52 protein-coding genes (2 of these 52 running past the window's edge) are annotated in these 56005 nt (G+C 71.1%); 30 read left to right on the top strand and 22 right to left on the bottom strand.

The annotated features are described in order from the left end of the window. Together ACQ860_RS13915 and ACQ860_RS13910 are read left to right on the top strand one after the other, a co-directional pair. Positions 1-314, top strand: partial view of a carboxypeptidase M32 gene (locus ACQ860_RS13915; protein ID WP_431303947.1) — the end only. The gene continues 1183 nt to the left of window position 1, outside the view; 314 of the gene's 1497 nt are visible here — the last part of the coding sequence; the start codon falls outside the window, past its left edge; its stop codon occupies positions 312-314. Beyond that, positions 314-1540 (top strand): cation:proton antiporter, encoded by a 1227-nt coding sequence (locus ACQ860_RS13910; protein WP_431303946.1) that lies wholly within the window; start codon positions 314-316, stop codon positions 1538-1540. Before ACQ860_RS13915 ends, ACQ860_RS13910 begins: the two co-directional genes overlap by 1 nt. 18 nt (positions 1541-1558) lie before the next feature. On the opposite strand, the gene ACQ860_RS13905 is transcribed toward ACQ860_RS13910, so the two are convergent. Next, positions 1559-2785, bottom strand: a complete 1227-nt coding sequence (locus tag ACQ860_RS13905) for a pyridoxal phosphate-dependent decarboxylase family protein (RefSeq protein ID WP_431303945.1) — start codon at positions 2783-2785, stop codon at positions 1559-1561. A gap of 60 nt (positions 2786-2845) precedes the next feature. Between ACQ860_RS13905 and gnd the strand changes: the two genes are divergently transcribed. From gnd to ACQ860_RS13865, 8 genes are all read left to right on the top strand, one after another. Continuing rightward, complete coding sequence (gnd, locus tag ACQ860_RS13900) at positions 2846-3808, top strand: phosphogluconate dehydrogenase (NAD(+)-dependent, decarboxylating) (RefSeq protein ID WP_431305757.1); 963 nt, start codon at positions 2846-2848, stop codon at positions 3806-3808. Between the two features lie 138 nt (positions 3809-3946). After that, positions 3947-4450, top strand: coding sequence for a gluconokinase (locus ACQ860_RS13895; protein WP_431303944.1), 504 nt, complete (start codon positions 3947-3949; stop codon positions 4448-4450). After that, entirely contained in the window at positions 4444-6090 is a 1647-nt protein-coding gene (locus ACQ860_RS13890; protein ID WP_431303943.1) for an AMP-binding protein, read from the top strand. Before ACQ860_RS13895 ends, ACQ860_RS13890 begins: the two co-directional genes overlap by 7 nt. Positions 6091-6092: 2 nt before the next feature. Further along, entirely contained in the window at positions 6093-7427 is a 1335-nt protein-coding gene (locus tag ACQ860_RS13885) for an acetyl-CoA hydrolase/transferase family protein (protein WP_431303942.1), read from the top strand. Positions 7428-7505: 78 nt separating this feature from the next. Then, positions 7506-8222 (top strand): ribonuclease activity regulator RraA, encoded by a 717-nt coding sequence (locus tag ACQ860_RS13880; protein ID WP_431303941.1) that lies wholly within the window; start codon positions 7506-7508, stop codon positions 8220-8222. Then, positions 8219-8602 carry a hypothetical protein gene (locus ACQ860_RS13875; RefSeq protein WP_431303940.1) on the top strand — a complete coding sequence of 128 codons (384 nt, stop codon included), beginning with the start codon at positions 8219-8221 and terminating at the stop codon, positions 8600-8602. Before ACQ860_RS13880 ends, ACQ860_RS13875 begins: the two co-directional genes overlap by 4 nt. 72 nt (positions 8603-8674) lie before the next feature. Then, complete coding sequence (locus ACQ860_RS13870; protein ID WP_431303939.1) at positions 8675-9043, top strand: hypothetical protein; 369 nt, start codon at positions 8675-8677, stop codon at positions 9041-9043. Then, entirely contained in the window at positions 9033-9434 is a 402-nt protein-coding gene (locus ACQ860_RS13865; protein WP_431303938.1) for an acyl-CoA thioesterase, read from the top strand. Before ACQ860_RS13870 ends, ACQ860_RS13865 begins: the two co-directional genes overlap by 11 nt. A gap of 10 nt (positions 9435-9444) precedes the next feature. Here ACQ860_RS13865 and ACQ860_RS13860 read toward each other — a convergent pair whose 3' ends face one another. The 5 genes from ACQ860_RS13860 to ACQ860_RS13840 form a co-directional block, all read right to left on the bottom strand. Further along, positions 9445-10455 carry an asparaginase gene (locus ACQ860_RS13860; RefSeq protein WP_431303937.1) on the bottom strand — a complete coding sequence of 337 codons (1011 nt, stop codon included), beginning with the start codon at positions 10453-10455 and terminating at the stop codon, positions 9445-9447. Beyond that, positions 10452-10886: a PaaI family thioesterase gene (locus ACQ860_RS13855; RefSeq protein WP_431303936.1), complete on the bottom strand. Its 435-nt coding sequence runs from the start codon at positions 10884-10886 to the stop codon at positions 10452-10454. The genes ACQ860_RS13860 and ACQ860_RS13855 overlap by 4 nt, the downstream gene beginning before the upstream one ends. Next, complete coding sequence (locus tag ACQ860_RS13850) at positions 10883-11584, bottom strand: CDP-alcohol phosphatidyltransferase family protein (protein ID WP_431303935.1); 702 nt, start codon at positions 11582-11584, stop codon at positions 10883-10885. The genes ACQ860_RS13855 and ACQ860_RS13850 overlap by 4 nt, the downstream gene beginning before the upstream one ends. Further along, positions 11581-12918 (bottom strand): aminotransferase class I/II-fold pyridoxal phosphate-dependent enzyme, encoded by a 1338-nt coding sequence (locus ACQ860_RS13845; RefSeq protein WP_431303934.1) that lies wholly within the window; start codon positions 12916-12918, stop codon positions 11581-11583. The genes ACQ860_RS13850 and ACQ860_RS13845 overlap by 4 nt, the downstream gene beginning before the upstream one ends. A 309-nt stretch (positions 12919-13227) precedes the next feature. Beyond that, entirely contained in the window at positions 13228-20529 is a 7302-nt protein-coding gene (locus tag ACQ860_RS13840; protein WP_431303933.1) for an SDR family NAD(P)-dependent oxidoreductase, read from the bottom strand. A 346-nt stretch (positions 20530-20875) separates the two neighbouring features. Between ACQ860_RS13840 and ACQ860_RS13835 the strand changes: the two genes are divergently transcribed. The 6 genes from ACQ860_RS13835 to ACQ860_RS13810 all read left to right on the top strand — a co-directional run bounded on the left by ACQ860_RS13835 (position 20876) and on the right by ACQ860_RS13810 (position 26459). After that, positions 20876-21712 carry an SDR family NAD(P)-dependent oxidoreductase gene (locus ACQ860_RS13835; RefSeq protein WP_431303932.1) on the top strand — a complete coding sequence of 279 codons (837 nt, stop codon included), beginning with the start codon at positions 20876-20878 and terminating at the stop codon, positions 21710-21712. A gap of 1 nt (position 21713) precedes the next feature. Continuing rightward, positions 21714-23111, top strand: coding sequence for a cytochrome P450 (locus ACQ860_RS13830; protein WP_431303931.1), 1398 nt, complete (start codon positions 21714-21716; stop codon positions 23109-23111). After that, a complete protein-coding gene (locus tag ACQ860_RS13825; protein ID WP_431303930.1) occupies positions 23108-24013 on the top strand; it encodes a lysophospholipid acyltransferase family protein in 906 nt (301 codons plus the stop codon). The genes ACQ860_RS13830 and ACQ860_RS13825 overlap by 4 nt, the downstream gene beginning before the upstream one ends. Then, complete coding sequence (locus tag ACQ860_RS13820; RefSeq protein ID WP_431303929.1) at positions 24000-24629, top strand: hypothetical protein; 630 nt, start codon at positions 24000-24002, stop codon at positions 24627-24629. The genes ACQ860_RS13825 and ACQ860_RS13820 overlap by 14 nt, the downstream gene beginning before the upstream one ends. After that, positions 24626-25891, top strand: a complete 1266-nt coding sequence (locus ACQ860_RS13815) for a glycosyltransferase (protein WP_431303928.1) — start codon at positions 24626-24628, stop codon at positions 25889-25891. Before ACQ860_RS13820 ends, ACQ860_RS13815 begins: the two co-directional genes overlap by 4 nt. A 181-nt stretch (positions 25892-26072) precedes the next feature. Continuing rightward, the gene (locus tag ACQ860_RS13810; RefSeq protein ID WP_431303927.1) at positions 26073-26459 is read left to right on the top strand and encodes a hypothetical protein; all 387 of its coding nucleotides are present in this window, start codon (positions 26073-26075) and stop codon (positions 26457-26459) included. Between the two features lie 150 nt (positions 26460-26609). Here ACQ860_RS13810 and ACQ860_RS13805 read toward each other — a convergent pair whose 3' ends face one another. Together ACQ860_RS13805 and ACQ860_RS13800 are read right to left on the bottom strand one after the other, a co-directional pair. After that, positions 26610-27785, bottom strand: coding sequence for an MFS transporter (locus ACQ860_RS13805; protein ID WP_431303926.1), 1176 nt, complete (start codon positions 27783-27785; stop codon positions 26610-26612). Then, positions 27782-29176: an FAD-binding oxidoreductase gene (locus ACQ860_RS13800; RefSeq protein WP_431303925.1), complete on the bottom strand. Its 1395-nt coding sequence runs from the start codon at positions 29174-29176 to the stop codon at positions 27782-27784. Before ACQ860_RS13800 ends, ACQ860_RS13805 begins: the two co-directional genes overlap by 4 nt. Before the next feature lie 249 nt (positions 29177-29425). Here ACQ860_RS13800 and ACQ860_RS13795 point away from each other — a divergent pair, with 249 nt between their 5' ends. The 4 genes from ACQ860_RS13795 (at position 29426) to ACQ860_RS13780 (ending at position 32859) form a co-directional block, all read left to right on the top strand. Further along, positions 29426-29680 (top strand): hypothetical protein, encoded by a 255-nt coding sequence (locus ACQ860_RS13795; RefSeq protein WP_431303924.1) that lies wholly within the window; start codon positions 29426-29428, stop codon positions 29678-29680. A gap of 77 nt (positions 29681-29757) precedes the next feature. After that, positions 29758-30522 carry an HpcH/HpaI aldolase family protein gene (locus ACQ860_RS13790; protein WP_431303923.1) on the top strand — a complete coding sequence of 255 codons (765 nt, stop codon included), beginning with the start codon at positions 29758-29760 and terminating at the stop codon, positions 30520-30522. Beyond that, positions 30519-31649: a non-hydrolyzing UDP-N-acetylglucosamine 2-epimerase gene (wecB, locus tag ACQ860_RS13785; protein ID WP_431305756.1), complete on the top strand. Its 1131-nt coding sequence runs from the start codon at positions 30519-30521 to the stop codon at positions 31647-31649. Before ACQ860_RS13790 ends, wecB begins: the two co-directional genes overlap by 4 nt. Before the next feature lie 31 nt (positions 31650-31680). Next, the gene (locus ACQ860_RS13780; protein ID WP_431303922.1) at positions 31681-32859 is read left to right on the top strand and encodes a CaiB/BaiF CoA transferase family protein; all 1179 of its coding nucleotides are present in this window, start codon (positions 31681-31683) and stop codon (positions 32857-32859) included. A gap of 121 nt (positions 32860-32980) precedes the next feature. On the opposite strand, the gene ACQ860_RS13775 is transcribed toward ACQ860_RS13780, so the two are convergent. After that, the gene (locus ACQ860_RS13775) at positions 32981-33574 is read right to left on the bottom strand and encodes a Maf family protein (protein WP_431303921.1); all 594 of its coding nucleotides are present in this window, start codon (positions 33572-33574) and stop codon (positions 32981-32983) included. Then, positions 33571-34461, bottom strand: a complete 891-nt coding sequence (locus ACQ860_RS13770; RefSeq protein ID WP_431303920.1) for a pyruvate, water dikinase regulatory protein — start codon at positions 34459-34461, stop codon at positions 33571-33573. Before ACQ860_RS13770 ends, ACQ860_RS13775 begins: the two co-directional genes overlap by 4 nt. A gap of 306 nt (positions 34462-34767) precedes the next feature. Here ACQ860_RS13770 and hemE point away from each other — a divergent pair, with 306 nt between their 5' ends. From hemE to ACQ860_RS13755, 3 genes are read left to right on the top strand one after another with little or no spacing between them, the layout of a single operon-like run. After that, positions 34768-35805, top strand: a complete 1038-nt coding sequence (hemE, locus tag ACQ860_RS13765; protein WP_431303919.1) for a uroporphyrinogen decarboxylase — start codon at positions 34768-34770, stop codon at positions 35803-35805. Between the two features lie 51 nt (positions 35806-35856). After that, positions 35857-36954, top strand: a complete 1098-nt coding sequence (hemH, locus tag ACQ860_RS13760; RefSeq protein WP_431303918.1) for a ferrochelatase — start codon at positions 35857-35859, stop codon at positions 36952-36954. Further along, positions 36951-37565: an HAD family hydrolase gene (locus tag ACQ860_RS13755; RefSeq protein WP_431303917.1), complete on the top strand. Its 615-nt coding sequence runs from the start codon at positions 36951-36953 to the stop codon at positions 37563-37565. The genes hemH and ACQ860_RS13755 overlap by 4 nt, the downstream gene beginning before the upstream one ends. A gap of 154 nt (positions 37566-37719) precedes the next feature. On the opposite strand, the gene ACQ860_RS13750 is transcribed toward ACQ860_RS13755, so the two are convergent. The 6 genes from ACQ860_RS13750 to ACQ860_RS13725 are packed head-to-tail and all read right to left on the bottom strand — an operon-like array spanning position 37720 to position 45325. Then, positions 37720-40278, bottom strand: coding sequence for a TIGR02302 family protein (locus tag ACQ860_RS13750; protein ID WP_431303916.1), 2559 nt, complete (start codon positions 40276-40278; stop codon positions 37720-37722). Beyond that, positions 40275-41624 carry a diaminopimelate decarboxylase gene (gene lysA, locus ACQ860_RS13745; protein WP_431303915.1) on the bottom strand — a complete coding sequence of 450 codons (1350 nt, stop codon included), beginning with the start codon at positions 41622-41624 and terminating at the stop codon, positions 40275-40277. Before lysA ends, ACQ860_RS13750 begins: the two co-directional genes overlap by 4 nt. Positions 41625-41662: 38 nt before the next feature. Further along, positions 41663-42595, bottom strand: a complete 933-nt coding sequence (locus ACQ860_RS13740; protein WP_431303914.1) for a hypothetical protein — start codon at positions 42593-42595, stop codon at positions 41663-41665. A 6-nt stretch (positions 42596-42601) separates the two neighbouring features. Next, positions 42602-43804, bottom strand: a complete 1203-nt coding sequence (locus ACQ860_RS13735; protein ID WP_431303913.1) for an MFS transporter — start codon at positions 43802-43804, stop codon at positions 42602-42604. A 46-nt stretch (positions 43805-43850) separates the two neighbouring features. Continuing rightward, positions 43851-45026 (bottom strand): UxaA family hydrolase, encoded by a 1176-nt coding sequence (locus tag ACQ860_RS13730; RefSeq protein ID WP_431303912.1) that lies wholly within the window; start codon positions 45024-45026, stop codon positions 43851-43853. Positions 45027-45040: 14 nt separating this feature from the next. Further along, positions 45041-45325 (bottom strand): UxaA family hydrolase, encoded by a 285-nt coding sequence (locus ACQ860_RS13725; protein ID WP_318649459.1) that lies wholly within the window; start codon positions 45323-45325, stop codon positions 45041-45043. A 78-nt stretch (positions 45326-45403) separates the two neighbouring features. Here ACQ860_RS13725 and ACQ860_RS13720 point away from each other — a divergent pair, with 78 nt between their 5' ends. From ACQ860_RS13720 to ACQ860_RS13705, 4 genes are read left to right on the top strand one after another with little or no spacing between them, the layout of a single operon-like run. Further along, complete coding sequence (locus ACQ860_RS13720) at positions 45404-46117, top strand: GntR family transcriptional regulator (RefSeq protein WP_431303911.1); 714 nt, start codon at positions 45404-45406, stop codon at positions 46115-46117. Between the two features lie 37 nt (positions 46118-46154). Continuing rightward, the gene (locus tag ACQ860_RS13715) at positions 46155-47030 is read left to right on the top strand and encodes a branched-chain amino acid aminotransferase (protein ID WP_431303910.1); all 876 of its coding nucleotides are present in this window, start codon (positions 46155-46157) and stop codon (positions 47028-47030) included. Beyond that, complete coding sequence (locus ACQ860_RS13710) at positions 47027-47737, top strand: RluA family pseudouridine synthase (protein WP_431303909.1); 711 nt, start codon at positions 47027-47029, stop codon at positions 47735-47737. Before ACQ860_RS13715 ends, ACQ860_RS13710 begins: the two co-directional genes overlap by 4 nt. Next, positions 47722-48093 carry a hypothetical protein gene (locus ACQ860_RS13705; RefSeq protein WP_431303908.1) on the top strand — a complete coding sequence of 124 codons (372 nt, stop codon included), beginning with the start codon at positions 47722-47724 and terminating at the stop codon, positions 48091-48093. The genes ACQ860_RS13710 and ACQ860_RS13705 overlap by 16 nt, the downstream gene beginning before the upstream one ends. A 225-nt stretch (positions 48094-48318) precedes the next feature. Here the strand turns inward: ACQ860_RS13705 and ACQ860_RS13700 are convergent, their stop codons facing one another. The 4 genes from ACQ860_RS13700 to ACQ860_RS13685 are packed head-to-tail and all read right to left on the bottom strand — an operon-like array spanning position 48319 to position 51135. Further along, complete coding sequence (locus ACQ860_RS13700; protein ID WP_431303907.1) at positions 48319-48573, bottom strand: hypothetical protein; 255 nt, start codon at positions 48571-48573, stop codon at positions 48319-48321. Between the two features lie 17 nt (positions 48574-48590). Then, a complete protein-coding gene (locus ACQ860_RS13695; protein WP_431303906.1) occupies positions 48591-48857 on the bottom strand; it encodes a hypothetical protein in 267 nt (88 codons plus the stop codon). Then, complete coding sequence (locus ACQ860_RS13690; RefSeq protein WP_431303905.1) at positions 48854-49240, bottom strand: hypothetical protein; 387 nt, start codon at positions 49238-49240, stop codon at positions 48854-48856. The genes ACQ860_RS13695 and ACQ860_RS13690 overlap by 4 nt, the downstream gene beginning before the upstream one ends. Beyond that, positions 49237-51135 carry a penicillin-binding protein 1C gene (locus ACQ860_RS13685; protein WP_431303904.1) on the bottom strand — a complete coding sequence of 633 codons (1899 nt, stop codon included), beginning with the start codon at positions 51133-51135 and terminating at the stop codon, positions 49237-49239. Before ACQ860_RS13685 ends, ACQ860_RS13690 begins: the two co-directional genes overlap by 4 nt. A gap of 136 nt (positions 51136-51271) precedes the next feature. Between ACQ860_RS13685 and ACQ860_RS13680 the strand changes: the two genes are divergently transcribed. Continuing rightward, positions 51272-52021 carry a hypothetical protein gene (locus ACQ860_RS13680; RefSeq protein WP_431303903.1) on the top strand — a complete coding sequence of 250 codons (750 nt, stop codon included), beginning with the start codon at positions 51272-51274 and terminating at the stop codon, positions 52019-52021. On the opposite strand, the gene ACQ860_RS13675 is transcribed toward ACQ860_RS13680, so the two are convergent. Both ACQ860_RS13675 and ACQ860_RS13670 read right to left on the bottom strand, forming a co-directional pair. Continuing rightward, positions 52001-52978, bottom strand: coding sequence for a cyclase family protein (locus ACQ860_RS13675; RefSeq protein WP_431303902.1), 978 nt, complete (start codon positions 52976-52978; stop codon positions 52001-52003). The genes ACQ860_RS13680 and ACQ860_RS13675 overlap by 21 nt on opposite strands. A 181-nt stretch (positions 52979-53159) precedes the next feature. After that, positions 53160-53858, bottom strand: a complete 699-nt coding sequence (locus tag ACQ860_RS13670) for a CBS domain-containing protein (RefSeq protein ID WP_431303901.1) — start codon at positions 53856-53858, stop codon at positions 53160-53162. A 131-nt stretch (positions 53859-53989) separates the two neighbouring features. Between ACQ860_RS13670 and ACQ860_RS13665 the strand changes: the two genes are divergently transcribed. Continuing rightward, entirely contained in the window at positions 53990-54979 is a 990-nt protein-coding gene (locus ACQ860_RS13665; protein WP_431303900.1) for a TAXI family TRAP transporter solute-binding subunit, read from the top strand. A gap of 151 nt (positions 54980-55130) precedes the next feature. Then, a protein-coding gene (locus ACQ860_RS13660) for a TRAP transporter permease (protein ID WP_431303899.1) crosses the window boundary here: on the top strand, positions 55131-56005 show its 5' portion. Its footprint extends 1144 nt past the window's final position; 875 of the gene's 2019 nt are visible here — the first part of the coding sequence; it begins with the start codon at positions 55131-55133; the stop codon falls past the right edge of the window.

Genomic DNA, 56005 nt, shown 5'->3' with positions numbered 1-56005 from the left:
ATGACGCGCGGGGCTGCCTGCAGGACATCCATTGGCATGATGGCGGCTTCGGCTATTTCCCCAGCTACACGCTGGGGGCGATGGCGGCCGCCCAGCTCATGAAGGCCGCGCGGGCCGCGACGCCGGGGCTGGATGCGGCGCTGGCCGAGGGCGATCTCGCGCCGCTGGTGGGCTGGCTGCGGGTGAACGTCCATGCCCATGGCGCGCGGCTCGGCTTCCAGGACCTGCTGCGGGCGGCGACGGGCAAGCCGCTCGACCCGATGGACTTCCAGGCGCATCTCACCGCCCGTTATCTCGATCCGGCCGGCGACTGATGCCGCATGAGACGGGGCTGATCGCGACCATCGCGCTGGGCCTGACCTTCGCGCTGTTCCTGGGCCTCGCCGCGCGCGCGGCGCGGCTGCCGACCATCGTGGGCTATCTCGCCGCCGGCATGGTGATCGGGCCGGCGACGCCCGGCTTCGTGGCGGATCTCGGCGCGGCGCAGCAGCTGGCCGAGATCGGCATCATCCTGCTCATGTTCGGCGTGGGGCTGCATTTCTCGCCGCGCGAGCTGGCGGATGCGCGCGGCGTGGCCGTGCCCGGCGCGCTGCTGCAGATGGGCTGCGCCACGCTGCTGGGCTGGGCGCTGGCGCGGCTGATGGGCTGGGGGGATGCGGCGGGCGTCATCTTCGGCTTCTGCCTCTCCGTCGCCTCCACCGTCGTGCTGCTGCGCGCGCTGACCGAGCGCGGCGAGCTCGGGACCACCCAGGGCCATACCGCGGTCGGCTGGCTGGTGGTGGAGGACATGGCGATGGTCGTCGCCCTGGTGCTGGTGCCGGTGCTGGCGGCCGTGACGCAGGACCGGCCGGCGGCGGGGCTGATGATCGGGCTGGGCGGCGCGGAAGGCGTGGCGCTCATGCTGCTCGTCACACTGGGCAAGGTCGCGATCTTCGTGGCGCTGATGCTGGTGGTGGGGGCACGGGTGCTGCCCTGGGCGCTCTCCTGGGTGGGGCGCCTGCGCTCGCGCGAGCTGTTCTCGCTGGCGGCGCTGGTGACGGCGCTGGGCATCGCCTACCTCGCCTATGTGCTGTTCGGCGTCTCCTTCGCGCTGGGCGCCTTCCTGGCGGGGCTGGTGCTGGGGCAGTCGGCGCTCTCCCAGAAAGCCGCGGAGCAGACGCTGCCGCTGCGCGATGCCTTCGCCGTGCTGTTCTTCGTCGCCGTCGGCATGCTGTTCGACCCCTGGATCGTGCTGCGCGAGCCGCTGGCGCTGCTGGGCACCGTGCTGGTCGTGCTGGTCGGCAAGACGGGCGCCGCCTATGTCATCGCGCGGCTGCGCGGGCTGGGGCGCCCGGGCGCGCTCTCCATCGCCGCCGCGCTGGCGCAGGTGGGGGAGTTCAGCTTCATCCTGGCGGGGCTGGCCGTGACGGAAGGCGTGCTGCCGGAGGCGGGGCGGGACCTGATCCTGGCGGCCGCGATCATCTCGATCGCGGTCAATCCCTTCATGTTCCGGCTGGCGGATTGGATCGGCCGGCGAGCCCCTGCCTCCCCCCCGGCGTGATCCGGCGGGCGGGCGCGCTCAGTAGGCGCGGCCCGCCGCCATCTCGGGCGCCGCCCCTTCGCGCGCTTCCGCCACCGCCGCACGCAGATCATCGAGATATTCGTCGGCGACCTCGGCATGCAGCGGATTGAGGTGCAGGTGGATGCCGTCCGGCTCCTGCTGGCGGCTGACCAGCCAGCCGCGCGCATCCAAGGCCGTGGCCACGCGGCCGATGGGCAGCGCAGGGTCCGTGCTGCGATAGACCAGGATGGCGTGGTTGCCGGGCAGCACCTCAAGCCCCGGGATGGCCGCGATACCAGCCGCGATGGTGGCGCGCGCCTGCTGGATGCGCCGCGCGCAATCGAGATAGCCTGCCTGGCCCAGATGGTTCATCACCGCCCAGGCCGCCGCCACCGCCCCGCCCGGCCGCGTGCCCTGCGCGGTGTGCGCCGCATACATCCCGCGCGCCCAGGCCTTGCTCTCGAAGCGGTGATGCGCCTTCAGCGCCGCGTCGCGCAGCAGCAGCAGCGAGGCCCCTTTCGGCGCCATGCCGTGCTTGTGGATGTCGGCGCTGATGGAGGTGACGCCGGGGACGCTGAAATCCCAGGCCGGCAGCGGAACGCCGAGGCGCGAGAGGAAGGGCGAGAGGAAGCCACCGACGCAGGCATCCACATGCAGCCAGACGCCGCGCTCGCTGGCCAGCGCGCCGAGTTCGGCGATGCGGTCGATGCCGCCGAAGGGGTAGTTGGGCGCGGAGCCGATCAGCGCCACGGTGTTGGCATCCATCGCCGCCGCCATGGCCGCGACGTCGCTGCGGCGCTCGGCATCCACCGGCACCCGCCGCGCCTCCATGCCGAGATACCAGGCCGCGCGGTCGAAGGTGAGGTGCGCCGTGTCGGGCAGGACGATGTTGGGTTTCGCCACGCCCGCTTTTTCGCGCGCGGCCAGCATCGCCAGAAAAATGCTTTCGCTGCCGCCCGAGGTGAAGGTGCCGCCCGCGCCCTCGGGCGCGTGCATGAGGGAGAGGCCCATCTGCACCACCTCGCCCTCCAGCCGCGCGAGGGAGGGGAAGGCCCGCTGGCCGAGATTGTTCTCGGTCCAGAAGGTCATGTAGGCCTCCTGCTGGATGCGCTCCAGCGCCTCGTCCAGGTAGTAGAAGAAGACCGCCATGCGGCCGCGCTTCCAGGAATAGTCGCGGGCCTTGGCCTCCAGCAGGGCCTGCTTGAGCGCGGGCCAATCCTGGCCTTGTTCGGGAATTGCGATCATGATTTTCCTCGGACGGCGTTTCGGGCATCTGAACACGCCGCAATGAACGGGGGAAGCGAGATGCAGCTGGGCATGGTGGGCCTCGGCCGGATGGGCGGGAACATCCTGCGCCGGGTGATGCGGGCGGGGCATGAGGGCGTCGCCTTCGACCGCGATGATGCGGCCGTCGCCACCCTGGTGGCCGAGGGTGCCACGGGCGCCACCAGCCTACGGGAGCTGGTGAGCCTGCTGCGCGCGCCACGCACCGTCTGGGTCATGCTGCCGGCGGGCGAGATCACCGAGGCCGCGCTGACGGAGCTGCACGGCCTGCTGAGCCCGGGCGACACCATCATCGAAGGCGGCAATTCCTTCTGGAAGGATTCCGCCCGGCGCGGCGCGGAGGCCGAAGCCCGCGGGCTGCATTACCTCGACATCGGCACCTCGGGCGGCGTGTGGGGGCTGAAGCGCGGCTATTGCCTGATGATCGGCGGGCCGGCGGAGGTGGTGGCGCGGCTGGACCCGATCCTCGCCGCGCTGGTGCCCGGCGCGGGCACGGCGCTGCCGACCGAGGGGCGCGAGGCGCGGGACGCGCGGCCCGCCCAGGGCTATGTGCATTGCGGGCCGAATGGCGCGGGGCACTACGCCAAGATGGTCCATAACGGGATCGAGTACGGGATGATGCAGGCCATGGCCGAGGGGCTGGACCTGATGCGCGCCGCCCCCTTCGATCTCGATCTGCCCGACATCACCGAGGCCTGGCGGCGCGGCTCCGTCGTCTCCTCCTGGCTCTTGGACCTGACCGCCCAGGCGCTGGCCTATGACCCGGACCTCGCGGAATATAGCGGCCATGTGAGCGACAGCGGCGAGGGGCGCTGGACGGTGGACACCGCCGTCGAGCAGGCGGTGCCGGTGCCGGTGCTGGCGGCGGCGCTCTTCGCGCGCTTCCGCTCCCGCCAGGAGGCGAGCTTCGCGGACAAGGCGTTGAGCGCGATGCGCAAGGGCTTCGGCGGGCATCTCGAACCAAAGGTTCGAGATGCTTCCTGATGCCCTCAGACGCCGGGCGGTCGCGGCAAGCAGCCACGACCCAGCCGCTTGGCTTCGCGCCGCGACGCGCAGTGCGAGCGTCACGCGCAGTCTGGGCGCGGCGCGCGCCTTGCGCGCGCAATCGGTGAGCGGCGGCGCATGACCCTCCACCTCCTCGTCATGGGCGTCTCCGGCTCCGGCAAATCCACCATCGGCGCGCAATTGGCGCTGGCGCTGTCGCTCCCCTTCGGCGATGCGGATGCCTTCCACCCGCCCGCCAACGTACGGAAAATGTCCGCCGGCACGCCGCTGACCGATGAGGATCGCTGGCCCTGGCTGGATGCGCTGGGCGCCTGGCTCGCGGCGCAGACGGGCGGCGGCGTCATCGCCTGTTCGGCGCTGAAGCGCGCCTATCGGGACCGGCTGCGCGGCGCGGTGCCGGGGCTGCGGATCCTGCATCTTGCGGGGCAGCCCGCCCTGATCACGGCGCGGCAGGCGGCGCGGGAGGGGCATTTCATGCCGCCCTCGCTCATGGCCAGCCAATTCGCCACACTGGAACCCCCCGCGCCGGATGAAGCGGCGCTGGTGCTCGACATCACCGCCCCGCCGGAGGTGCTCCTCCTCCAGGCCGCGGCGCAATTGCGGAGGATCGCGGCATGCTGAGTTACGTCCACGGCGCTTCGTCCACGCCCCTGCTGGGCGAGACGATCGGCACGAATTTCCGCAACACCGTGGCGCGCGTGCCGGACCGGCTCGCGCTCATCGCGCGGCAGCAATCCGTGCGCTGGACCTATGCGGAGATGCTGGCCCATGCCGAGAATGTGGCGGCCAATCTGCTGGCCGCGGGGCTTGAGCCCGGTGAGCGCGTGGGCATCTGGTCGCCCAACAATGCCGAATGGGCGCTGACGCAATATGCCACCGCGCTGGCCGGCCTGGTGCTGGTGAACATCAACCCCTCCTACCGCCTGTCGGAGTTGGAATACGCGGTGAACAAGGTGGGCTGTGCGGCCATCGTCACCGCCACGCGCTTCAAGACCAGCGAATACGTGACCATGCTGGACATCCTCGGCGCCGAGAAACTGCCCACGCTGCGCCACCGCTTCCAGATCGGCGCGGAGACGCAGAAGGGCTATCGTAACTTCGCCGAGCTCATGCAGCCCGCCCCCGCCGAGGCGCGCGCCAGGCTGCACGCGATCGAGGCGGCGCTGCAGATGGATGACCCGATCAACATCCAGTTCACCAGCGGCACCACGGGCGCGCCCAAGGGTGCGACGCTCACGCACCACAACATCCTCAACAACGGGTATTTCGTCGCGGAGGCGCAGCGGATCACGCAGGAGGATCGCATCTGCATCCCCGTGCCGCTCTATCACTGCTTCGGGATGGTGATGGGCAACCTCGGCTGCACCACGCATGGCGCCACCATGGTCTATCCGGGCGAGGGCTTCGATCCGCTCGCCACGCTGGAGGCCGTCGCGGCCGAGCGCTGCACCGCGCTCTATGGCGTGCCCACCATGTTCATCGCGCAGCTCAACCACCCGGATTTCGCGAAGTTCGATCTGAGCAGCCTGCGCACCGGCATCATGGCGGGCTCGCCCTGCCCGATCGAGGTGATGCGCCGCTGCATCAGCGACATGAACATGGCCGAAGTCACCATCGCCTATGGCATGACGGAGACCAGCCCCGTCAGCTTCCAGTCCTCCACCACGGATTCCGTGGAGCGCCGCGTCTCCACCGTGGGCCGCGTGCAGCCGCATATCGAGGTGAAGATCGTGGATGCGGAAGGTCGCGTGGTGCCGCGCGGCCAGCCCGGCGAACTCTGCACGCGCGGCTATTCCGTCATGCTCGGCTATTGGGGCGATGAGGCGCGCACGAAGGAGGCGATTGATCCCGCCGGCTGGATGCACACGGGCGACCTCGCGGTGATTGATGATGAGGGCTTCTGCAACATCGTCGGCCGCATCAAGGACCTGGTGATCCGCGGCGGCGAGAATGTGTATCCGCGCGAGGTGGAGGAATTCCTGTTCCGCCATCCGAAGGTGGCGGAGGTGCAGGTGATCGGCGTGCCCGATCCGCGCTTCGTCGAGGAGATCTGCGCCTGGATCCGCCTCAAGCCCGGCGAGAGCGCGACGCCCGAGGAGATCCGCGATTTCTGCCAGGGCCAGATCGCGCATTACAAGATTCCGCGCCACATCCGCTTCGTCGAGGAATTCCCGATGACGGTCACCGGCAAGGTCCAGAAATACCTGATGCGCGAGGCGATGATCGCGGAACTCGGCCTCGCCGAGCAGAAGACGGCGTGACGATGATCCAGCGCAGTGGCGGCCGCGCGGCCCGCGAGATCACGCCCGAGACGGCGGCGGCGCTGGTGAAGTCCGGCGATTGGCTGGATTATGGCGCGACCTTCAACCAGCCCGACGCCTTCGACCGCGCGCTCGCCGCGCGCAGGGACGAGCTGCGCGACGTGAGCATCCGCAACTGCCTGAGCATGCGCCCGCGCGCGACGCTGGAAGGCGACCCCGAGCGGAAGCACTTCGCCTTCTACAACTGGCATTTCTCCGGCTACGACCGGAAGAAGCATGATGCCGGCCTCTGCCACTACATTCCCTGCCATCTCGGCGAGATCCCGGACTACTACCGCCGCTTCGTGGACCGCCTGGACATCGCCATCCTCAAGGCCTCGCCCATGGATGCGGAGGGGTATTTCAGCCTCGGCCCCGTCAGCATCTGGCATCCGGCGGTGGTGGAACGAGCGACGACACTGATCCTGGAAATCACGCCGGACATGCCGCCCGTGGTGGGCACGCATGTGCGCGTGCATCGCGATCAGGTGGACTATCTGATCCAGGGCGACGACACGCCCATGCCCGAGCTGCCCAACGCCCAGGCCAGCGATGTGGATCGCGCCGTGGCGCGCCTGATCGCGACCGAGATCGAGGATGGCGCCTGCCTCCAGGTGGGCATCGGCGGCATGCCCAATGCGGTGACGACGCTGCTGCTGGAATCGAATGTGAAGGACCTCGGCATCCACACCGAGATGCTGAATGACGGGCTGATCGAGCTCTATCGCGCGGGGCGCGTGAGCGGCGGGCGCAAGGCGACGGACCAGGGCCTCGTCACCTACAGCTTCTGCCTCGGCAGCCGCGCCAGCTACGACACGCTCAGGCACAATGACGACTTCCTCTGCCGTCCGGTGGATGACACGAACATGCCCGACATCATCGCCCGCAATGACCGCGTGGTGGCGATCAACAACACGACGCAGCTCGACCTCCAGGGCCAGGCGGCCTCGGAATCCGATGGGCACCGGCATATCAGCGGCACGGGCGGGCAATCGCAATTCGTGCGCGGGGCCTATGCGTCCAGGGGCGGGAAGTCCTTCATCTGCCTGGCTTCCACCTATGAGCGGCACGGAAAGCGGCGCAGCCGCATCGTGCTGGACCTGACGCCCGGCAACATCGTCACCACGCCGCGTTCGGACCAGATGTTCGTCGTCACCGAGTACGGGATGGTGAACCTGAAGGGTCGCTCCGTGCCCGAGCGCGCGAAGGCCATCATCGGCCTGGCCCACCCGGACTACCGCGAGGAACTGAGCCGCGAGGCGCGGGAGCGGCGGATCGTGCCCCCGCATTTTCTATAGGCGCATTTCCTCTGAAGCACCCGATTGACGCTGAACCCGGGCGGGCGGAAAAGCGCGCCATCGTTCAGGAGAACCACCATGGCGCTTTCCGCCGAGACCAAGGCCAAGCTCGAGAAGATCACCACCGCGACGCTGACGACGGTGCTGCTGAAGAAGGGGCTGCGCAACGTCTGGATGCGCAAGGCCGCGCCCTTCACGCCGGCCGCGCAGAATGTCCGCCTGGTGGGCGAGGCCTTCACGCTGCGCTTCGTCCCCGCGCGCGAGGACCTGGCCACCCCCGCCTCCTGGTCCAGCCCGATCAGCACGCGTGCGGCCATCGAGGCGATGCCCGAGGGGGTTATCGCCGTCGCCGACGCCATGGGCGTGACCGATGCCGGCATCTTCGGCGACATCCTCTGCGCGCGGCTGGCCAAGCGTGGCGTGACGGCGCTCGTCACCGACGGCGCGGTGCGTGACGTGGCCGGCGTGAACGGCACGGGCCTGCCCGTCTGGTGCGCCGGCGGCGCGGCCCCGCCCTCCGTCGCGGGCCTCACCTTCGTCTCCTGGCAGGAGCCGATCGGCTGCGGCGGCGTCGCGGTCTTCCCCGGCGATGTCGTGGTCTGCGATGCCGATGGCTGCGTGCTCATCCCGCAGGACATGGTGGAGGCCGTGACCGAGGAGAGCGTGGAGCAGGAGCGCCTGGAAGGCTGGATCATGCAGCAGGTGGATGCCGGCATGGCGCTGCCCGGCCTCTACCCCGCCAATGCCGAGAACAAGGCGCGCTACGAGGCCGACAAGGCCGCCGGGCGCGCATGAGGCTCGGCCTCACCGGGGCGCTGCTGGCCGGCGCCCTGGCCCTCGGCGCCTGTGCCACGGAGCCGCCCGAGCCGCGAACGGAGACACCCGCCGCCACGCGCGGCCCGGCCTGCGACGGGACGCTGCGCGTCACCAACAACTCCTCGCGCATCGTCTCCCGGCTGCATCTGCGCGATGCGGCGCTGACCAATTGGGGACCGGACCTGCTGGCGCGGGATGTGCTGGCGCCGGGGCAGAGCAGCACGCTCCGTGCGCCCACGCCCGGCGTCTATGACATGCGGCTGCTCTGGGCCGACAGCCAGGCGACGGAGCGGCGACGCATCACCATCTGCACGGCCACGCCGGTCAGCATCGGGGATTTCGGCATCAGCGCCCGCTGAGCGAAGGGCGGGTTGCCGACCTTCGAAGCCTGGTTACACTCGCATCACAACCCGTCACGACCGGAGCTTGTGATGCGCCGAGTTTTCGCCCCAGGCCTGCTGGCCGCCGGCCTTCTCCTGGGCGGCTGCACGCCGGATGCGCGGCAGCCCGTCACCTCCGGGCCGGACGTGTGCGACACGAGCATGCGCTTCGTGAACAACTCCTCCAACACGGTGCTGAGCCTCTATTACAGCCCCTCCTCCACGAGCGGCTGGGGGCCGGACCGGCTGGGCGCGAATGTGATGCGCCCGGGGCAGACCTCCTCGGTGCGGCTCGCCAATCCCGGCAATTATGATTTCCGCGTGGTCTGGGACAATGGCCGCTCGGCCGAGGTGCGGCAGGTGAATGTGTGCCGCGCGGCGCGGATCAACGTCACCAATGCGGGGCTGCGTGTCCTCTGACTTTCCTTTCTGGACGGAGGAGAAGCTCCGCATCCAGGACACCGACCTGAACGGCCATGTGAACAACGCCTCCATCGCGGCGCTGTGCGAGGCGGGGCGTGGCGAGATCATCAGCGCCGTCGCCGGCATCCCGCGCGAACGTCCGCTTGCCTCCGCGCTGCGCCGCGTCACGATCGAGTATCTCGCGGAGGTGCATTATCCGGGCCTGGTGCGCATCGGCAGCCGCATCGCGAAGGTGGGCAACAGCTCCATCACCATCGCGCAGTCGCTCTTCGAGAATGGCCGCTGCTTCGCCACCGCGGAAAGCGTGATCGTCTTCACCGACCGCGTCACGCGCCGCCCCGCGCCGATGCCGGAAGAATGGCGCGCGGGCTACGCGAAGCTGGGGTGATGCCGCGCGATCAGTATTCCGCGAAGATGCGGTTCAGCTCGGCGCGGTCATTCGTCACGGTCAGGCCCAGCATGAGCAGGATGCGCGCCTTTTGCGGGTTGAGGTTGTCGGCGTTCAGGAAGCCCGCCTCCCGCATGCGCGTCGTGTGGAACATCCGGCCCGAGCCCGCGCGCGTGCTGGCCGCGATGGGCGTGCCGGCCGCCATGGCGGCGGTCATCGCCTCACCCAGCGCGGGGGTGACGAAGGAGGGCGCGAAGCCGGCCGAGACCAGGCCCTGCGCGCCGGCGGCGATGAAGGCCTCCACCGCCGCGCCATCGGCGCCGGCATAGCAATAGACGATGTCCACGCGCGGCAGGGTGGCGAGGCCCCGCACATCGAATTCCGTCTCGCGCCCCAGCTTGCGCAGCGGGCGGCGATACCAGGCGATGGCGTCGGCATCGGCATGGGCGAGGCAGCCGAAATCCGGGCTGCGAAAGGTCTGCAGGCGGGAGGTGCTGGTCTTCGTGACCTCGCGCGCCGCATGCACCTCGTCATTCAGCAGCACCAGCGCGCCGAGGCCGCGGGCGCGCTTGTCGCCCGCCACGCGGCAGGCATTGGCGAGGTTCATGCCCGCATCGGAGGAAAGCCCCGAGGAAGGCCGCTGCGCGCCGACCAGCACGACCGGCACCTCGGTCTTCACGGTGAGGGAGAGGAAATAGGCCGTCTCCTCCAGCGTCGCCGTGCCGTGGGTGATGACGATGCCGTCCAGGCCCGGGATCTCGGCCTCCACCTGGTCGCAGAGGCGCACAAGCTCCAGCCATTCCTTGGGGCCGAGCGCGGTGGAGGGCACGGCCGCGTATTTCACCGCGACGACCTCGGCCACCTCATGCACCTGCGGCCAGTAGGCGAGCAGCTGCTCGGCATCCATGACCTTGCCCAGCGTCGCGTAGTCCGCGATGTCGAAGGGCCCGCGGCCGAGCGAGCCGATGGTGCCGCCGGTGCCGATCAGCGCGATCTTCGGTTTCCCTTGGGGCTTGCTCACTTGTTGGGCTTCCTCTCGATGATGGACGTGGTCAGGCGGGAGACGCAGAAGAGTTCGCCATCCTCGCGCCGCAGCTCGATGTTCCAGACATGCACGCTGCGCCCGATACGGACCGGCGTGCAGAGGCCGAAGGCGCGGCCGCCCTTGGGCAGCGGGCGCAGATGGTTGGCGTTGATCTCGAGGCCGACGGCCATGTAGCCGGGGTCGCAGGCCATCATGGAGGCGACGCTGCCCAGCGTCTCGGCCAGCACGACGGAGACGCCGCCATGGATGATGCCGAAGGGCTGCACATGGCGTTCATCCACCGGCATCTCGCCGCGCAGGAAGTCGGGGCCGATCTCGGTGATGCGGATGTCGAGCAGCCCGTTGACCGAGCCGTGCGCGCGGCTGTGGATTTCCTCGGGCGTGGTGTGCTGGCGCCAGATGCTCACTCTTCGCTTCCCTCCGCCCGGGCCTGCGCCCGGGCCTGCCGCTGGTCGGCCAGGCCGGCGGCGCGGATGTCGCGGCGCAGGACGAAGCCGAAATTCACCAGCATGATGCCGGCCCAAAGCAGCGAAAGTCCATCCAGCACCGAGACGCCAAGCCCGGGAATGATGGCAAGGAAGAGGCCGGGCAGAAGGTAGAGCAGGGTCGCGAGTGCGAGGAAGGCCACGCGCAGTTCCGTCGTGCCGATCGTGTCCAGCGCCAGGTTGTGCACCCCGGTGATGAGCATGCGCGCCAGCGCCAGATTGCTCAGCAGCATGTAGAGCGCGAGCAGGAGAAAGGGGATGGGCAGCGAGACGAGGCCGGAGGCGGCGAAGCCCGCGGCCAGCAGGGTGTAGGAGATGAGGTCCACGCCGTTGTCGAGGACGAAGCCCTGCACCTTGCGCTCGACATGGCGGTGGCGGGCCACCTTGCCGTCCAGCGAATCCCCCAGCCAGTTCAGCCCGAAGCCGAGGAAGACAAGGAAGAGGGAAAAGAGGCTGGCGAGGCCCATCGCGCAGCCGGCGGCACCCAGCACGGCGCCCAGGACGCCGATGCCGGTGAGCGTGTCCGGCCCGATGCCGGCCGGCACGCGGTGCACCATCGCGTCGAGCAGCCGCGCCTCAGGCTTGGCCAGCCAACCCCCATTCACACGGCGCGGAATCACGACCGATCGAGGATCGTCGCGACGGCGTCGAGGGCGGTGTCGATCTGGGCGGTCTCGTGCGCGGCGGAGAGGAAGAAGCGCAGGCGGGAGGTGCCCTTGGGCACCCCGGGGGAGCTGACCGGGAAGCTGTAGACCCCCATCCGCTCGAGTTCCTGGGCCATGGCGAAGGTGCGGATGTCGGTGCCGAGGATGATGGGCGTCACGCCATAGCCCCAGCTCGGCCCCACATCCAGGCCGCGGGCGCGGGCGCCGGCGATGAAGTGCTGGCCATTGGCCTGCAGGGCCGCCACGCGCTCCGGCTCGCGCCGCATGATCTCGAGCGCCTTGAGCGAGGCGGCGGCGACCGGCGCCGGCATGCCCACGCTGTAGACCAGGCCGGGGGCGCGGGCCTTGAGGATGTCGATCAGCACCTGGCTGCCGCAGACATAGCCGCCGCAGCCGACCAGCGTCTTGGAGAGGGTGCCGAACCAGATGTCCACGCGGCTCGGGTCAATGCCGCAATGCTCGGCGATGCCGCGCCCGGTGGCGCCGATCACGCCCAGCGAATGCGCCTCATCCACCATCAGCCAGGCCTGGAAACGCTCCTTGATCTCGGCCAGGCGGAACATGTCCGGCCCGTCGCCATCCATGGAGAAGAGGCCCTCGGTCACGATCAGCACGCGCTCGAAGAGGTGGCGCGTCAGCGTCAGGTAGTTCTCAAGGTCGTCCAGGTCGTTGTGGCGGAAGGATTTGCGCTGGCAGCGGGCGCCCTGCGCGCCGACCACCACGCAATTGTGGATCAGGGAGTCATGGATGATCAGATCCTTGGGGCCGAGGATCGTCTCGATGACCGAGGCGGCCGTCGCGTGGCCGCTGACGAAGAGCACGCCGGCCTCCGCCTCATAGACCTCGGCCAGCGCGGCTTCGAGGGCGCGGTGGACCGGCCGCTCGCCCGAGGTGATCCGGCTGGCGGAGACGCTGGTGCCGTAGCGGCGCGCGGCCTCCTCATGCGCGGCGAGGACTTCCGGATGGCCGTTCAGCGCGAGGTAGTCGTAGCTGGAGAAATTCAGCAGTTCCCGCCCCTCGATGGAGGTGCGGGTGGCGGCGCGGCCATCATGCACGCGGTAATAGGGGTTGGTGAAGCCGAGCGCGGGGCCGACCTGGCGTTCCAGCAGGATTTCGCGATAGGCGGGCAGGCTCTCGAAGGAGAGGTCGTGTTTCGGCAAGTCCTGGCGGAGCGCGCGGGCGCGCGGCTGCCGCCGGTCGGTCACGAGGCTGGACGGAATCTCAGGGACGGGGACAGGCGCCGCGGCCTCACGGCCCAGGCCCGCCACATCCAGCTCCGTCGGAGTCAACCTCAAATTCATGGGCGCGCGTTCTCACTAACCCTGTTAATCGTAACGAAGGGGTTCTGAACCGAAAGTGAACGATAGCCTCGCGCGGCTCAAGAGAAACTTCAAGTCCTTGATTATCTTGAGCCTAGACTATTCCGATTTCGAGACTCCGCACAACAATTGATGGCCGACCACCCCAGGGCTCAGTGATTTTCACTGCCAAATCATGCGGCGCAGCATGAGGGGCGGGCGGCTTCGCTTCTTTGCGAAAGAAGGGACGGAAATCAACCGACGCTCGCTTTTTCCAGTCATAAATGCACGAAATCTCGTTTATTGAGATCGTTGGGCCGACAAGGTGCCGACAATCCGTCCGACCAGGTCACGGATCGAGCGGTTGCCGCCCATGGTGGTCAGCGGCAGTTCCACCCCCGTCCGCTTCTCCACGCCGAGGCGCAGTTCCAGCGCCATCAGGCTGTCCAGGCCGATATCGATCAGCGGGCGGTCAGGCTCCACCGCCTCGGGCGGCAGGCGCAGGATGCGGGCCACCTCCTCCCGCACCAGGCCGAGCAGCGCCTCGGCCGCCGCATCGGGCGAGAGGGCGGACAGGTCGAGCACCTCCTCACCGCCCCTGGGGCCGCCCGTGGCGCCGGACTGGCCCTGCTCCGCGAAGACATCGGCGAAATAGGGCGAGCGCAGCACGGCGAGCTTGTTCGCCGCCGGCGACCAACGGATCACGGAATAGCCGCTGACGGCGGGCGCCGCCGCCGGATCGGCCAGCAGCGTGCCCAGATGCTGCAGCGCCTCGGCCGAGGTGACGCCCGAGACGCCGGTCGCGGCGCGCAGCCGCTCGGCGAGCCCACGCGTGCGGGCGATCACGCCGACATCCGAGATGGCGCCCCAGCAGACCGCCAGCGCCGGCACGCCCCGCGCGCGCAAGCCGAGCATCGCGCCCTCCAGGAAGGCATTGCCCACCACATAGGAGGACTGGCCCGGACTGCCGACGAAGGTGGTCGAGGAGGAATAGGCGACGAGGTATTGCAGCGCATCGCTCGCGATCGCGGCCTCCAGCGCCCGCATGCCGGTCACCTTGGGGCCCAGCACGCGGGCGATCTTCTCCTCGGTGAGGCCGAGGATCATCCCGTCCTCCAGCACCATCGCGCAATGGATCACGCCCGAGATCGGGCCGAGCTCGGCCCGCCAGCGGGCGAAGGCGGCGGCGACGGCGGCGGCGTCGGTGATGTCCAGCGCCTCGAAGCGCAGATCGGTGCCGGCGGCCCGCGCGCGTTCGACGCGCGCCGCCAGCGCCTCCTCCACCACGCCCCGGCGCGAGACGGCGATGACGGTGCCCGCACCTTGCGCGGCGAGCCAGAGCGCGGTCTCCAGCCCGAAGCCGCCGGTGCCGCCCAGCACCACATGCAGGCCGGGGGCGGGGCGGAAGGCGGCGGAAGCGGGGGCCGACGGCACGGCCGTGGCGCTCGGCCGCACCAGGATCTTGCCGAGATGGCCGGAGGCCTGCATCAGCCGGAAGGCATCCGCCACCCGCTCTCCCTCGAAGGCCAGGTAGGGGATGGGCCGCAGGCGCCCGGTCTCGAACAGCACCATGATGACGCTGACCATGCGGCGCACCGCCGCCGGATCATGCGCGAGGAGCTGGTCGATGTCGGCGCCGATATAGGTGATGTTCTTCACGAAGGGCCTGAGGCCCAGGCGCGTATTGTCGTAGAAGTCGCGCTTGCCGAGCTCGACGAAGCGGCCGAAGGGCTTCACCAGCCTGAGCGCGGCGCGCATGGCCTCGCCCGCCACCGAGTTCAGCACCACATCCACGCCGCCCACCGCGGCCCGGATGCGGTCCTCGACATCCGCCGCGCGGGAATCCACCACATGATCGGCGCCCAGATGCCGCAGCAGGGCGCGCTTCTCCGCCGTGCCGGCGGCCGCCACGACGATGGCCCCGTGCGCCTTGGCGATCTGCACCGCCGCCATGCCGACGCCGCCCGCGGCCCCCTCGATCAGCACCGTCTCGCCGCGCTTCAGCCCGGCGCGCTCGATCAGCCCGAACCAGGCGGTGACGAAGGCGACGGGCACCGCGGCCGCCGCCTCCTCCGGCAGCACCTGGCCCAACTGGAACAGGCGGTCGGCCGGCAGCGTCAGGTGCGAGGCGAAGGCCTGGGCGCCGAAGCCCATCACCGCATCGCCGGGCGCGAAACCCTCCACGCCCGCGCCCACGCGCAGCACATGGCCCGCGAATTCGAAGCCGAGCGAGCCGCTGGTCAGCCCCTCGCCCAGGATCTCGGAATCCAGCACGCCGAGGCCCAGCATCACGTCGCGGAAATTCAGGCCGGTCGCGGCGACGGCGATCTCCACCTCGCCCGCGCCGGGGGGCAGGCGCGGGGCGGCGGCCCAGGCGAAATCATCCAAGCCCCGCGAGCCGATGCCGAGCAGGCTGCGCTCGCCCTCCGCCAGGGCGCGGGCGCGGGCCTCCAGCCGGCGCGCGGCGCGCGGCACGAGCGCGCCCGCGGCGGTGAGGCGCAACTCGCGCTCCAGCAGCGGCTCGGCGATGTGGCGGCCGAGGGCGGCGGCCATCACCTCCGGCGGGGCGTCGGGCGTGATGGCCAGCAGGCAGGTCTCGACGGCCGGGAACTCGTTCATCAGGCAGCGCGCATAGCCCGCCATGGCCTGGGACATGGGGGTGGGCAGGCCCTCAGCCCCCTGCACCAGCGCGACATAGAGCCGCGCGGTCGCCTCGCCTTCGCTGAGCGCGAGGGCGATCTCGCGCAGGCGCAGCATGCGCGCCGCCAGCGCCGGGGCCTCGTCCTCCGCGGTGGCGGGACCGGCCTCGATCAGCACGGGCGGGCCCTCGCCCGTCGCCGCTGCGGCCACCCAGGCGGCGGCCGCGGCGGCGGTCGGCAGCGGCTGGAGCGCGAAGCCGGGCAGCCGGGGCGCGAGGGCGTCGGCCTCGCCGAGCAGGGCGATGGTGCGGCGCGGCGGGGCTTCGGCCTCGGCCGGGCGGCGGGGTGGCTGCGCGAAGACCAGCCGCTCGCCCGAGGCCGGCAGGCTGGCCTGGCGCAGAGCGGTGAAGCCGTGCTGGACCAGCGCCTCATCCACCTCGGAAGGGTAAGGCCAGGAGCCCACGGGCTGCTCCGGCGAGGGCGAGAAGCGGAACCAGCCCGGCGTCGCGGCATGCAGCACGTCGATCGCGGGGTGGTGCGGCGGGATGGCGACCAGGAGCGGCGGCGCCGCATCGCCCAGGCCGGTCAGCAGGTCGAGCGGGCTGGGCTGCCCGCCATCCAGCGGCGTGACGGCGCCGCAAAGGGCGAGGTCGAACATTGCCCCGCCCGGCGGCGCGTCCGGCCCGTGCACCGGGACGGCGCGGGCGGCGCCCGCGCGGGCCAGCAGGCGCTCGGCCGCATCCACATCGGCGGCGAGGATGGCGAGCGAAATCCCGCCCGCGGCGGCGCGTGGAAGGAGGCGCGGCAGCAGCCCCGCCAGGCCCGGTTCCAGCAGCAGCAGCCGCAGGCGGCCGCCTTCGCCGGGCGCATCCCGGGCCAGGCGGTCCACCACCGTGGCCAGCGCGTCCAGGCTGGGGGCGGCGAAGACGGAGGCGCTCGCCGCAGCGTCCAGCAGGTCGGCATTCGGGGGCGCATCCTGGCCGGTGGCGAGGATGGCGGGCAGCGCCTCCAGCGCGTGCAGCGCGAGGCGAAGATCGGCGCTCGCCCCCGGGTGGTGGGCCGCGAAGGCGGTCAGCGCCGCACCCGGATCGGCCAGCCTTCCGGCCAGCACGGGGGCCGCCTGCTGCTCGGCGGCGAGTTGTTCGGCCTCGCGCCGGGCCTCGATCAGCGCGCGCCAGATGACGCGCGAGGGGGCCGCGATGGTGCCGGCCAGGTCCGGGCTGCGCTCGGCGGCGCGGCCCTCTTCCACCCGGCTCACCACATGCCCGGCGATGTCGAGGGCAAGGCCGATCAGCGCCGGCCGGGCGCCGCTCTCCGCCACCGGGATCGGCCGGGCGAGCGCCTCCGCCATGGCGGCGTTGAGGTCGGCCGCGCCGGCGCGCCAGGGCTGCAGGCGCTGCTCGATGATGCGGTCCGCCTCGCGCCAGGCGGCGAAGGTGACGCGGCGCATCACCACCCCCTCGCCACGGGCGACCACGCGGCCCTCGGCGGAGAGCAGCTCGATCTCGAAGACGCGCGCATCGGCCGTCTGGCGGATCAGGCGGGCGACGGCGCGCGTGACGGCCTCGCCCGGCGCGAAGAGGGAGAGCCGGCCGATGCGGACCGGCAGCTCGCCCAGCACCTGGCCGGGCTTCTGCGGGATGCCGAGGAAGATGCCGTGGAAGGCGGCGTCAAAGCTCGCGGGCTCGATCACCAGGCGGTCGGAGAAGAAGCCCAGATCGGGCACGGCGCCGGCGATCTCGGTGACGACGGCGTCGCCGGCCACCCGGGCCGAGCGGGCCACGCGGAAGGCGCCGCCATAGCCCAGGCGGCAGGCGGCGGTCGCGGCGTAGATCGCCTCCGCGTCATGCGGGACGCCCCCGCCCGAAGCCAGGAGGGGGGACAGCGGCCGCGGATGCGGCTGGGCGGCGGGCTCGGGCAGCAGCGTGGCGCGCGCATGCAGGGTGAAGCCCGCGGCGCCGTCCAGCCGGGGCCGGGCGCGGATCTCCACCATCCGCTCGGACTCGTGCCAGAGGATGCTCACCTCCTGCGCCTGGTCGAGGCTGAGGGCGCGCAGGATGTCGAGGTCGAGGATGCGCAGGCGGCTCGTGCCATGCACCTCGCGCCCCACGGCCAGCATCATCTCCATATAGGCGGTGGCCGGGACGATGACCTGCCCATCCACCCGGTGGCCGGCCAGGAAGGGCTGCGTCGGCACGCTCAGGATCTGGCGCCATTCGGGGCCGCCGGGCGCGATGCGCGAGCCGATCAGCGGGTGCAGCGGCTGGCCGCCATGGCTCGGCCCGTAGATGCCATAGGCCTCGGGCGTCGCGGTGATCACGTATTCCTGCCGGTCCCAGCGCATCTGCGGCAGGTCGCGCAGACCCGGCGCGGGGCTGCCGGCGGCCGAGGGGGCGGCAAGCGGCGCGCCCTTCACCACCGCCTCGAGCAGGATGCGCGCGATCGGGTCCGCCTCCTCCGTGCCGCGGGCCTGGGTCAGGGTCGCCATGGCCGCCGCCCGGGCGCCCGCATGGCGCGCGACATCGGCGACGAGCGAGCCCAGGATGGGCCGGGGCCCGATCTCGACGAAGAGTTCCGCCCGGCCCAGCGCCACCGTCACGGCGTCCTGGAAGAGGACGGGGGCGCGGATGTTGGACCACCAATAGGCGCCGTCCAGCTCCGGGCCGGCCACCTCCGCCCCGGTGACGGCGGAGATCATCGGCACGCGGGTCGGCCCGGGCTTCAGGCCGGCCAGCGCCGCCACCGTCTCCTCGCGCCCCGGGTCCAGGATGCGGCTGTGGAAGGGGTAGGCCACGTCGAGCGTGACGGAGGCGATGCGGGCGCGGCGGGCGGTGCGCAGCACCTCGGCCAGGCCCTGGCCGGTGCCGGAGAGGGTGGTGGAGCCGGGCGCGTTGCGCGCGGCGATCTCGACCTCCTCCGTGCCGGCCTCGGCGATGATCTCGGCGGCGCGGGCGGCGTCGCAGGCCAGCACGGCCATGCCGCCCAGGCCCTGCACGGATTCCTGCCCCGCGCTGCGGACCACGATGAGGCGGGCGGCGTCCTCCGGCGTCAGCGCGCCGGAGGCGGCGGCGGCGGCCACCTCGCCCACCGAATGGCCCAGCACCACGTCGGGCCGCAGCCCCTCGGCGGCCAGCGCGGCGCAGAGCGAGAGCTGGATGGCCATGAGCAGCGGCTGCATGGCGCTGGTGGCGGCGATGCGCTGCGCCACATCCTCGGCCAGCATGGTCTCCAGCGGGCAGATGCCGCCGGCGGCGCGGATGCGCGCGGCCCATGCGTCGAAGGCGGCGCGGAAGGCGGCGTTGCCGGCATAGGCGGCGCGGCCCATGCCAGGCCATTGCGTGCCATTGCCGGAGAAGACGAAGGCCACGCGCGCCTGGCGGGCGATGGCCTCGCCGAGGGCGAGGTCGGGGCGGGGCGTCTCGGGCTCGATCAGCGCCTGGGGCACGGCGCCGCCCACCCCGCCACTCTGGGCGAGGTCGAGCACGAGACGATGCGGCAGCCGGTCCCGCCCGGCGGCGGCGGCGGCGGCGACCGTGGCGGCGCCGAGGCGCTCCACCGGCTCCAGATAGGCGGCGGCCAGGTCACGCAGCGCCGCCTTGCTGTGGGCGGAGATGACGAGGTAGCGCACGGCGGGGGGTTCGGCGGAGGCCCCGACGGGAGCCCCCGGGGCGCTGCCGATCACCGCATGGGCATTGGTGCCGCCGAAGCCGTAGTTGCACAGGCCCGCCAGCAGCGGCCCCTCGGCCGCCAGTTCCACCGCCCGGGCGGCGGGGGCGAGGCCGAGGCCGGCCACGTCGATGTCGGGGTTCAGCTCCTCCAGGTAGAGCGTTTCGGGGTAGCGCCGATGCTCCAGCGCGAGGACGAGCTTGGCGAGGCCGGCCATGCCGGAGGCGGACTCCAGGTGGCCGATATTGGACTTCACCGAGCCCACCGGCAGCGGGGCGCGGCGGTGCCGGCCCAGGGATTCGCCGATGGCCCGCGCCTCGATCGGGTCGCCCACGCGGGTGCCGGTGCCGTGCGCTTCCACGAAGGCCAGCGCCTCGGGCGAGATGCCGGCCTGGCGGTAGATGGCCTCCAGCAGGTCCCGCTGGCCGGTGACGGAGGGCAGCGAGATGCCGTTGGTGCGGCCATCCGAGTTCACGCCGATGGCGTGCAGCACGGCGCGCGGGGCGGCGGCGCCCCAGGGGGAACCCAGGCCGGACCCGGGGCGCGCCAGGATGAGCGCCACCGCGCCCTCGGCCCGCACATAGCCATCCCCCTTGGCGGAGAAGGGCCGGCAGCGGCCGGTGGGGGAGAGCATGCCGGCGCGGGAGAATCCGATGAAGGGCGCGGGCGAGGAGAGCATGTTCACGCCGCCGACGATGGCGAGCTCGATCCGCCCCGCCTCCAGCGCCGCCGCCGCCTGGGCCAGCGCCACGACGGAGGAGGAGCAGGCGGTGTCGAGCGTCAGGCTCGGCCCCTTCAGGTCATAGGCGTAGGAAATCCGGTTGGAGACCAGCGCCAGGCTGTTGCCCGTCATGAAATGCGCGTCGAGCGCGCAGACGTCGAGCAGCGGCACATCCGCGTAGTCGGTGGCGGAGGCGCCGACGAAGACGCCCACCTGGCGCCCCGCGAGGCTGGAGGGGGCGATGCCGGCATCCTCCAGCGCCTCCCACGTCACCTCCAGCATGACGCGCTGCTGCGGGTCCATCTGCTCCGCCTCGCGGCGGGACATGCCGAAGGCCGCGGCGTCGAAGAAGAGGCCGTCCTCCAGATAGCCGCCGGCGAAGGTGTAGGCGGTGCCGCGCGCCGTGGCGTCCGGGCTCAGGAAGCGCTCCGGCCGCCAGCGATCCGGCGGCGAGATGTCCCGCACGGCCGAGCCGCCCGCCTCCAGCAGCGCCCAGAGGGCACGCAGGTCGCTCGCCCCCGGGAGCCGGACGGCGAGGCCGAGGATGTCGAGCGGAACGGGGAAGTTCAGGATCAACGCGGTGTCCAGGAGGCTTGGGGTGGCGGGGATCGGCGCCGGGTGGACGCCGGGGAAGGGTGGTCTCGGTCGGTGGGTTCAGTCCGGGTGCATGACCCCTCGAGGTGCTGGCCCTGAACAGGCTGGGCCGACCCCGCGGCCCGCCCCGTCTCTTTTCCTTTCCTCCTTTTTCCTTTCCAAAGGAACACGCTGGAGCGTTCGGTGGGTTTTCGGTATCAGTCCGTCCACGGAAGGACACGGAGATTGCCTTCCGCTTACAATCGGATACGCTATTTCCCGTCGGCGGTTCAAGTTTCCCCGACCCCCCGCTCCCGCCCATGGGGCCCCCCAGCCTGGAGGCCGGATCGTGACCGAGGCGCAGCCCGACCCCTTGCCCGCCCCTTGGGCGCTGGTCACCGGCGGCTCGAGCGGCATCGGCGAGGCGCTGGCGGCGGGCCTGCTCGCCCGGGGGTGCCACCTCGTCCTCGTCGCGCGCGATTCCGTGCGGCTGGAGGCCGCGCGGGCCCGGCTGGAAGGGGCCAGGCCGGGGGCGCCGCGCACCGAGGCCCTGGCGCTGGATGTGGGCGACGCGCCGGCGGTGGCCGCCGCCATGGCCGGGTTGCTGGCCCGCCTCGGCCCGCCAGCCTGGGTGGTGACCAGCGCGGGCATCGCGCTGCCCGGCCGCTTCCTGGACCAGCCGCTGGCCGAGCACGAGGCGCAACTGCGCACCAACGCCCTCGGCACGGTGAACGTCCTGCACGCGCTGGCCCCGGCCATGGCGCAAGCGGGGCGGGGCCAGGTGGTGCTGATCGCCTCGGCCGCGGCCTTGGGCGGTTTCGCCGGCTATGCCGCCTATGCGCCCTCGAAATGGGCGGTGCGCGGCCTGGGCGAGGTCCTGGATCTGGAGCTGGGCGCGCATGGGGTGCGGGTGCTGACCGCCTTCCCGCCCGACACCGACACGCCGCAACTGGCGGAGGAGCGCGCGCGGCGCCCGGCCTTCACGGCGCGCTTCGCGGGGGGCGCCAGGCCGCTCAGCCCGGGTTTCGTGGCCGAGCGCATCCTTGCGGCGGCGGAGCGCGGGGCGCGGCGGGTGGCGCCCGGCTTCGGCGCCAGCCTGCTGCTCTGGGCCGGGCGGCCCTGGGCGCGCTATCTGGAGGCGGCGCAGCGCCGGCTGCTGCGCCGGCACCCCGAGGATTCCCGCTGACGTGACGCGCCTCTCGCTGCAGCCGCCGATCATCGAGGAGGCCGGGCCGGGCTGGCTCATCCCGGCGCATCCCGAACCCCTGGCGGAGGGGCCGGGCAGCCTGCGCCTCGCGCTCATGGCGCGGCACAGCCTGATCGGCGTCTGGACGCGGGACAGCTACGCGGCGCGCGACTTCGCCATGCGCCTGCTGCGCCGTCAGGTCTGCGTCTTCAACGACCCGGCTTCGGTCAAGGCGGTCTTCGTGAACGGCGCCGAGGTCTTCGAGCGCAAGGGCGCCATGATGCGCCGCGCCCTGGCGCCGCTGCTGGGCGACGGACTCTTCATCTCGGATGGTGGGACCTGGCGGCGGCGGCGGCCCCTGGTGGCCGACATCGCGCACAAGACGCAGGTGCCCTTCTACGCGCCCATGATGACCGGCGCGGTGGCCGAGATGCTGGCCGGCTGGCGCGGGGGCGCGGTGGTGAACCTGCTGCCCGCCATGGCCGAGCTGACGGCGCAGATCATCGCGCGCTCCATCTTCGGGACCAGGCTGGGGGCCGGGGCGCTGGAGGGCATCGTCCACGGCTTCGGCCGCTACCAGGCGGGGATCGACAGCTTCAACCTCCCCTTCTTCCTGGGCGCGTCGGAGGGCTGGCCGGTCGGGCGCGGGCGGGCCATGCGCGCCGCCATCGCCGAGGTGCATGGCGTGGTGGAGCACGTCATCACCGAGCACATCGCCGGGCGCGGCGAGCATGGCTCCATGGTGGACCTGCTGGTGCGGCGCATGCAGCGCAGCCCGGAGCTCGGCCTCGACGTGCAGGCGCTGCGCAACGAGGCGGCGACCATCTTCATGGCCGGCCACGAGACCACGGCGGCGACGCTGACCTGGGCCTTCTACCTGCTCGCCAAGGCGCCCTGGGCCGAGGCCGCGCTGCATGCGGAACTGGACGCCGTGCTGGGGGACCGCGAGCCCACCGCCGGGGACGTGCCCCGCCTGCCCTATGCGCGCGCCGTGATCGAGGAGGCGTTGCGCCTCTACCCGCCCGTCCCCATCCTGCCGCGCCAGTCGCGGGAGGCGACGCAGGTGGGCGGCATCGCGGTGGAGAAGGATGCGCTGGTCCTGGTGGTGCCCTGGGTCCTGCATCGTTCGCCCGACCTCTGGGACCAGCCCATGCATTTCCGCCCCGAGCGCTTCCTCGAAGGCCCCTCGCCCGTGCCCTACAGCTACATCCCCTTCTCGGCCGGGCCGCGCATCTGCGCCGGGCTGAATTTCGGGCTGACGGAGGCGATCCTCTGCCTCGCCATGGTGGCGCGCGCCTTTCGGCTGCGGCTGGCACCCGGCTTCGTGGCGGAGCCGGTCTGCCGGCTCTCGCTCCGCCCGCGAAAGCCGATCATGGTCGAACTGGAAGCGCGCGCATGAGGGAGGAGACCGACCCGGCCGCCGCCCTGCCGGACCGGCGCGCGCCCGGCTGGCGCAACCGGCTGCTGGATGCATGGGAAATCGGGCAGTACCTGGTCTTCCGCCACATGCCGATCGACCTCGGCCCGCGCCTCGCAGCACCGGGGATCATCGCCTACATCAAGCGCGAGCGGCCCTGGGTGGTGGAGCGCGCGCGGGCCAACCTGAAGCGCCACCGCCCCTCAGCGAGCGACGAACAGATCGAGGCCTGGGTGGAGGCCTTCCTCGACAATATCGGCCGCTACATCGGCGAGACGCCGAGCATCGGCCGCTACATGAAGGCCGGCCGGATCGAGCTGCCGGACGCTGAGCGCACCAGGGAGATCCGCCGGCGCGGTAGCCTCATGGCGCTGTGCCTGCACACCGGCAACTGGGAGGTGATGCTGGAGGGGCTGAGCGCGATGGGCATGAGCGCCGCCTGCGCGCCCATCGAGTGGGAGACGCGCGGCCAGACCTGGATCATCAACGACCTGCGCCGCCGCAACGGGCTGCGCTACCTCGCGCAGGACCATGGCGGGATTCGCGCGGCCTGGCGCGAACTGACCGAGGACGGGCTGCTCGCGATCTTCGTGGACGAGGCGCGGCACGGGCAGCTCATGGCACCGCTCTTCGGCCGGCCGCCGCATGCCGAGGGCAACCTCGCCGTCGCGGCGAAGCTGGCGCGGCGCAGCGCGTGCAACATCGTCCTCTCCTACGCCACGCGCCTGCCGGGGCAGCGCTTCCGCATGACGGTGAGCGACGTGATCGAACTGCCGAAGGAACCGCGTGGGCTGCTGGATGACGTCGCCTTCCTCAACGGCGTGATCGAGCCGGTGGTGCTGGAGCATCTGGAGCAATGGTTCTGGCTCGATGACAGCTTCTGAACCGCCGGTCGTGGTCGGGCCGCTCGCGCCTGGGCCGGTGGGCGATCAGGTGCTCGACCTCGCGGCGACGGGCCGCGCGGGCCTGGCCGCGCTGCTGGGCGATGACGCGGCGCGCCACGCGCTGTTCCGGCCGGGGCTGCGGGCGGACCGCTTCCTGGTGGCGACCGTGGGGGGTGAGCTGGCCGGCTATCTCAGCCTGAAATACGCGGGCGCGGGCCCCTTCGCGCCCGGCCTCGCCGACTTCATCCGCTGCCAGGGCTGGCGGCGCGGGGCGCGGGCCTGGGCGGTGTTTTCCTGGATCGAGGCGCGCACGCGGCCACGGCCGGGCGGCGCCTATATCTACGGCCTCGATGTGCTGAAGGCCTGGCGCGGGCACAAGCGCGGGCGCGACGTGGGCGGCGCGCTGATGGCGGCGGCCGTGGCGGAGGCGACGCGCCTCGGGTGCCGGCACCTCGACATGGAGATCCGCCGGCCGGCCATTCGCGCCCTGGTGCGGCGCGCGGGCGCCGTGCCCGTCGTGGCGCCGCCGCTCTCCCTCACGCGGCTGCTGATGGCCACCGCGGGCGATTATGAACGCATGACCATCGCCCTGACGCCGGAGGCGGCCCCGCGGTGAGTCAGCCCCTCGCCCTGGATGTCTCGCGCCTGCTCTGGCGCGCGGTACGCGCGGCACCCGGCGGCATTGACCGGCTGGAGCTGGCCATGGCGCAGCACCTGCTGGAGGAGGAGCCCGCGGCGCGCTTCGTCTTCACCGATGGCGGCGCCATCCGCGCGCTGAAGCCCGCCATGGCCCGCCGCCTGGTCGAGGGTGCCACGGCGCGCTGGGCGGGCCAACCGGGCGATGCGGCCTGGCGGCGCGTCCTCGCCTATCTGGAGGGCGACGACGCCGCCTTTCCGCCCGCCCGCGCGCGCCTCGCCGACCGCCAGGTGCCGCTGGTGGATCTCGGCCGCAACCTGCTGGCCGGGCTGCTTTACCGGCGCGGCGCGCTGCGCGCGGAGGAGCCGGAGGCGCTGCACGGCGCAGCCTATCTCAACCTGTCCCATCGCAACCTGGACGATGCGAAGCTCTTCGCAGCGCTGTCCCGCGCGGGGCACCTCCTCTGCTACCTGCATGACGACATCCCGCTGCGCCGTCCCGCTCTGGCCGCGCCGGGCAGCGACCAGCGCTTCCGCCGCATGCTGCGCCACCTGGGCGAGCGGCCGGTCAGGATCGTCACCAACTCCGCCGCCTCACGCACGCGCATCCTGGAGAGCGCCGCGGCGCATGGGCTGCGCCTGCCGCGTGTGGAGGTGATCGCGCCGCCGGTCTGCGAGATCTTCACCCATCGCGCGGCGCGGCCCGTGGCGGGTCGGCGCTTCTTCCTCGTCCCCGGGCTCGTCACCGCGCGCAAGAATCTCGCGCTGCTGGCCGAGGCCTGCCGCGCCATGGCCGACGCGACCGGCGGCTTCGACGTGATCCTGGCCGGGGCGTCGGGGCTCGACGCGGCGGAGGTCCTGGCCGGGCTGGGCGAGATGCCACCGGGCGTGCGGCTGCTGCGCGCCGAGGGGTTGAGCGACCACGCCATGGCCCGGCTGCTGCGCGCCGCCATCGCCGTGCTGGCGCCCTCGCTGGAGGAGGGGTTCGATTATCCGGTGCACGAGGCGCTGGCCTCGGGCGTGCCGGTCATCGCCTCCGACATCCCGGCGCATCGAGAATATGTCGCGGGCTTCGCCGAATTGCTGGAAGCGCGGGACGTGGCCGGCTGGGCCGCGGCGATGGCCGATTTCGCGGCGGGCGGCCCGCGCCATGCGGCGGCGCGGGCGGCGGCGGGCCGCTTCGCCACACCCAGCCCGGCACGGCTGCTGCGCGGCATGACGGAGCTGGCGCGCGCCGCGTGAGGCGCTTCTCATGAAACGATCCCTTGTCGCTTGGCGAGAGACGCGCAATCCTGTTTTTTAAGATAGGTTCTGCCTATCGGACAATAAGAGTGAGTGGATTTGTGCCGATCAACCGGCGCCGATAACTTCCCCATCACAGAACGGGATGGCCCCGAACCTGAGACCCAAGAGGAGATCTGAGATGTCCAAGCGCTTCACCCTCGCCGCCCTGGCCGCCCTGCCCATCGCCTTCGCCTCCATGGGCGCCCAGGCGCAGATGGCCACCTATTGCGACGGCCGGATCGTCGCCAATTCCTTCTACAGCAACGTGATCAGCAACAACACGCGCTCGACCGTGCCCTATTTCGTGCAGTTGCAGAACCGCTCGGGCGACCCGATCCGCTACACGGTCCGCTTCACCGCGCCGAACATCCAGATGCCGCAGACCGGCTCGGTGGTGGCGACGCTGGCGAGCTACCAGCAGGTGACGGTGACGCTCGGCCAGCAGAGCTTCAACAACCCCTCGGGCACCGGTCAGCTCAGCCAGCAGGACCTGATCCGCTACACGCAGGTGACCTGCCCGCGCTGAACGCGCCGCAGCGTAACAGGGCGGCCCGGCTTCCTTGGAAGGCCGGGCCGCTGGACCGTGCGGCGTTCGCTCGCGCTCACTTCGCGCGGTCCAGCCTTTACCGAGAGGATGATTCAGCGTTTCGGCGATACCGCCTCAACGCATCATGCTCTACGCCTTCTGCCAGCGCAGGAAGAGCGCGCAGCCGATCACCAGCGCGGCGGCGAAGGTCAGCAGGGCCGCGGCCACGCCGCCCAGGGCGGCGGCCGCGCCGCTCAGCCCCTGCAGCACGGCCGCGCCGCCGAAGAAGAAGATGTTCTGCGCCGAGAGGGCGCGCCCCGCCTCCTCCGGCCGCACCAGGCTGCGCAGCAGCGCGAAGCAGAGGATCTGGAAGGTGATGCTGGCGCCGAAGAGCACCAGCAGCGCCCCATCCGCCCAGGTCGGGAAGGCCAGCGGGCCGCCCAGCACCAGCAGCGCGATGAAGCCGGCCGCCGCGAGATGGCCGCCCAGCAGCATCCGCCGCAAATGGCCGAAGCGGCCGACCAGCCAGCCCGCGAAGGCCGGGCCCGCCACCAGGGTGAAGGTGCAGAGCAGCAGCAGGTGGCCGGCCTCGATCCGGCCCATGCCCTTGATCTCCATGAGCCAGGGCCCGCCCCACAACCCGCGCACGCCCAGCACCGCGCCGAAGGAGACGAAGGCGATGGCCATCAGCCCGCGCAACCGGGGCGAGGTGGCGAACTGCATCACCTCCCGCGCGTTCCGCCAGATGCTGACGCGCGCCGCCTCGGCCGGGCGCTCATGCTTCACCGTGAGGAAGACGGCGACCATGGCGCCCAGCGCCAGCGCGCCGCAGGCCCAGAAGCCCGCGCGCCAGCCCGAGACCTCGACCAGCCAGGCGAGCGGCGAAGCGGAAAGGATCATCCCCGAATTGCCGAAGCCCTGCACGAGGCCCGCCCAGAGGCCGAATTCGGCCTGGGAGACGCCGCGCGCGGCATAGGTCATCGGGCACATCATCATGCCCGAACAGGCGATGCCGAGGACGATCTGCGCCAGCAGAAGCGTGGCGGCCGAGGGTGCCAGCGCCGCCAGCGCCGAGCCCACCACCGCGATGGCCAGCAGCGTGAGCGCCACCGGCTTCACGCCGTAGCGGTCGAGCCCGACGCCGACCGGGATCATCGCCGCGGCGAAGGCCGCCGGGAAGGCGCTGGTGATGGCCGCCAATGTCTCGGCGCTGATCGCGAGATCGCGCGTCAGCACATCGGTGGCGACGGCGGGCAGGGTGCGGACCGCGTTGGAGAAGACGTGCCCGAGCGTGAGCGCGAGCAGGGGTATCGCGATGGGGTTCAATTCCGAAAGATCTTGCCCGGATTGAGGATGCCCTTGGGGTCCATCGTCGCCTTCAGGCTGCGCATCACGCCGATGGCCTCCATCCCGTGCTCCGCCTCCAGGAATTCGCGCTTGCCGAGGCCGATGCCATGCTCGCCCGAGCAGGTGCCGCCGAGGTCGAGCGCGCGTTGCACGATCTGCCTGTCCAGCGCCCAGGCGCGCTCCATCTCCGCGGCGTTGCCCTCCTCGACGAGGATGATGGTGTGGAAATTGCCGTCGCCGACATGGCCGACGATCGGCGCCTCGAAGCCGCTCGCCTCGATATCGGCCTTCGCACCCAGCAGGGCCTCCGCGAGGCGGGAGATGGGGACGCAGACATCGGTGGTGATGCCGCGCTTGCCGGGGCGATAGGCGATGCCGGCCCAATAGGCGTCATGCCGCGCCTTCCAGAGCTTGTTGCGCGTCTCGGCATCGCGCGCCCAGGCGAAGCCGGAGCCGTTGTGGTCCGCGGTGATGGCCTCCACCGCGCCCGCCTGTTCGGCGACGCCGGCCTCGGTGCCGTGGAACTCCAGGAAGAGCGTGGGGACGGGCGCGTAGCCCTCCAGCCTGGAATAGGCGATGCAGGCGGCCATCTGCACCTCGTCCAGCAGCTCGATCCGCGCCACGGGAATGCCGAGCTGCATGACGGTGATGACGCTGTTCACCGCATCGGCCAGCGTCGGGAACTGGCAGACGGCCGCACTCGTCGCCTCGGGGATGCCGTGCAGGCGCAGGCGGATCTTCGTGATGACGCCGAGCGTGCCCTCGCTGCCGATGAAGAGGCGCGTCAGGTCATAGCCATTGGCGCCCTTGCGCGTGCGCCCGCCCGTGGTGATGACGCGGCCATCGGCCAGGACGACCTCCAGGCCCAGCACGTTCTCGCGGATGGTGCCATATCTCACCGCATTGGTGCCGGAGGCGCGCGTGGCGCACATGCCGCCGATGGTGCAGACCGAGCCGGGGTCCACCGGGAAGAACAGCCCCTGGTCACGCAGGAATTCGTTGAGCTGCTGGCGCGTCACACCCGGCTCGATGCTGCAATCCATGTCCTCGGCGTTCACCTCGAGGATGGCGGTCATGCGGCTGAGGTCGAGGGTGATGCCGGCGCGCACCGGGTTCACATGCCCCTCCAGCGAGGTGCCGGCGCCGAAGGGCGTGACCGGCACGCCGTGCTGGTGGCAGAGCTTCAGGATCTCGCTGACTTCCGCCGTGGTTTCGGCGAAGGCCACGGCATCGGGCAGGGTCGGCGCCGTCGTGTCCTCGCCGCGGCTGTGCTGCTGGCGGATGGCGTCGTTCGTGGTCAGGCGCTCGCCCAGCAGCGGGCGCAGGGCGGCGATGACGGCATCCACAGGTCGCGGCGCGAGGGTGTTCATGGCGTGTCCTTCCGGTAGCGCGCCATCATGCCGCGTTCCGCCGCATTGGGCGATGGTGGGCAGGGGAGGGCTGGGTTGCATCATCGGCCGGGCCGATGGGCGCGATGGGGCGCGTGGCGTTGTCCTTCGCCCGCGGCCCGCACATCCTCAACCCCGTCGAGAGGAGACCACCATGTTGCATCGCATGCTTCCCCTGATGGCGCTGGGCCTGGCGGTTTCGGCTGCGGCGGCGTCACCCTCGCGGCCATTGTGCTCGATCCGCGCTCGACCAGCGATGAGCGGCAGGCCTGGGTCTATGGCGCCAATTTCGGCAATCGCGGGGGCACGCGCAACGTGGTGATCACCTTCGTGGGCCCGGCCGGCACGATCAGCCAGGCCAATGGCCGCTCGGTCTCGCTGCCGGGCGGGACGCTGACCCAGGTGCCGCTGGTGCAATGGCCCAAATCCCTGGGCCAGCCGAGCCTGAGCGACGTCGCTTCCGGCATCCGGATGGAATGCCGCTGAGCCGCGGCGCAGGACTGTCCAGCCGCGCCCTTCCGTCCTAGCCTTCCAGCCATCGCATGCAACGCAGGAGGAAAGCGATGGCGAACAAGGTCAAGGAAGCCTGGAAAGCGGGCCAAGCCGTGGTGAACGGGTGGCTCGCCATCCCCAATGCGTTCAGCGCCGAGATGTACAGCCAGTGCGGCTGGGATTCCGTCACGGTGGACATGCAGCATGGCGTGCAGGACTACCTCTCCTGCGTGTCCTGCTTCCAGGGCATCGCGGCCTCTGGCTCGGGCGCCACGCCGATGGTGCGCGTGCCGTGGAACGAGCCCGGGATCATCGGCAAGGTGCTGGATGCCGGCGCCTATGGCGTGATCTGCCCGATGGTGAACACGCCGCAGGAAGCCGCCAACCTCGTTCAGTACAGCAAGTATCCGCCCGGGGGCACGCGCTCCAACGGGCCGATCCGCGCGGGCGCCTATGGCTCCTCGGGCAATTACCAGGCGACGGCGAATGACGAGATCCTCGTCATCCCGATGATCGAGACCAAGCAGGCGATCGAGAACATCCAGGCCATCCTGGACGTGCCGGGCATTGACGGCATCTATATCGGCCCGTCCGACCTCTCCTTCAGCTACGGCCTGACGCCGAAGCTGGACGTGGAGGACCCCTTCATCCTCAACATCTACGAGATGCTGCTGAAGGAGACGTCAAAGCGTGGCATCGCGGCCGGCCTGCACAACGGCACGCCGGAATACGCGAACCGGATGATCAAGATGGGCTTCAAGCTCGTCACCATCGCGAATGAGGTCGGTCTCATGGTCGGCGCCGCCAAGGCGGCCGTGAAGGTGGCCAAGGGCTGAACGGCGCGAGGCACATCCTCTGCGTCCTCGGGACGCGGCCGGAGGCGGTGAAGATGGCGCCCGTCATCACCGCGCTCCGGGCGCGCCCCTGGGCGCGGGTGAGCGTGCTGAGCACGGGCCAGCATCGGGACATGATCGGCCCGATGCTGGGCATCTTTGGCATCACGCCCGACCTCAGGCTGGACGTGATGCGGCCCGGGCAGAGCCTCTCCGAGCTCACGGCGCGGCTGCTGCAGGGCCTCGATCCGCTGCTGGCGCGCGAGGCGCCGGATCTGGTGCTGGCGCAGGGCGACACGACCACGGTGCTGGCGACCGCGATGGCGAGCTTCCATCGCCGCATCCCCTTCGGCCATGTCGAAGCGGGGCTGCGCACCGGCGACATGGCGTATCCCTTCCCCGAGGAATTCAATCGCGTGGCGGCCGCGCGCATCGCCGCCCTGCATTTCGCGCCGAGCGCGGGCGCGCGGGACAACCTGCTGCGCGAGGGCATCGCGCCCGGGCGCGTGCATGTGACGGGCAACACGGTGATGGATGCGCTGCTGGATGTCGCCGCGCGGCCTGATCTGCCGCCCGGCCATCCGGTGGCGCCTGGCGCGCGCATGATCCTGCTGACCATCCATCGGCGCGAGAATACGGGCGCGGCGCTGGAAGGGATCTGTCGCGCGATCGCGGCCCTGCATGAGCGCTTCGCCGATGTGGAATTCGTCTATCCGATGCACCCCAACCCGGAGCTGCGCGCCGTGGTGCGGCCGCTGCTGGGCCGGCTTTCGCGCGTGCACCTGATCGAGGCGGTGGACTACACGCGCATGGCGGCGCTGCTGAAGCAATGCACGCTGGTGCTGACCGACAGTGGCGGCCTGCAGGAGGAGGCGCCGGCGCTGGGCAAGCCCGTCTTCGTGCTGCGCGCCGAGACCGAGCGGCCGGAATTGGTGGAGGCGGGCTTCGCGCGGCTGGTGGGGCATGAGCCCGATGTGATCATCGCCGCCGTGGCCGGCTTCCTGGACGATCCACGGCCGGGTGGCGGCTTCGCGCGCGGCGCCTCGCCCTATGGCGATGGGCGCGCGGGGGCGCGGATCGCCGATCTCTGCGGGGCGTTCCTTGGCATGGACGCCAGCGCCGGGGCATGATCCGGCGTCGCAAGCTTTCCATGGTGCCTGAATGACCGTCTCGCCGCTCGCCTCGCTCAAGGTCGTCGAATTCACGCATATGGTGATGGGGCCGACGGCGGGCATGGTGCTGGCCGATCTGGGCGCCGATGTCGTGAAGGTGGAGCCGGCCCCGAAGGGGGATTCGACGCGCGCGCTGACCGGCTCGGGCACCGGCTTCTATGCGAGCTTCCAGCGCAACCGCCGCTCGCTCTGCGTGGACATGAAGACGCCGGAGGGGCTGGCGCTGGTGAAGAAGCTCGTGGCGTCGAGCGATGTGCTGATCGAGAATTTCCGCCCTGGCGCGATGGAGAAGCTGGGCCTCGGCTATGCCGCGTTGAGTGCTGAAAACCCGCGGCTGATCTACTGCTCCTGCAAGGGGTTTCTGAACGGCCCCTACCAGCACCGCACCGCGCTGGACGAGGTGGTGCAGATGATGGGCGGCCTCGCCTACATGACCGGGCCCGTGGGGCAGCCGCTGCGCGCCGGCGCCTCGGTCATCGACATCATGGGCGGGCTGTCGGCGGCCATCGCCATTCTTTCCGTCGTCACGGAACGCGCGCAGACCGGGCGGGGGCGTTATGTGGAGGCGGCGCTGTTCGAGACGGTGGCGCTGCTCATGGCGCAGCACATGGCGCAGACGGCCATCACCGGCACGGAACCGCCGCCGATGAGCCGGCGCACGCCGGCCTGGCCGGTCTATGACGTGTTCGATACCTCCGATGGCGGGCAGGTGTTTGTCGGCGTCGTCACCGACACGGCTTGGCCGGCCTTTTGCGACGCCTTCGGGCTTGATGAGCTGAAGGCCGACCCGTCGCTCGCCACCAAGCAGCAACGCGTGGCGCAGCGGGCGCGGACCATTCCGGTCATCGCCGAGGCGCTGCGTCCCTACACCAAGCCGGCGCTGATGGAGAAATGCGAGGCGCTGGGGCTGCCTTATGCGCCGATCGGCAAGCCGGCGGATCTGTTCGAGGACCCGCATCTCAATGCCAGCGGCGGGCTGGTGCCGCTGACGCTGCCGGATGGACGCTCAGTGAAGCTGCCCGCGCTGCCCATCACGCTGGATGGCGAGCGGCCGGGGCTGCGGCATGATCTGGCGCCGCCCGGCGCGCAGAATGACGAGCTCTGCGCGGAGCTTGGGTACTCGGCGGCGGAGGTGGCACGGCTGCGGGAGGCGGGGATTATTGTTTGAGCGAGGGGCTCTGCCCCTCGACCCCGGCAGGGAACTCGTTCCCTGCACCCACATCAGATGAAGGTCCAGGAAACAAGTTTCCTGGTGGGAGAGCACGAGAGGGCAAAGCCCTCTCGTAGGGTCAGGCTTTCACCACCCCCGCATCGCGCAGATAGGCGAGCAACGGCAGCAAGGGCAGCCCCAGGATCGCCGTGTGCTCCCCGCGGATGTCGCGCATGAGCTGGATGCCCATGCCTTCCAGCCGGTAGGCGCCGACGCTGGAGGTGACGAAGCCCCCCTCGCGCGCCAGGTAGTCGTCCAGGAAGGCGTCGGAGAAGTCGCGCATGGCGAGGCGTGGCGTGGCCAGATGGTGCCAGGCGCGCTGGCCGTTCCGCCAGACCACCACCGCCGTCATCAGCTCATGCGCGCGGTTGCGCAGCTTCATCAGGTGGCCGCGGGCGGCGGCGAGGTCGGCCGGCTTGTCGAACCACTCGCCCTCGCAGACCAGGAGCTGGTCGGCACCGATGATGGTCGCCTCGGGGTGGCGGCGGGCGATGCGCGCGGCCTTCGCATCGGCCAGCAGGATGGCGGTGTCCGCCGCGCTCACCCCCTCGGCCTGGGCGCTTTCCTTGATGGCGGCCTCGTCCACCGCGGCGGGCATGGCCTCGAAATCCAGGCCCGCGCCTTCCAGCAGGGCGCGGCGGGAGAGGCTTTGCGAGGCGAGGATGAGTCTCACGAATGGGGCCCCAGAACGGGGGCCGCCGGGTCCTCCGGCGCGGGCGCGGCCTGGGTGCCGCGGCGCTGATGCCAGAGCTCCACCTGCTGCATCACGGTGGCGGCGGTTTCCTCGATGCTGCGGCGGGTCACGTCGATCACCGGCCACCCATGCGCGGCGCAAAGCCGGCGCGCGGCCAGGATCTCCTGCTTCACCGCATCGGGGTCCACATACTCATTCTCACCCACGCGCACCCCGCCGGCCCCGATCAGCTTCAGGCGGTGGCGGCGGATGTCGATGAGCGAGACGGGATCAATGGTGAGGCCCACCACCGGGCAGGGCGGGTTTTCCAGCTCGGGCGGGAGCGGCGCGCCAGGCACGAGCGGGACGTTCGCCGCCTTCACCCCGCGATTGGCCAGGTAGAAGCAGGTGGGCGTCTTGGAGGAGCGGGAGACGCCGACGAGGACGACATCGGCATTCATGATGCCGGCGGTGCCCTGGCCGTCATCATGACTGAGGACGTAGTGCATGGCGTCAATGCGACGGAAATAATCGGCGTCCATCACGTGCTGGGCGGCGCGCTTCTCGGTGGCGCGCAGGCCGATCTCGGCCTGGAGGAGGTCCATGACGGAATCCAGGACGGAGAGGCAGGGCACGCCGAGGCGTCCGCAGGTCTCCTCCAGGGCGTGGCGCAGGCTGCGGTCCACCAGGGTGAAGATGACGGGGCCGGGCTCCTGCTCGATGCCCTCCAGCACGCGGTCCAGGTTCATGCGGCTCCGCACCAGGAACCAGCGGTGCTGGATGACGCCGGCATTGTCGAAGCGGGCGATGGCGGCGCGGGCGATGCTGTTCAGCGTCTCGCCCGTGCTGTCGGAAACCAGGTGCAGGTTGGTGTTTCGGCTGGGCATAGGGCTGTGGATCATTTCGTGCATGGCTGGGCAAAACGGGGATGAAATGCCCGCCAGCAGGATACGCCGGCTGGCAGCGGGGACAAACGGCACATTTCCTCCCGCCGGGGATGAATCCCCGGGCATGCCGTGCGGCCTTGGGACAAGCATCGGCGAAGCGAGGCTGAGCCTGGGTTCGCGGCGGATCGGGCGCACCGGACAAGCCTGTGGATATTTCCGGGACAAGCTGTGTCCCCATGATTCACACCCCCTACAACCTACCACCACCTCTTCTTCTTTTCCTTTTTTCCTGGGATGGTCCTGGGCATGACAGACAAGCCCATTCTCCGAGTGCTCTCCGGCGAGAGCGTCTGGCCCCCTCCGGTCTGGCTCATGCGCCAGGCGGGGCGGCACCTGCCCGAATACCGGGCGACGCGCGGCGTGGCCGGCAGCTTCATGGATCTCTGCCTCAACCCCGAGCTGGCGGCCGAGGTCACGACCCAGCCGGTGCGCCGCTATGGCATGGACGGGGCGATCCTGTTTTCCGACATCCTGATCGTGCCCTGGGCGATGGGCCAGGGGCTGACCTTCGCGGAAGGGGAAGGCCCGCGCCTGCCCCCGATCACGGACCAGGCGGGCGTGGACAGGCTCGACGTGGCGGGCGCGGCGGCGAAGGCGGAGCCGATCATGGAGACGGTGCGCCGCGTGCGGGCCGGCCTCACCAAGGATCATCCGAACACCACGCTGATCGGCTTCGCGGGCTCGCCCTGGACGGTCGCCTGCTACATGGTGGAGGGCAAGGGCGGCGGCGAGTTCAAGCATGCCCGCCGGATGATCCATGACGATCCGGCCCTGTTCGGCGCCCTGGTGGAGAAGCTGGAGGCGGCGACGCTCGCCTATCTGATCGCCCAGGTGGATGCGGGCGCCGAGGCGCTGATGCTGTTCGACAGCTGGGCTGGCCAATTGGCCCCCAATGCCTTCCGCAAATGGGTGATCGCGCCCAACAAGCGGCTGCGCGCGGCGATCAAGGCGGCGCGGCCGAACATCCCGGTGATCGGCTTCCCGCGCCTGGCTGGCCCCATGCTGGCGGAATACGCGGCCGAGACGGGCGTTCAGGCCTGCGGCATGGACACGGCCATGAACCCGGCCTGGGCGGCGGCCAATGTGCCCGGGAACGTGGCGCTCCAGGGCAATCTGGACCCGGAGGTGCTGATCGCGGGCGGGCCGGCCCTGCGGCAGGAGGCGGAAAGCATCCTGGCGGCCATGAAGGGGCGGCCCTTCATCTTCAACCTGGGGCATGGCGTGGAGATCACAACGCCCCCGGAACATGTCGTGGAATTGCTTCAAATCATCCGGGCCGCTTGAAACCCCGCCCGGAGAGGGTATGTGCGGGGTTCGATCCGGGGGTTTGGCTGAATGGCGCGGCGCGTTGCGGTGGTCTTGTTCAATCTGGGTGGGCCTGATGCGCCGGAAAGCGTGCGGCCCTTCCTGGTCAATCTGTTCAGCGACCCCGCCATTTTGCGGGTGCCGGGCTTCGTCCGGCCCTGGCTCGCCAAGCTGATCGCCTGGCGGCGCACCAAGCCCGCGCAGGAAAATTATGCGGTGCTGGGCGGGAAATCCCCGCTGCGCGAGCTGACCGAGGAGCAGGGCCGCAGCCTGGAGGCGGTGCTGCGCGCGCGGGACCCGGGCACGGAATGGCGCAGCTTCGTCGCCATGCGCTACTGGCACCCGATGAGCGACGAGGCGGTGAGCGCCGTGCAGTCCTGGGGGGCGGATGAGGTCCTGCTGGTGCCGCTCTATCCCCAGTTTTCCACGACGACGACGGGTTCCTCCATCACGGCCTGGAACGACGCCTGCGCCAAGGCCGGGCTGCGCGTGCCGACCACGGCGCTCTGCTGCTTCCATGCGGATGAGGGCTATGCGCGCTCCACCGCGCGGATGGTGCAGGAGGCCTATGAGAAGGCGCGGGCCGAACTGCCGGCGGATATTCCCCTGCGCATCCTGTTCTCGGCGCATGGGCTGCCCGAGAGCATCGTGAAGGCGGGCGATCCCTATCAGTGGCAGGTGGAGAGCACGGTGGCGGCCGTGATCGAGCATCTGACGATCCCGGATCTGGATTCCATCGTCTGCTACCAGTCCCGCGTCACGCCGCAGAAATGGATCGGGCCTTCCACCGAGGATGAGATCGAGCGCGCGGCGAAGGAGAAGGTCGCGATCCTGATCAGCCCCATCGCCTTCGTCTCCGAGCATTCGGAGACGCTGGTGGAATTGGACGTGGAATACCGGGAGGAGGCCGAGCATCTCGGCATCCCCGGCTATTTCCGCGTGCCGGCCCAGAACAGCGATGCGGGCTTCATCGAGGCGCTGGCGGATCTCGTGCAGCGCACGCGGGGTTCGGGGCGGGCGCTGTGCAGCTTCGCCGGCGCGCGGCAATGCCCGAAGCAGCATGGGGATTGCCCCCATGCGCGCGCCAAGACCGAGCAGCAGGATGTGAAGCTGGCGAAGGCGGCGTGATCCGGGCCGTCCTTTTCGATTGCGACGGCGTGCTGGCCGACAGCGAGACGCTGTCCAACCGCATCGTGGCGGAGGAGATCACGACGCTGGGCTGGGCGCTGGATGGCCACGCGGCGCAGCGAGAGTTCCTGGGGCTCTCCCTGCCGGACATGCTGCCGATCATCGAGGGGCGCGTGGGACCGGTGCCGGAGGGCTGGGGCCTGGCGCTGAGCCATCGCATCGCGCGGGAGATGGAGATCGGCGTCACGGCCATGCCGGGCGCGCGGGCCGCGCTGGAGGCGGTGGCGGCGGCGGGATTGCCGATGGCGGTGTGTTCCAATTCGGCGCGTGCCGAGCTCGGCATGAAGATGCGGGTGCTGGGCTTCGAGGGGTTTTTCGAGGGCCGCGTGTTCAGCTTCCAGGATGCGGCGCGGCCCAAGCCGGCGCCGGACCTCTATCTTGCGGCGGCCGAGGCCTGCGGCGTGGCGCCAGCGGGTTGCCTGGTGGTGGAGGATAGCGCGACGGGTGTCGCGGCGGGTTTGGCGGCCGGCTGCCGGGTGGTGAGCCTGGTCCCCGGCCTGGGCGTGCCTTTCCTGCCTGATCTGGCCGGCCTCGACACATTGCTGCGCTGACGCTGGTTGGAATTCGCCTTCGCGGGTGCGCGCGCAAAGCGCGCGCCGCGCCCAGACCACCTGTGCCGCTGGCACATCCCGCCGCCGCGCGAAGCCAAGCGGCTGGGTCGTGGCTGCTCGCCGCGACCGCCCGGCACCTGAGGGCACAAGAATATCAGAAGCGCCGCAGCAGCCGGTCGATGTAGTCCAGCTCTTCCGCGGGCCGTTCCCGCTCCGCCCCGCGCCGGCGCAGTTCATCCTGCAGCCGCCGTGTGCGGAGCTGTTCCGCCTCATCCGGCACGCGGGTGTCGCTGCCATTGTCGGCATTGCCGGTGTTTTCGCGGGCGCGGCGGCCGAGGGGGTCGCGGCCTTCGCCGAGCTGCTGCTCGCCATCCTGGCCTTCGCCGCCCATCTCGGTTTCGCCCATGCCGTCTTCCTCGCCCTCGCCTTCCCCCTGGCCCTGGCCGAATTGGCGTTGCATCTGCTGGGCCATCTGCCGGCCGCCTTCCTGCAGGCGGCGCATGGCTTCCTGCTGGGCGGGACGAGCGTCGCGGCCTTCCTGGAGGGCTTCCATCGCCTCGCGCATCGCCTGGTCGGCCTGACCGAGGGCTTCGGGCACTTCGCCGGTCAGGTCGCCCTGCTGCTGCATCAATTCGCCCAATGCGCGCCGAAGGGCGCGCTGGCGGCGGGCCTCGGCCTGGAGCTGGCGCTGCTGTTCCTGCTCGGCCTGTTGCTGCTGCTCGGGCGTGACCTGGCCCGGCTGGCCGGGGCGCTGGTTCCAGGGCTGGGCCAGGCGGCGCTGCTGGGCGGCGCGCTGCTCCTGCTGCTCGGCGCGGCGCTGGCCCTGATCCACCATCTCGCCCTGTCGGCGCACCATGTCCTGCACGGCGCCCATCTGCTGCTGGCCGCGCTCCCGCTGGCGCTGCCGCTCGGGGGATTCGGAGCGGGCGACCCGGCCCTCCTGCAGGGCGCGGAGCATCTCCTCCAGCTCGGCCAGTTCCCGCTGGGCATCCTCCATGCGGTTCTGGCGCGTCGCTTCCTCCATGCGGCGGGTGCGGCGGTCCATGTCGCGCTGGTCGAGCATGCGCTGCTGGGGGTCATAGGGCAGCGCCTCGGCGTTTTCGCGCTGCAGGCGCTCGGCCATGGCTTCGAGGTGGCGGCGGATGGCCTCGCGCAGCTGCTCGATGCGGCGCTCCACCTCGCTGCGCTGCTGCTCGTTCTCGGCCTGGGGGGTGCGCTCCGCCTCGTTCATCGCCTCGCGGAGCTGGCGTTGCGCTTCGGCGAGCGCCCGGGCGGTGCGGGTGTCGCGGCCCTCCTCCAGGGCGAGGGCGGCCTCCCAGAGGAGTTCCTGCACCTCGCCCACCGCCTCCGCGCGGCGGTCACGCTGGAGCTGGCCGCGGGCGGTGCGGAGCGCCAGCAGGGTGCCGGCGTCATGCTCGAAGGCGTCGGGCGCCTGGGTGATGCGGTCCATCTCCCGCATCGCCTCCATGCGGCCGCCGGGGTTGAGGGAGAGGCCCTTGCGGATCTCGATGATGGCCCGGGCGACGGGGTGGTTGAAGCTGCGCTCGGGCAGGATGAGGGTGACCTCCTCCGAGCGGCCCTCCTGCTCCGCGCCGTCGCGGGCGATGAGGCGGAGCTGCACGGGCAGGCCGGCCCAGGGATGCGCCGAGAGGTCGGGCTGGGCCAGGCCGCGCGCCTGCTTCGGCGCGGCGGAGGGGAGCGTCATCTCCAGCGTGATGGGCGCGGCGTCGGGCCGGGCGGCGAGGTGGAATTCGGCGCGCAGCGTCACGACGCCCCAGTCATCCTCGGTCCGCCAGGGCAGGCGCAAGGCGAGGCCGCGGGGCGAACGGACGGGCGCCTCGGTGAAGGCGGCGATGGGCGGTGCATCGGCCTGGACGGCGAGGTTCCAGGTGGCGATCTCCGTCCCCTCGCGCCGGATCGTGATGCGGGCGCCCGCCTGCATGCTCGCCTGGGCGGTGTGGCTGCCGCCGCCCAAAGCCTCGAAGGCGAGGCCGGGCAGGCCGGTGATCTCGGGCAGCGTGGTGCCGAGGCCGCCGGAGAGGGCGATCTGCAGCCGGCTGCCCGCTGGGATGGTGGCGCTGCCGCCCTGGCCGGGCAGGAAGATGGGGGGCGCGCCGGTATAGGCGGGCGGCGTCACCCAGGCCTCGACGCGCAGCGCCGCGGGCGGCGGGGTGCTGCCGAAATGCGGGACCAGGCCACGGGCCAGCAGGGCCGGCGCATCGCCACCGGCGGCGAAGAGCGCGGCGCAGAAGGCGACGAGGATGCCGGCGCGGAAGGCGCGAGGATCGCGCGCGGCGAGGCCCGGGCGCGGCGTGCCGACGCGCAGCCGGGCGATCAGGCGCCGCATGCGCGACTGGTGCGCGGCCCAGAGGGCGAGGCCGTCCGGGTCCTGCGTCGCGGGTTGGTCCTGCAGGGCGGCCAGCGGGCGGTGGGCGAGGCCGGTGGCGCGTTCCAGGCGGCGGTCCACGGCGGCGGCATCGGGGGCGCGGAAGCCGGTGAAGCCGTGCCGCAGTGCTGCGATGAACGCGGCGACGAAGCCCACCAGGATCAGCACATGCGCCCAGCCGGGCAACAGCGCGGGGATGCCGCCGAGCGCGAAGACGCCGAAGAGGCCGAGCGTGCCAAGCGCCGGCCAGAGCGCCGGCCAGAGGGCCTCCCACCACAGCGCGCCCCGGGCGAGGAGGCGCTTGCGGGCGAGGCCGGCCGGCGTCACGTGGCCCAGCCGGAGCGATCGCCCGGCAGGCGCTGGCCCGCCAGGAGCGCCTCATGCGACTGGCGGTCCCGGATGACGGCGAAGCGGTTGCCCTCCACCATCACCTCGGCCGCCAGCGGGCGCGCATTGTAGGTGCTGCTCATGGAGGCACCGTAGGCGCCGGCATCAAGAAAAGTCACCAGCGAATTGGGGGGCAGGGCCGGCAGGTCGCGGCCCTTGGTGAAGGTGTCGCTGCTTTCGCAGACAGGGCCCACCACATCTGCCGGCGAAAGCGGCGCATGGAAGGCCGCCGCCGAGACGGGCAGGATGCCGTGCCAGGCCTCGTACATGGCGGGGCGCAGCAGGTCGTTCATCGCGGCGTCCACGATGACGAAGCGGCGCGTGGTGGCGTGCTTCTCGATGATGACGCGGGCGAGCAGCACGCCAGCCGGGCCGCAGATCCAACGGCCGGGCTCCAGCATGATCTTCACGCCGAGATCGCCGAGGCCGGCCTTGATGGCGCCGGCGAGCGCGGCGGGCGTGCCCGGCGTCTCGTCGCGATAGGGGATGCCGAGGCCGCCGCCGCAATCCACGCGCAGCACCGGGTGGCTGGCGGCGCGCAGCTCCCGCACCAATTGGCCGAGGCGCTGATAGGCGGCGCGGTAGGAGGCCACGCCCTGGGCGATCTGGCTGCCGATATGCACGGTGAGGCCGACGGGATCGAGGCCGGGCAGCGCGCACATCTTCGCATAGAGGGCGGGCGCCATGGCGATGGGCACGCCGAACTTGTTCTCGGTCAGGCCGGTCGTGATCTTGGCGTGGGTCTTGGCGTCCACGTCGGGGTTCACGCGCAGCGCGCAGCGGGCGCGCTTGCCCATGGAGGCGGCGACGGCGCTCAGCATCTCCGCTTCCTCGGCGGATTCGATGTTGAGCTGGAGGATGTCCTCAGCGAGGGCCAGGCGCATCTCGCGCTCGGTCTTGCCGACGCCGGAGAAGACGATGCCGGTGGCCGGCACCCCGGCGGCACGGGCGGCGCGGAGCTCGCCCTCGCTCACCACATCGGCGCCCAGGCCCTCCTGGTGCAGCAGGTTCACGACGGCCAGCGCCGGGTTGGACTTGGTGGCGAAATGGATGGAGGCGTCGAGGCCGGCCTCGGCCAGGGCGGCCTTCAGCGCGCGGGCGCGGCGGCGCAGCGTGGTGGCGGAATAGACCCAGGTGGGCGTGCCCACGACATCGGCGATGCGGGCGAGCGGGACCTCCTCCACCATCAGCCCGGCGATGGGGTCCATGGCCAGCGCGGGGCGCGCGGCGAGGAGGTCGGCGAAGGAGGGGTCGGGGCTGTCGAAGACAGGAGCGGGAGCGGCCATCGCGGTAGATAAGGGGCGGAGGGGGCCCGCGCCAAGGGTCAGGCGCGGGCGGTGAGCTCCCGGAAGGGTCCGGAGGCGGCGGCGAGGTGGCTTTCCCACTGCGGATCGGGCGCCTGACCCTCGGCCCGGCGGCGGAAGGCCTGGAGCATGCAGGCGATGGAGACGGGATCGATCAGCACGGACTTGCCGGCCCAGGCGAAGACCAGCGCGAAGAACAGGCCGCCGCCGCCCCAGCCCCCCGGCAGGGCGCGCGCCACGGGCACGGCCGGAAACAGCATCAGCACGTAGAGCGCCAGGGCAAGAAGGAAGCTCGGCACCATCAGCAGGACGGTGTTGCGCATCAGCGCGCCGGTGTTCTGGGCGTGGAGGAGCAGGCCCTCGCGCGTTGCCGCCCAGGGATTGATGTCGGTGCGGCTGAGGGCGTGGCCGAGGATCACCTCATCCGCCCAGCCGGAGAGGCGGCGCAGCGTGAAGTTCAGGATCCGCAGAAGCTCCTGCACCACGGGCGTCTTGATCAGCCGGCGGGAGAGGCCGTGCAGCAGCTCGCGCATCGCCTCCAGCGCGCCGCGCAGCAGGTCGTCGAGCGCGAGGAGGAGGGCCGGGCTGGTGAACCGCGCCTGGACCAGCGCGGTGGCGTGCGCGATCTGCGCGCGGCCGCCCGGCAGGGCCTGGCCGTCGAGCAGCGCGGTCATGGCCGCGATATGCGCGGCCTTCACATGGAAGAGCATCTCGGGGCGCCGGGCGTGGAGGAGCAGGAAGGTCAGCCCGAAGCCGGCGGCGCCGCCGAGGAAGGTGGTCAGCTCCAGCTCCAGCGCGAAGAGGGTGCCGATCCCCCAGCCGATGCCGGCGCCCAGGCCGGAGAGGGCGACGCAGGCGGCGCAGATGCCGGCGAAGACGAGCAGGCGCAGCATCAGGAAGGGCCAGGTGAGCGCCACGAGGCCCAAGGCGCGCGGGAGCGAGAAATCCCACATCTCAGGTCACCGCCGGAAGAGGATGAGCGTCGAACATGCCTGGAGCAGGGCTGCGGCCACCAGCACCGCCGCACCAGAGCCGGTCAGGTCGCGCAGCAGGCCGAAGGCGCCCGGGGTCAGCGCATAGGTCGCCTGGTTCACGGCGGTGACGAGGGCAACGACGCGACCGACATCGGCGCGCGTGAATTCCGCCTGCGCGATCATGGGCGGGAGCGAGAGCATGTTGCCGACGGTGAGGCCCACCACGACGCAGCCGAGCAGCAGGAGCGGCGCGCTGACATCGAGGGCGGCGAGCAGGATGAGCGTGCCGAGCGTCTGCAGGGCGAAGTTCCAGGCCCCGGCGCGGCGACGATCGGCACCCACGGGCAGCGCCCAGCCCAGCAGCGTGCGGCCGGCGACGGCGCAGAGGGTGATGAGGCTGAGGGCCAGCCCCGCGCCGAAGGCGCCGAGCGTGGGGGAGATGAGCGAAAACAGATGCGCCAGCAGCCCGACCAGCGCGGCGGCGCCCAGGCTGAAGCCGGCGCAGAGCCGCAGGAAGCTCGGCACGCGCCAGATGGCGCGGCCGGGCGGCAGGCTGGGGGCTTCGGCGGCGGCGCGGGGCGCGGGCAGGTCGGGCAGGATGCCGAGGCCCTGCGGGGTGTGGCGCAGGAACAGCAGGGCCAGCGTCACCATCACGGCGAGCGTGGCGATGGCGACGGCCGCGCCGGCCGCCGGGAAGCCCCATTGCGTGATGAGCAGCGCCCAGAGCGGCGCGAAGACCACGCCGCCCATGCTCGCCCCGTTGAAGGCGAGCGCCAGCGCGGCGGGGCGGCGGCCGTCGAACCAGGGGGTGAGCATGGCGTTGATGGAGGCGCCGGAGGTCAGCGCCCAGCCCGCGCCGCTGAAGACGCTGGCCACGAAGATGTGCCAGGGCTGCGTGGCGGACGACCAGCCGACCAGCCCGGCCGCTGTCAGCGTGGCACCCAGCAGCACCACGCGCGTGATGCCAAGGCGCGCTTCCACGGCCGGAAAGCGCGCGACGAGCAGGGCGCCCAGCAGGAAATGCGTGGTGATGGCGGCGGAGATGAGGGAGACGGACCAGCCATGCCGGTCGTGCAGCGCCTCGAGGAAGATGCCCGGGCCATAGAAGCCGATGCCCCAGGCGAAGATGGCGATGGTGAAGGCGGCCCAGACGACGCGCCAGCCGAAATAGGTTGGTTCCGTTCTCACCATGGCCCCCATCCTCCGGGCTGGAGGATGGGGGAATGGTGCCGGATCAGGCGCTCTCGTAAAGGCGCGTGAGCGAGAATTCGCGGTGGCCGAGCAGCTCGGCCGCCGTGAGTTCGCCATCGGCGGTGCGGATCATGCAATCCAGCAGCGCCTCGCCCGCGTCATCCATGTTCATCCGCTTCTGCAGCAGGCCGGTCACGTCCACGTCGATGTGTTCGCTCATGGTGCGCTGCGTGCGCGGATTGGCGGTCAGCTTGATCACCGGCAGGATCGGGTTGCCGATGACATTGCCCTGGCCCGTCGGGAAGAAGTGCACGGCATAGCCCGAGGCCGCGCAGAGCGTGACCATCTCGGCCGCGGCCGAGGAGCTGTCCATGAACCACAGGCCGGGGCCGGTCGGCACCTCGGCCTTGTCCAGCACGCCATCGACCAGGCACTTCTTGCCGATCTTCTGGATGTTGCCCAGTGCCTTTTCCTCGATGGTGGTGAGGCCACCCTCGATGTTGCCCTTGGTGGGCTGGCTGTCCGAGAGGTCGCTCGTCTTGTTCGCCTCGATGACGCCCTGATAGCGGTCGAACATCGCCATGAACTGCTGGCGGATCTCGGGCGTCTTGCAGCGCGCGGCCACCAGGTGCTCACCGCCGGTGAGTTCCGTGGTTTCGCCGAAGACCAGCGTGTGGCCGGCTTCCCAGAGCTTGTCGAAGGCATTGCCGACGGTAGGGCAGGAAGCGAGGCCGGAGGTCGTGTCGCTCTCGCCGCACTTGGTCGAGACCCAGAGTTCCTGGAGCGGGGCCTTCACCTTCCGCAGCTTGGAGGCGTGCTTCACCATCTTATAGGCGGCGCGCGAGGCGTTCATGATGGTGTTGAGATCGCCATTCTGCTCGATGGCGAAGCCTTCCACCGGCTTGCCGCTGGCGGCGATGCCCTCGACGATCTTGCCGGTCCAGCCGGGCTCGATGCCGATGACGATGACGGCGGCGACGTTCGGGTTGCAGCCGGTGCCGATCAGCGTGCGGAAATGCAGCTCGAGGTCGGCGCCGAATTGCAGGCGGCCATAGGCGTGCGGGATCGCCATCGCCCCCTTGATGTTGTTGGCGACCGCTTCGGCGGCGGCGTTGGACAGGTCGTCCACCGGCAGGATGATGACGTGGTTGCGCACGCCCATGCGGCCGTTCTCGCGGCGCCAGCCCTCGAAGGAGGAGCCCTTCAGATTGATTGCCATGTGGCGTCCCTCCCTTACCAGCGCTTCGTCTTGACGTTGTGGACGTGCAGGTGCTCGCCCGGCGCGATGTCGGCGATCGCCTTGCCGATGTCGATGCCGTACTTGATGATCGTGTCGCCCTTCTTGATGGGCTTGATCGCCAGCTTGTGGCCGATCGGGATGTCCGACTTCGCGTCGAACTCGATCATCTTGTCCTGGTCCATGATCCAGCCGTTGATGCGGTTGCTGGCGCTCAGGCCCTCGACCACCACGACCCCCACGGAATCGCCCTCGTCATGCACGACGAAATGGATCGTCATCGCGTTTCCTCCTGTTCAATGAGAGGGACGCTAGGGGCCTCTTGAACCCAAGTCAACTATATGACCTAGATGAGTTGAATGAATATCGAGACACCCCTCTGGCGCCAGGTGCGCGCGGCGATCGTGGCCGAGATCGCGGCCGGCGAATTCCCGCCCGGCACCCCGCTGCCCGCAGAGAAACTGCTGGCCGAGCGCTTTTCCTGCGCGATCGGAACGATCCGCCGCGCGACGGACGGGCTGGTGGCGGAGGGCGTGCTGAGCCGCCAGCAGGGGCGCGGCACCTTCGTGGCGCAGCACACGCCGGAGCGGCTGTTCCGCTTCTTCCACCTGCGCCGCCCGGATGGTGCGCCCGAACTTCCGCGCACCGAATTCCTGGATTTTGCCGAGCGCCGGGCGGACCGCGCGCAGGCGGCCGCACTCGGCACGGAACGCGAGGCGCCGCTGCTGCGCGCGCGGCATTTGCAGCATCTGGGCGGGCGGCCCGCCATGCTGGAGACGCTGTTCCTGCCGGCCGCGCTTTTCCCGGGGCTGGATGGCGCGCGCTTCAGCGGCCGGCCGGGCACGGTCTATGATCTCTACCAACGCGAATTCGGCATCAGCGTCACGCGCATCGATGAGCAGTTGCGCGCGGCCATGCCCGCGACGCGCGTCGCGGCGCGGCTCGGTCTGCGCGCCAAGGAGCCAGCCCTGTTCATCCAGCGCATCGCCTATGCGGTGGACGGGAAACCCGTGGAATTGCGCCTGGCCTGGGCCGATACGCGGGAATTGGCCTACTTCAACAGCCGGGCCTGACGTGGCAAAATCGGCGCTTCAGCATGGAGTGCGGATCATGGCCGGCGTGTACTGGTACAAGGGCGAATGGACGACCGAGGAGCCCAAGATCATCGGGCCGATGGACCATTGCTTCTGGCTGGGCTCCGTCATCTTCGACGGCGCGCGCTCCATCACCGGCTGGGCGCCCGACCTCGACCGCCATTGCGCCCGCGCGGTGCGCTCGGCCGAGGTGATGGGGATGAAGCCCAGCATGACCGCCGCCGAGATCCAGGCGCTGTGCGAGGAGGGCATCCGCCGCATGGGCGCGGCGGCGACGCTCTACATCCGGCCCATGTTCTTCATCCGCCAGGGGCTTGGCGCGGCGCGGCCCGACCCCGACAGCACGGATTTCATCCTCTCGCTCTATGACACGCCGCTGCCCGCCTGGGCCGGCTTCTCGGCGATGCTCACACCCTTCCGCAAGCCCGCCACCGACATGGCGCCGACCGATGCGAAGGCTGCCTGCCTCTACCCGAATGGCGCGCGCGCGACGGCCTGGGCGGTGGAGCGCGGCCATGACATGGCGGTGATGAGCGACGTGGCCGGCAACATCGCGGAGTTCGCCAGCTCCAACCTCTGGTTCGCCAAGGATGGCGTGGTGGTCACACCCGCGGTGAACCACACTTTCCTCAATGGCATCACGCGCCAGCGCGTCCTCGCCCTGTTCCGCGAGGCCGGCGTGCCGGTGGAAGAGCGCGCGGTGCGCCCGGAGGAGCTGGAGACGGCGGACGAGATCTTCTCCACCGGCAACTACGCGAAGGTGCAGCCCGTCATCCGCTACAATGGCCGTGACATGCAGATCGGCCCCTTCGCGACCAAGGCGCGGGAGCTGTATTTCGCCTGGATGCGCGCGCAGCCGCGCGTGGTGAGCGAGGCGGCCGCGGCGGAGTGATCCGCCGGCGCCAGCCCCGGGCACTGACGCCGGGGCGGCCGGCGGCCCCGGCACCGCTCACGCCGGATATCCAGGCGCGCATCCTGCACCAGGATGCGGAGGTGCTGGTGCTGGACAAGCCGGCCGGGCTGCCGGTGCATCGCGGCCCGCGCGGCGGCGCCTCGCTGGAGGATTGGCTGCCGGCGCTGCGCCAGGGCAAGCGGCATCTGCCGCAGCCGGCGCATCGGCTGGATGCGGATACGGCGGGCTGCCTGGCGCTGGGCCGCACCAAGCCGGCCATCGCCGCGCTGAACAAGCTGTTCGCCGAGGGGCAGGCGCGCAAGACCTATTGGGCCGTGCTGGTCTCGTCGCCGCCCGGCGAGAGCGGCGTCTGCGAGGCGCCCTTGCTGAAGGTCAGCAGCGCCGCGGCGGGCTGGCGCATGGTGGTGGATACGGCGGGCCAGGCGGCACGCACGGAATGGCGCGTGCTGGGGCGCGCGGGCGCGCTGACGGCGGTGGAGCTTTCGCCGCGCACCGGGCGCACGCACCAGCTCCGCGCGCATATGGCGCATCTGGGCTGCCCGATCCTGGGCGATGCGCGCTATGGGGGCGGCGGGGGGGCGATGCATCTGCTGGCACGCGCGCTGGCGCTGCCCGGGATTGTCGCGGTGGAGGCGCCGATCCCCGCTCACATGCGGGAGGCGCTGGCGCGATGCGGAATCTCCTGATCCTGATCACCACGGCCCCGTTGCTGATGGCGCAGGGCCTGCCCCGCCCCTATTGCGGCTATGGCGAGGGCCTGGCCGCGCTGCGCGAGGTGGCGCGCGAGGCCGCGCTTCCCGTCCCCGGCATCCTGGAAGGCCGCGCGCGGGGCGAGGCGGTGCTGCGGTCGCTGTCCGGGGCCGCCACCACCTTCACGGCCTGCGGCTGCCCGCGCCTCGTGGAACTCACGCGCGAGGCCGAGCGCGTGGCGCAGAGCGCGCCCTCCGAGGCGAGCATCGCGCGGCTCAGCCAGGTCTTCGGCCAGGTGGCGTTCCGCACGCAATTGGCGCAGGAGCAGTCGGAGCGGGCGGGGTGTCGCTAGAGCATGATCCGCGAAGGCCGCAGGCCGAAGCGGTGAATCATTCTCTCGGTGAAGCCTGCATGATCCGCGAAGGTCGCAGGCCGGAGTGGTAAATCATTCTCTCGGTGAAGCCTGCATGATCCGCGAAGGTCGCAGGCCGGAGTGGTAAATCATTCTCTCGGTGAAGCCTGCATGATCCGCGAAGGTCGCAGGCCGGAGCGGTGAGTCACCCTCCCGGCGCGCCGGTCAGCGCCAGCCCGCGATCTCGCGGCATTGGCGGCGGGCGTCGGGGATGATCTGCTCGAGCGCGGCGATCGTCGCGGCCCCTGCGTCATTCGCCTGGCCGACGAGGCAGGTGCAATAGGTCATCCGCACGAGGGGCGGCGCGGACTGGTTCGCGCTGTCGTCCATGCAGCGACGGATCCAGTCGGCCGCATCCGGCAGCTGTGCGACGGCGGGCGCGGCAAGAAGGAGCAGGGCGGCGAAGGTGGGGAAGCGCATGCGGGATCTCCATGGCGTCATGTCCAGCCCGCCTCGCGCGAGCATTCGCGGCGGGCGCGGGGATTTACGCGCTCCCATTGCGTGACGGAGCGCGTTTCGTTGCTGCTCATGCGGTTCACCATGCAGGCGCAATAGGCTGTGACGACGCGGCGTGAGGCGCCCTCATCGGCATTGTCCCGGATGCATTGGTTGATCCAGCGGCGGTCATCGGCGCTGCCGCTGCTGGTGGTGACGCAGCCGCTGGTGACGAGCGCGGCGAGGAGAAGCAGGGCGATGCGTGTCATGTGCGGACCCAGCGTGGAATGAGGGCGAAGATGAGGTAGCCCAGCAGCGTGACGAGGCCTGGCGGTGTCGCCAGATGCGCGAGCCAGGCGCTCAGGTCCCAGCCGCGCAGCGGGACGCCCAGGGAGAATTCCAGCGCCACCAGCAGCGCGAGGGCGAGAAGGCCGAGGCGCAGGCGCGCGATGCCGGGCGGGACGCGGCAGCGGCGCAGGATGCGCGGCGCGATCCAGGCGCAGAAGCCCAGCAGCAGCGGCAATTCCAGGGCGAGCGCCAGGATGGGGCCGATGGCGGGCGCCAGCACGAATTCGCGCAGCGGCCCCAGCAGGAAACCCATGCCGAAGGCGGCGAGGACGTAGAGGATGGCGCCTTGCAGCTCGTGGATCATCGCACGCGCAGCTCCGTCCGCGCCGCCGCGCCTTCGGCGTCGAGCACGGTGATGCGGTAGAAGCCGGGGCCGGGCGGCATCCAGCTCACCTCACGCCGCGCGGGGTCGGTGGGGAGCGGCGCGCCATCCACCAGGAAGGTCAGCGGGCGCTGGCCGCCGGCGGCGCGCAGCACCACGCGGCCCGCTTCCGGCAGCGTCGCGCGCGGCGGCGGGAAGAGCAGGCGCAGCGCGTCGGTGGTGGGCGCCGAGCCGGCACTCAGCGGCCGCGGCGTGAAGCCCTGGCGTGGCGCGGGGGGCAGGCGCTCGAAGACCTGGCCCAGCAGGGGCAGCGCGAGGCGCGCGCCGGTCGCGTTAGGGATGGGCGTGCCGTCGGGCCGGCCGACCCAGAGGCCCACCACATGGCGCTGGTCCATGCCGATGGCCCAGGCATCGCGCCCCCCCCAGCTCGTGCCCGTCTTCCAGGCGATGCCGGCGGGGCCGCCGCCGGGCAGTGGCTGCACGAGGATGGCGCTGGCGAGGTTGGCGGCGCGGGGTTCGATCAGCCCCGCGCCGCCATCGCCGAGGCGCGCATAAAGCCCCACCAATTCGCGCAGCGTGACGCCGACGCCGCCCAGCGCCAGCGGCAGCGAGGGCTCGGCGCCGGGCGGCAGGCGTGGCGGGGCGCCGCCCGCCTTCATGACGCTGGCGAGGCGCAGCGGGCCCACCTCGTTGAGCAGCGCCACGGCGGGCTGGTTGAGGCTTTGGCGCAGCGCGTCGGCGATGCGCAGGCGGCCCTGGAAGGCGCGGTCGAAATTCTCGGGCGCGTAGTCGCCGAAGCGGCGCGGCAGGTCCTCCATCAGCGTCTCGGGCGTCACCACGCCGGTCTCGAAGGCGAGCGCATAGATCAGCGGCTTGAGCGTGGAGCCGGGCGAGCGCACGGCGCGCGTGAGGTCCAGCGCGCCGGCGCGGGCGGGGTTCAGCCAGTCGCCGCCGACCAGCGCGCGGGTTTCACGGGTGCGGAGATCGGCGACCATGATGGCGAGCGAGACGCGCTCGGGCAGGCGGGAGAGCGCCTCGCGCGCGATGGCCTCGGTGGCGCGTTGCAGGTCCAGGTCCAGCGTCGTCGCGGCGACGCGCGCGGATGATGAAGTGTTGCCCTCGCGCGCGACATGGGGCGCGTGGCGCGGCAGGGGCAGGCGGCGGGTGGGGACATCCCCCGCCAGGGTGATCTCGGCCTCGCTCGCGATGTCGGGCGCGCGGGCGAGCAGGACGGCGTCGCGCGCGCGGCGCGCGGCCTCCGGATGGCGGTCGGGGCGCAGCGCCTCGGGGCGGCGGGCGAGGGCGACGAGCAGCGCGGCCTCGCCGGCATCGAGCGCGTGCGCGGGGCGGCCGAACCAGGCGAGGGCGCCGGCGCGCAGGCCCTCGAGATTTCCGCCCTGGGGCGCCAGGGTCAGCCAGATCTCCAGCACGCCGGCCTTGCCGTGGCGCCATTCGAGCTGTAGCGCGCGGGCGATCTCGATCACCTTGCTGCGGAGGTTGCGCGGGCGCGGCTCCAGCAGGCGCGCGGCCTGCATGGAGAGGGTGGAACCGCCGGAGATGACGCGCCCCGCGCGCAGCCATTGTGCTGCGGCGCGGGCCAGGGCCAGCGGATCCACGCCGGGATGCGCGTGGAAGCGGCGATCCTCGGCGGCGATGAGCAGGGCCAGGAGATGCGGCGGCACGTCCGCCGGCGTGGTGCGCAGCCGCCAGACGCCGCCTGGGGCGGGCCAGACGGAGAGGAGGCGGCCATCGCGCGCCGTTACCTCGCGCGCCGCGTGCTCGAAGCGCGCCATGGGCGGGGGGAAGGCGCGATCCAGCGCCCAGGCGAGGCCCGCCAACGCCAGCAGCAGCACCAGGGAGATCCGCGCCCATCGCATGGAGGGGATGATGCCTCGGCCTCAGCCGCTTGTCGCGCGTGATCAAGCTGGACTGATCGCGCCGATCGCTTGCGCCGATTGGGCGGGGCCGTGGCGCAAGCCATGCGCGCGCCGCCGCAGCGGGAGGAGAGAGACCATGCGCCGTGCCATCCTGACCGTGATGATCCTGGCGGGCCTCGCGGGCCGGCGCGCGGAGGCGCAAGGGGCGGCCTGCAACGGCCGGGTCGCGATCGAGTCGGTGTACCAGACGGGCGTCGGCGGGGAGCGCTTCGAGTATTTCTTCGTGCTCAGGCACACGACGACCCAGCGGGTGACGGCCGATGTCACCTTCTCCGGATTTCCGTCCAACGTGACGCTCTTCCCGCCCATGCTCCCGAATATTCCGATGTCTCCCAATGCCACGGTGTCGCCGAACACTCGCTTTGGAGACGGCACCAACAACATCATCAGCGGGCACATGGTCCGCATCGTCCATGACAGCCCGCCTCCCGCCGGCCCCGCGGTGCGCGTGACCAATTGCCGGGCAGGGTGGCGGGCATGCGGATGCGAGGCGAAGAGCCGAGCCGAAACGCTTCAGCGTTTCGAAGCCAAGCGCGCGGATGCGCGCGCCGAGCGCTTGAGGGGGCAAGACATCCCCACGGACATCTGCTCCGCGCCTGGCGGATGCGAGGCGAAGAGCCGAGCCGAAACGCTTCAGCGTTTCGAAGCCAAGCGCGCGGATGCGCGCGCCGGGCGCTTGAGAACGCAAGACATCCTCACGGACATCTGCTCCGCGCCTGGCGGATGCGAGGCGAAGAGCCGAGCCGAAACGCTTCAGCGTTTCGAAGCCAAGCGCGCGGATGCGCGCGCCCGGCGCTTGAGGGGGCTAAAAAAGCGCCGCCGGTGAGACGGTGCTGCCCGAGAATCCCTGCGCGCGCAGCGGCTGCATCATGAAGCAGAACTCGCTGCGGCCGGAGGCGACGATCTCGGCGAGGTTCATGTTCTCCAGCAGGTGCACGCCATGCACCACCAGCGCGATCTGGTGAACGGGGAGCGAGGCGCTGGGCATGGTCTTCGACGGCGCGACCTCCACCGGCCAGTTGTCGGCGCCGAGCAGCAGCGGGTTCTTCGCGATCAGCCATTCGGCCGCCGCCACGCCGATGCCCGGGCAGCCGGCCACGTAGCGGGCGTTCTCGCGGCCCCAGAGATGGCCCCAGCCGGTGTTGATGATCATCGCGTCGCCCTCGCGCAGCTCCACGCGCTGGCGGTTCAACGCCTGTTCGAGGTCGGCCACCGTGATCTCATAGGTGTCGGGCAGGGTCTGCACGCCCTTGGCGCCGGCGACGTCGATCAGCACGCCGCGCGTCATGATGGTGCCGACCGTCTCGATGCCCATCTGGGTGAAGCCGGTGCGGGACATGATGGAGGGGAGGTCCACGCAGTTGTAGACCTCGTTGCCGATGGTCTGGTGCGGGAAGCCGTCGAACTGCGTGCCGACCTGGCCGATCTCGCCCACCACCAGCTCCTCGTTGGAGCCGCGGCGATTGGCCTGCGGGTTCATGAAGAGCTGCTTCTGGTGCACGTCGAAGCGGCGCGTGCCGAAGAAGGGCATGTTCTGCGCCAGCACATGGCCCATCTCGATCTTGCGGCCCTCGCGGATCATCGAGGCGGCGTTGCGGATGCGCTCGGGCGTCATCAGGTTCATCGAGCCGCGCCGGTCATTCGGCCCCCAGCGGGAGGGGCAGCGCTGCGCAGCGGCTGGGGGCGCCCAGCCTTGCGCGCTGGCGGGGCTGGCCTGGAGGCCGAGATGGGCTGAACCACAGGCGAAGCAGGCGAAGAGTGCGCGACGTGACAAGGCCTTCATGGGCCGTCTCCTCCGTGATGTTATAGCATCCTTAGGCGATTGAAATCGCCAGGGAAATGCTAACACCCCGGAGGTGGGTGACGGCCAGATGAAACGCCCGACATGGATAGGGTTTCATCTCCGTAAGGATCTGCGAATGACACGCGGAGGCGGACGCGCCGGATCACCCGCGCGGCACAGCCTAAACCCCGGCGAAGATATAGTTCGGCATGGGCTGCGTCTCGTCGCGCACGCCCTTCACGCCGGGAATGGCCTCGGCCAGAACGCGCAGGCCGCGCCGCACGCCTTCGTCGCGCATGAAGCCGTGGAAGGTGACGATCCCGTCCTTCACATCCACCAGCGTGTAGAAGCTGTCGGCCCAGGGCTGCTTGCGCATGGCGGCGATGACGGCGCTGCGCAGGCGGCTGTCGCTGAACTCGCCCTCCTCCGGCATGGGCGCCACCAGGGCGCGCAGCAGGTCGGCGCGGCTGACGATGCCGCGCAGCCGCCCATCGGTCACGACGAAGACGCGGCGGATGTTCCGCTCTTCCATCAGATGGGCGATGTGGGCGGCGGTGTCGCCCTCGCCGACCGTGAGGACCGTTTCGGTCATGATGTCCTTCGCGCGCACGCCATGGGTCTTGGCGTAGCGCTCGGCCTCGGTCGCGGGGTCCACGAAGAGGCTGGCGAACCAGCCGGGCTTCGCGTCCTCCTCGCCGGCCAGGCGGCGGATGAGGTCGGCCTCCGTCACCACGCCCAGAACCTCGCCGGCCGGGCCCAGCACCGGCACGGCGCTGATTCCGCGCTCGGACAGCAGGCGCGCCACGGCGAGGACGGGCGTCTCGGGCGGCACGGAGACGACGTCGGGGGTCATCAGGTCTCGGGCGGTCAATTGGGTCATGATGCAATCCTCCTGGTGGGAAGAATGGCAGCCTGGGGGCGTTTTCCGCATTGAGGTATCGCAACCCCTTTGCGTTTGGACGCGGTTCCCCCTATTGGCGCGTCCAGAAAACAATGCCGGAGGACCATCTCATGATCCATCTTTCCCGTCGCGCCGCCGTCAAGGCGACCTTGGGCGCCGGCCTCGGTCTTGTCGCCGCGCCTCAACTCGCCGCGGCCCAGGCGGCGCAGCAGATCGCCATCGCCACCGGCACGACCGGCGGCGTCTATTACCCGCTGGGCGGCGCGCTCGCGAACTACCTGACGCGCGGCATCCCGGGCGTCTCCGCGACCGCCGAGGTGACGGCCGGTTCCACCGCGAATTTCCAGCTGCTGGGCGCCAGCCGCGCGCAGCTGGTCTTCGGCCAGGTGGATGCGGCGGTGGACAGCATCCGCGGCGCCGGCCCCTTCCGCGGCCGCGTGGTGCCGACGCGCGCCATCGCCGTGCTCTACACCAACCGCATGCAGGTGGTGACGACGGCCGACCGCAACATCCGCACCATGGCGGACCTGCGCGGCAAGCGCATTTCGACCGGCGCGCCGGCCTCGGCCACCGAGCTGTTCGCCCTGCGCCTGATCGCCGCCGCCGGCCTCGACATCAACCGCGACTTCCGCGGGCGTGAGCGCCTCTCGCCGGCCGAGAGCACGAACGCGATCCGTGACGGCAAGATCGACGCCTATTTCTTCGTCTCGGGCGTGCCGACCTCGGCCATCACCGACCTGGCGGCCACGCCGGGCACGCAGCTCGTGCTGATCGACCATGCCGATGCGCTGGAGCCGATCGTGCGCGAGCATGGCCCGGTCTATTTCGCCGAGACCATCGCGGCGGGCACCTATCCCGGCCAGAACACCCCGAACCAGCAGCTCTCGGTCGCCAATATCCTGGCGGTGCGCGAGGACACGGCGCCGGCGCTGGTCACGCAGATGCTGACCATCCTCTGGCAGAACCGCGAGGACTGGGCGCGCGTCCATTCCGCGGCGCGCGACTTCACGCTCGGCCAGCAGAAGACGGCGGCGGCGGGCGTGCCCTGGCACCCGGCGGCCGAGGCGTTCTGGCGCGCGGCCGGCGCCACGCTGGGCTGAGCCCGGCAAGCTGTTCCGCATCGCGGCCGGGTGGAAGCACCCGGCCGTTTCTCTTCAGACCGCGCCACGGTCTCACCTTTGTTGAGAGGATGATTCAGCGTTCCGGCGAGGCCGCCCAACGCATCATGCTCCAAGCGCGCGAGTATCCGCCATGTCCCAGAGCTCCCTTCCGCCCGAGATCAACCCCGCCTCGATGGATGCGGCCACCGCCGCCCGCGTGGAGAAGCTGATCGAGTCCGAAGAGGGGGTGATGAACCGCTTCACCGGCGCGCTGGGCGTGGTGGCGGTGGGGCTGGCGCTCGCCATGTCGCTGTTCCACCTCTACGCGGCCTGGAGCATCGTCCCCACCACCACGCTGCGCTTCGCGCACGTGGGCTTCACCATGGTGCTGGGCTTCTTCCTCTTCCCGGTCGCGCGCCGCTTCCGCGACCGCTTCCTGCCCTGGGACTGGGCGCTGATGGCGGCCGGCATCTACGTCACCTGGTATCTCATCTCCGGCGGCGATGACCTGCAGGACCGCATCATCTTCCCCGAGCCGATGGACATCGTGGTGGGCTGGATGCTCATCGCGCTGGTGCTGGAAGTCACGCGGCGCTGCACGGGCTGGATCATGCCCGTCGTCGCCATCGCCTTCCTGCTCTACGCCTTCTACGGCAACCACCTGCCCGCCCCCTGGACGCATCGTGGCTATGACGAGGAGCGGCTGATCCCGCACATCTCCATCACGCTGGAGGGCATCTTCGGCACGGCGGTGGATGTCAGCGCCACGCTCATCATCCTCTTCACCATCTACGGCGCGATCCTGGGTGCGACGGGTGCCGGCAAGTATTTCGTGGATTTCTCCTTCGCCGCGACGGGCGGCAAGCCCTCCAGCGCCGGGCGCACGGTCGTGCTCTCCGCCTTCCTGCTGGGCGGGCCTTCGGGTTCGGGCGTCGCCACCACGGTCACCATCGGCACCGTCGCCTGGCCGATGATGAAACGCGTGGGCTACACCCCGCATGATGCCGGCGGGCTGCTCGCGGCCGG

Source organism: Sediminicoccus sp. BL-A-41-H5 (assembly GCF_050632405.1).
Lineage (GTDB): Bacteria > Pseudomonadota > Alphaproteobacteria > Acetobacterales > Acetobacteraceae > Roseococcus.
The sequence above is the reverse complement of the archived record's forward strand: the minus strand, read 5'-3'. Positions and strand labels throughout refer to the sequence as shown.

What these genes read in the sequence shown, in the direction of transcription:
- ACQ860_RS13910 (WP_431303946.1), top strand. Translation starts at nt 314, where the DNA reads ATGCCGCATGAGACGGGGCTGATCGCGACCATCGCGCTGGGCCTGACC.
- ACQ860_RS13905 (WP_431303945.1), bottom strand. Translation starts at nt 2,785, where the DNA reads ATGATCGCAATTCCCGAACAAGGCCAGGATTGGCCCGCGCTCAAGCAG.
- gnd (WP_431305757.1), top strand. Translation starts at nt 2,846, where the DNA reads ATGCAGCTGGGCATGGTGGGCCTCGGCCGGATGGGCGGGAACATCCTG.
- ACQ860_RS13895 (WP_431303944.1), top strand. Translation starts at nt 3,947, where the DNA reads ATGACCCTCCACCTCCTCGTCATGGGCGTCTCCGGCTCCGGCAAATCC.
- ACQ860_RS13890 (WP_431303943.1), top strand. Translation starts at nt 4,444, where the DNA reads ATGCTGAGTTACGTCCACGGCGCTTCGTCCACGCCCCTGCTGGGCGAG.
- ACQ860_RS13885 (WP_431303942.1), top strand. Translation starts at nt 6,093, where the DNA reads ATGATCCAGCGCAGTGGCGGCCGCGCGGCCCGCGAGATCACGCCCGAG.
- ACQ860_RS13880 (WP_431303941.1), top strand. Translation starts at nt 7,506, where the DNA reads ATGGCGCTTTCCGCCGAGACCAAGGCCAAGCTCGAGAAGATCACCACC.
- ACQ860_RS13875 (WP_431303940.1), top strand. Translation starts at nt 8,219, where the DNA reads ATGAGGCTCGGCCTCACCGGGGCGCTGCTGGCCGGCGCCCTGGCCCTC.
- ACQ860_RS13870 (WP_431303939.1), top strand. Translation starts at nt 8,675, where the DNA reads ATGCGCCGAGTTTTCGCCCCAGGCCTGCTGGCCGCCGGCCTTCTCCTG.
- ACQ860_RS13825 (WP_431303930.1), top strand. Translation starts at nt 23,108, where the DNA reads ATGAGGGAGGAGACCGACCCGGCCGCCGCCCTGCCGGACCGGCGCGCG.
- ACQ860_RS13820 (WP_431303929.1), top strand. Translation starts at nt 24,000, where the DNA reads ATGACAGCTTCTGAACCGCCGGTCGTGGTCGGGCCGCTCGCGCCTGGG.
- ACQ860_RS13810 (WP_431303927.1), top strand. Translation starts at nt 26,073, where the DNA reads ATGTCCAAGCGCTTCACCCTCGCCGCCCTGGCCGCCCTGCCCATCGCC.
- ACQ860_RS13800 (WP_431303925.1), bottom strand. Translation starts at nt 29,176, where the DNA reads ATGAACACCCTCGCGCCGCGACCTGTGGATGCCGTCATCGCCGCCCTG.
- ACQ860_RS13790 (WP_431303923.1), top strand. Translation starts at nt 29,758, where the DNA reads ATGGCGAACAAGGTCAAGGAAGCCTGGAAAGCGGGCCAAGCCGTGGTG.
- ACQ860_RS13780 (WP_431303922.1), top strand. Translation starts at nt 31,681, where the DNA reads ATGACCGTCTCGCCGCTCGCCTCGCTCAAGGTCGTCGAATTCACGCAT.
- ACQ860_RS13770 (WP_431303920.1), bottom strand. Translation starts at nt 34,461, where the DNA reads ATGCCCAGCCGAAACACCAACCTGCACCTGGTTTCCGACAGCACGGGC.
- hemE (WP_431303919.1), top strand. Translation starts at nt 34,768, where the DNA reads ATGACAGACAAGCCCATTCTCCGAGTGCTCTCCGGCGAGAGCGTCTGG.
- hemH (WP_431303918.1), top strand. Translation starts at nt 35,857, where the DNA reads ATGGCGCGGCGCGTTGCGGTGGTCTTGTTCAATCTGGGTGGGCCTGAT.
- lysA (WP_431303915.1), bottom strand. Translation starts at nt 41,624, where the DNA reads ATGGCCGCTCCCGCTCCTGTCTTCGACAGCCCCGACCCCTCCTTCGCC.
- ACQ860_RS13740 (WP_431303914.1), bottom strand. Translation starts at nt 42,595, where the DNA reads ATGTGGGATTTCTCGCTCCCGCGCGCCTTGGGCCTCGTGGCGCTCACC.
- ACQ860_RS13730 (WP_431303912.1), bottom strand. Translation starts at nt 45,026, where the DNA reads ATGGCAATCAATCTGAAGGGCTCCTCCTTCGAGGGCTGGCGCCGCGAG.
- ACQ860_RS13725 (WP_318649459.1), bottom strand. Translation starts at nt 45,325, where the DNA reads ATGACGATCCATTTCGTCGTGCATGACGAGGGCGATTCCGTGGGGGTC.
- ACQ860_RS13720 (WP_431303911.1), top strand. Translation starts at nt 45,404, where the DNA reads ATGAATATCGAGACACCCCTCTGGCGCCAGGTGCGCGCGGCGATCGTG.
- ACQ860_RS13715 (WP_431303910.1), top strand. Translation starts at nt 46,155, where the DNA reads ATGGCCGGCGTGTACTGGTACAAGGGCGAATGGACGACCGAGGAGCCC.
- ACQ860_RS13705 (WP_431303908.1), top strand. Translation starts at nt 47,722, where the DNA reads ATGCGGAATCTCCTGATCCTGATCACCACGGCCCCGTTGCTGATGGCG.
- ACQ860_RS13700 (WP_431303907.1), bottom strand. Translation starts at nt 48,573, where the DNA reads ATGCGCTTCCCCACCTTCGCCGCCCTGCTCCTTCTTGCCGCGCCCGCC.
- ACQ860_RS13695 (WP_431303906.1), bottom strand. Translation starts at nt 48,857, where the DNA reads ATGACACGCATCGCCCTGCTTCTCCTCGCCGCGCTCGTCACCAGCGGC.
- ACQ860_RS13690 (WP_431303905.1), bottom strand. Translation starts at nt 49,240, where the DNA reads ATGATCCACGAGCTGCAAGGCGCCATCCTCTACGTCCTCGCCGCCTTC.
- ACQ860_RS13685 (WP_431303904.1), bottom strand. Translation starts at nt 51,135, where the DNA reads ATGCGATGGGCGCGGATCTCCCTGGTGCTGCTGCTGGCGTTGGCGGGC.
- ACQ860_RS13680 (WP_431303903.1), top strand. Translation starts at nt 51,272, where the DNA reads ATGCGCCGTGCCATCCTGACCGTGATGATCCTGGCGGGCCTCGCGGGC.
- ACQ860_RS13675 (WP_431303902.1), bottom strand. Translation starts at nt 52,978, where the DNA reads ATGAAGGCCTTGTCACGTCGCGCACTCTTCGCCTGCTTCGCCTGTGGT.
- ACQ860_RS13670 (WP_431303901.1), bottom strand. Translation starts at nt 53,858, where the DNA reads ATGACCCAATTGACCGCCCGAGACCTGATGACCCCCGACGTCGTCTCC.
- ACQ860_RS13665 (WP_431303900.1), top strand. Translation starts at nt 53,990, where the DNA reads ATGATCCATCTTTCCCGTCGCGCCGCCGTCAAGGCGACCTTGGGCGCC.